The sequence below is a fragment of the Arcobacter thermotolerans genome (assembly GCF_983172305.1).
The window spans coordinates 57672-114192 of sequence record NZ_CFAFZJ010000004.1 but is presented as its reverse complement, the minus strand read 5'-3'; the positions used below and the strand labels follow the sequence as shown (position 1 = coordinate 114192).

At 27.4% G+C, this 56521-nt stretch carries 68 protein-coding genes (2 of these 68 only partly in view); 23 read left to right on the top strand and 45 right to left on the bottom strand.

From position 1 onward, the window contains the following. From AC5LG6_RS04840 to AC5LG6_RS04800, 9 genes are all read right to left on the bottom strand, one after another. Positions 1–1237, bottom strand: partial view of an autotransporter assembly complex protein TamA gene (locus tag AC5LG6_RS04840; RefSeq protein WP_498585844.1) — the 5' portion only. Its footprint begins 455 nt before the window's first position; only the first 1237 of its 1692 coding nucleotides appear in the window; the start codon lies at positions 1235–1237; its stop codon lies off the left edge, out of view. 6 nt (positions 1238–1243) lie between these two features. Continuing rightward, complete coding sequence (locus AC5LG6_RS04835; protein ID WP_498585843.1) at positions 1244–1768, bottom strand: GNAT family N-acetyltransferase; 525 nt, start codon at positions 1766–1768, stop codon at positions 1244–1246. A 12-nt stretch (positions 1769–1780) separates the two neighbouring features. After that, the gene (locus tag AC5LG6_RS04830; protein ID WP_066220556.1) at positions 1781–2017 is read right to left on the bottom strand and encodes a helix-turn-helix domain-containing protein; all 237 of its coding nucleotides are present in this window, start codon (positions 2015–2017) and stop codon (positions 1781–1783) included. Then, positions 2004–3200: a type II toxin-antitoxin system HipA family toxin gene (locus AC5LG6_RS04825; RefSeq protein WP_498585842.1), complete on the bottom strand. Its 1197-nt coding sequence runs from the start codon at positions 3198–3200 to the stop codon at positions 2004–2006. The genes AC5LG6_RS04830 and AC5LG6_RS04825 overlap by 14 nt, the downstream gene beginning before the upstream one ends. Before the next feature lie 80 nt (positions 3201–3280). Next, positions 3281–3526, bottom strand: a complete 246-nt coding sequence (locus tag AC5LG6_RS04820; RefSeq protein WP_260899402.1) for a helix-hairpin-helix domain-containing protein — start codon at positions 3524–3526, stop codon at positions 3281–3283. 158 nt (positions 3527–3684) lie between these two features. Then, on the bottom strand, positions 3685–4068 hold the full coding sequence (locus AC5LG6_RS04815; protein ID WP_498585841.1) for a histidine phosphatase family protein: 384 nt from the start codon (positions 4066–4068) through the stop codon (positions 3685–3687). A gap of 9 nt (positions 4069–4077) precedes the next feature. Then, positions 4078–4590 carry a transglutaminase-like domain-containing protein gene (locus tag AC5LG6_RS04810; protein ID WP_498585840.1) on the bottom strand — a complete coding sequence of 171 codons (513 nt, stop codon included), beginning with the start codon at positions 4588–4590 and terminating at the stop codon, positions 4078–4080. 68 nt (positions 4591–4658) lie between these two features. Next, positions 4659–4943, bottom strand: a complete 285-nt coding sequence (locus AC5LG6_RS04805; protein ID WP_115588415.1) for a chorismate mutase — start codon at positions 4941–4943, stop codon at positions 4659–4661. Then, positions 4933–5373, bottom strand: coding sequence for an SRPBCC domain-containing protein (locus AC5LG6_RS04800; protein ID WP_115588414.1), 441 nt, complete (start codon positions 5371–5373; stop codon positions 4933–4935). The genes AC5LG6_RS04805 and AC5LG6_RS04800 overlap by 11 nt, the downstream gene beginning before the upstream one ends. A 75-nt stretch (positions 5374–5448) precedes the next feature. On the opposite strand from AC5LG6_RS04800, the gene AC5LG6_RS04795 reads away from it, so the two are divergent. Next, positions 5449–5907, top strand: coding sequence for a GNAT family N-acetyltransferase (locus AC5LG6_RS04795; protein ID WP_152057632.1), 459 nt, complete (start codon positions 5449–5451; stop codon positions 5905–5907). A gap of 50 nt (positions 5908–5957) precedes the next feature. On the opposite strand, the gene AC5LG6_RS04790 is transcribed toward AC5LG6_RS04795, so the two are convergent. The 4 genes from AC5LG6_RS04790 to AC5LG6_RS04775 all read right to left on the bottom strand — a co-directional run bounded on the left by AC5LG6_RS04790 (position 5958) and on the right by AC5LG6_RS04775 (position 10238). Next, positions 5958–6428, bottom strand: a complete 471-nt coding sequence (locus AC5LG6_RS04790) for a GyrI-like domain-containing protein (protein ID WP_498585839.1) — start codon at positions 6426–6428, stop codon at positions 5958–5960. A 61-nt stretch (positions 6429–6489) separates the two neighbouring features. Then, positions 6490–6927, bottom strand: a complete 438-nt coding sequence (locus tag AC5LG6_RS04785; RefSeq protein ID WP_498585838.1) for a hypothetical protein — start codon at positions 6925–6927, stop codon at positions 6490–6492. Between the two features lie 18 nt (positions 6928–6945). After that, positions 6946–9933, bottom strand: a complete 2988-nt coding sequence (mfd, locus tag AC5LG6_RS04780) for a transcription-repair coupling factor (protein ID WP_498585837.1) — start codon at positions 9931–9933, stop codon at positions 6946–6948. A gap of 2 nt (positions 9934–9935) precedes the next feature. Further along, positions 9936–10238 carry a hypothetical protein gene (locus tag AC5LG6_RS04775; RefSeq protein WP_120985922.1) on the bottom strand — a complete coding sequence of 101 codons (303 nt, stop codon included), beginning with the start codon at positions 10236–10238 and terminating at the stop codon, positions 9936–9938. A 120-nt stretch (positions 10239–10358) separates the two neighbouring features. Here AC5LG6_RS04775 and AC5LG6_RS04770 point away from each other — a divergent pair, with 120 nt between their 5' ends. Continuing rightward, a complete protein-coding gene (locus AC5LG6_RS04770; RefSeq protein ID WP_498585836.1) occupies positions 10359–10769 on the top strand; it encodes a hypothetical protein in 411 nt (136 codons plus the stop codon). Positions 10770–10810: 41 nt separating this feature from the next. Here AC5LG6_RS04770 and AC5LG6_RS04765 read toward each other — a convergent pair whose 3' ends face one another. The 6 genes from AC5LG6_RS04765 to AC5LG6_RS04740 all read right to left on the bottom strand — a co-directional run bounded on the left by AC5LG6_RS04765 (position 10811) and on the right by AC5LG6_RS04740 (position 18024). Further along, entirely contained in the window at positions 10811–11326 is a 516-nt protein-coding gene (locus AC5LG6_RS04765; protein ID WP_498585835.1) for a rhodanese-like domain-containing protein, read from the bottom strand. Positions 11327–11418: 92 nt separating this feature from the next. Next, on the bottom strand, positions 11419–13536 hold the full coding sequence (locus AC5LG6_RS04760) for a TOTE conflict system archaeo-eukaryotic primase domain-containing protein (protein ID WP_498585834.1): 2118 nt from the start codon (positions 13534–13536) through the stop codon (positions 11419–11421). Then, positions 13523–14695, bottom strand: a complete 1173-nt coding sequence (locus tag AC5LG6_RS04755) for a Mur ligase family protein (RefSeq protein ID WP_228280872.1) — start codon at positions 14693–14695, stop codon at positions 13523–13525. The genes AC5LG6_RS04760 and AC5LG6_RS04755 overlap by 14 nt, the downstream gene beginning before the upstream one ends. Positions 14696–14697: 2 nt before the next feature. After that, positions 14698–15213 (bottom strand): LPS assembly lipoprotein LptE, encoded by a 516-nt coding sequence (gene lptE / locus AC5LG6_RS04750; RefSeq protein ID WP_498585833.1) that lies wholly within the window; start codon positions 15211–15213, stop codon positions 14698–14700. A 1-nt stretch (position 15214) separates the two neighbouring features. Then, positions 15215–17680, bottom strand: a complete 2466-nt coding sequence (leuS, locus tag AC5LG6_RS04745; RefSeq protein ID WP_498585832.1) for a leucine--tRNA ligase — start codon at positions 17678–17680, stop codon at positions 15215–15217. After that, positions 17680–18024: a DUF6394 family protein gene (locus AC5LG6_RS04740; protein ID WP_498585831.1), complete on the bottom strand. Its 345-nt coding sequence runs from the start codon at positions 18022–18024 to the stop codon at positions 17680–17682. Before AC5LG6_RS04740 ends, leuS begins: the two co-directional genes overlap by 1 nt. A 154-nt stretch (positions 18025–18178) precedes the next feature. Here AC5LG6_RS04740 and motA point away from each other — a divergent pair, with 154 nt between their 5' ends. The 3 genes from motA to AC5LG6_RS04725 are packed head-to-tail and all read left to right on the top strand — an operon-like array spanning position 18179 to position 20106. After that, entirely contained in the window at positions 18179–18931 is a 753-nt protein-coding gene (motA, locus tag AC5LG6_RS04735) for a flagellar motor stator protein MotA (protein ID WP_498585830.1), read from the top strand. A gap of 12 nt (positions 18932–18943) precedes the next feature. Beyond that, entirely contained in the window at positions 18944–19687 is a 744-nt protein-coding gene (gene motB / locus AC5LG6_RS04730) for a flagellar motor protein MotB (protein ID WP_066220532.1), read from the top strand. Continuing rightward, positions 19687–20106, top strand: a complete 420-nt coding sequence (locus AC5LG6_RS04725) for a hypothetical protein (protein ID WP_498585829.1) — start codon at positions 19687–19689, stop codon at positions 20104–20106. The genes motB and AC5LG6_RS04725 overlap by 1 nt, the downstream gene beginning before the upstream one ends. Here AC5LG6_RS04725 and AC5LG6_RS04720 read toward each other — a convergent pair. The 4 genes from AC5LG6_RS04720 to yajC form a co-directional block, all read right to left on the bottom strand. Beyond that, positions 20099–20266 carry a hypothetical protein gene (locus AC5LG6_RS04720; RefSeq protein WP_164702519.1) on the bottom strand — a complete coding sequence of 56 codons (168 nt, stop codon included), beginning with the start codon at positions 20264–20266 and terminating at the stop codon, positions 20099–20101. The two genes, AC5LG6_RS04725 and AC5LG6_RS04720, sit on opposite strands and share 8 nt — an antisense overlap. 16 nt (positions 20267–20282) lie before the next feature. Beyond that, on the bottom strand, positions 20283–21251 hold the full coding sequence (gene secF / locus AC5LG6_RS04715; protein WP_498585828.1) for a protein translocase subunit SecF: 969 nt from the start codon (positions 21249–21251) through the stop codon (positions 20283–20285). Further along, on the bottom strand, positions 21251–22816 hold the full coding sequence (gene secD / locus AC5LG6_RS04710) for a protein translocase subunit SecD (protein ID WP_431394504.1): 1566 nt from the start codon (positions 22814–22816) through the stop codon (positions 21251–21253). The genes secF and secD overlap by 1 nt, the downstream gene beginning before the upstream one ends. A 61-nt stretch (positions 22817–22877) precedes the next feature. Beyond that, the gene (gene yajC, locus AC5LG6_RS04705) at positions 22878–23144 is read right to left on the bottom strand and encodes a preprotein translocase subunit YajC (RefSeq protein WP_066155400.1); all 267 of its coding nucleotides are present in this window, start codon (positions 23142–23144) and stop codon (positions 22878–22880) included. A 28-nt stretch (positions 23145–23172) separates the two neighbouring features. On the opposite strand from yajC, the gene AC5LG6_RS04700 reads away from it, so the two are divergent. After that, entirely contained in the window at positions 23173–24405 is a 1233-nt protein-coding gene (locus tag AC5LG6_RS04700; RefSeq protein WP_498585827.1) for an apolipoprotein N-acyltransferase, read from the top strand. Positions 24406–24695: 290 nt separating this feature from the next. Here the strand turns inward: AC5LG6_RS04700 and AC5LG6_RS04695 are convergent, their stop codons facing one another. From AC5LG6_RS04695 to AC5LG6_RS04660, 8 genes are read right to left on the bottom strand one after another with little or no spacing between them, the layout of a single operon-like run. After that, positions 24696–25913 carry a CCA tRNA nucleotidyltransferase gene (locus tag AC5LG6_RS04695; RefSeq protein ID WP_498585826.1) on the bottom strand — a complete coding sequence of 406 codons (1218 nt, stop codon included), beginning with the start codon at positions 25911–25913 and terminating at the stop codon, positions 24696–24698. Then, on the bottom strand, positions 25888–26763 hold the full coding sequence (locus AC5LG6_RS04690) for a mechanosensitive ion channel family protein (RefSeq protein ID WP_260884616.1): 876 nt from the start codon (positions 26761–26763) through the stop codon (positions 25888–25890). Before AC5LG6_RS04690 ends, AC5LG6_RS04695 begins: the two co-directional genes overlap by 26 nt. Positions 26764–26775: 12 nt before the next feature. Next, positions 26776–28479, bottom strand: a complete 1704-nt coding sequence (locus AC5LG6_RS04685; protein WP_498585825.1) for a proline--tRNA ligase — start codon at positions 28477–28479, stop codon at positions 26776–26778. Positions 28480–28516: 37 nt separating this feature from the next. Beyond that, positions 28517–29806 (bottom strand): glutamyl-tRNA reductase, encoded by a 1290-nt coding sequence (gene hemA / locus AC5LG6_RS04680; protein ID WP_498585824.1) that lies wholly within the window; start codon positions 29804–29806, stop codon positions 28517–28519. A 1-nt stretch (position 29807) separates the two neighbouring features. Then, positions 29808–30725: a polyprenyl synthetase family protein gene (locus AC5LG6_RS04675; RefSeq protein ID WP_498585823.1), complete on the bottom strand. Its 918-nt coding sequence runs from the start codon at positions 30723–30725 to the stop codon at positions 29808–29810. Beyond that, positions 30726–31028, bottom strand: a complete 303-nt coding sequence (locus AC5LG6_RS04670; RefSeq protein ID WP_081560759.1) for a DUF2018 family protein — start codon at positions 31026–31028, stop codon at positions 30726–30728. After that, positions 31021–32322 carry a histidinol dehydrogenase gene (hisD, locus tag AC5LG6_RS04665; protein WP_498585822.1) on the bottom strand — a complete coding sequence of 434 codons (1302 nt, stop codon included), beginning with the start codon at positions 32320–32322 and terminating at the stop codon, positions 31021–31023. The genes AC5LG6_RS04670 and hisD overlap by 8 nt, the downstream gene beginning before the upstream one ends. Continuing rightward, on the bottom strand, positions 32319–32831 hold the full coding sequence (locus tag AC5LG6_RS04660) for a shikimate kinase (protein ID WP_498585821.1): 513 nt from the start codon (positions 32829–32831) through the stop codon (positions 32319–32321). Before AC5LG6_RS04660 ends, hisD begins: the two co-directional genes overlap by 4 nt. Positions 32832–33033: 202 nt before the next feature. Here AC5LG6_RS04660 and AC5LG6_RS04655 point away from each other — a divergent pair, with 202 nt between their 5' ends. From AC5LG6_RS04655 to AC5LG6_RS04620, 8 genes are all read left to right on the top strand, one after another. Further along, a complete protein-coding gene (locus tag AC5LG6_RS04655; RefSeq protein ID WP_498585820.1) occupies positions 33034–34314 on the top strand; it encodes a major outer membrane protein in 1281 nt (426 codons plus the stop codon). 809 nt (positions 34315–35123) lie between these two features. Continuing rightward, entirely contained in the window at positions 35124–35999 is an 876-nt protein-coding gene (locus AC5LG6_RS04650; RefSeq protein ID WP_498585819.1) for an ORF6N domain-containing protein, read from the top strand. A gap of 110 nt (positions 36000–36109) precedes the next feature. Continuing rightward, positions 36110–36307, top strand: a complete 198-nt coding sequence (locus AC5LG6_RS04645) for a hypothetical protein (protein WP_187473170.1) — start codon at positions 36110–36112, stop codon at positions 36305–36307. 126 nt (positions 36308–36433) lie between these two features. Then, the gene (locus AC5LG6_RS04640) at positions 36434–36649 is read left to right on the top strand and encodes a hypothetical protein (RefSeq protein WP_066165087.1); all 216 of its coding nucleotides are present in this window, start codon (positions 36434–36436) and stop codon (positions 36647–36649) included. Further along, positions 36640–36852: a type II toxin-antitoxin system PemK/MazF family toxin gene (locus tag AC5LG6_RS04635; RefSeq protein WP_260875704.1), complete on the top strand. Its 213-nt coding sequence runs from the start codon at positions 36640–36642 to the stop codon at positions 36850–36852. The genes AC5LG6_RS04640 and AC5LG6_RS04635 overlap by 10 nt, the downstream gene beginning before the upstream one ends. Positions 36853–36866: 14 nt before the next feature. Beyond that, positions 36867–37502 carry a type III pantothenate kinase gene (locus tag AC5LG6_RS04630; protein WP_066402524.1) on the top strand — a complete coding sequence of 212 codons (636 nt, stop codon included), beginning with the start codon at positions 36867–36869 and terminating at the stop codon, positions 37500–37502. Continuing rightward, positions 37480–38088: an ATP phosphoribosyltransferase gene (gene hisG, locus AC5LG6_RS04625; RefSeq protein WP_066347230.1), complete on the top strand. Its 609-nt coding sequence runs from the start codon at positions 37480–37482 to the stop codon at positions 38086–38088. The genes AC5LG6_RS04630 and hisG overlap by 23 nt, the downstream gene beginning before the upstream one ends. After that, positions 38088–38786 carry a class I SAM-dependent DNA methyltransferase gene (locus AC5LG6_RS04620; protein ID WP_498585818.1) on the top strand — a complete coding sequence of 233 codons (699 nt, stop codon included), beginning with the start codon at positions 38088–38090 and terminating at the stop codon, positions 38784–38786. The genes hisG and AC5LG6_RS04620 overlap by 1 nt, the downstream gene beginning before the upstream one ends. 3 nt (positions 38787–38789) lie before the next feature. Here AC5LG6_RS04620 and AC5LG6_RS04615 read toward each other — a convergent pair whose 3' ends face one another. Genes AC5LG6_RS04615 through trpS form a run of 3 tightly spaced genes read right to left on the bottom strand, consistent with a single transcriptional unit; the run spans position 38790 to position 41672 of the window. Then, positions 38790–39836, bottom strand: a complete 1047-nt coding sequence (locus tag AC5LG6_RS04615; protein WP_498585817.1) for an AI-2E family transporter — start codon at positions 39834–39836, stop codon at positions 38790–38792. A 16-nt stretch (positions 39837–39852) separates the two neighbouring features. Beyond that, entirely contained in the window at positions 39853–40656 is an 804-nt protein-coding gene (locus tag AC5LG6_RS04610) for an ion transporter (RefSeq protein WP_498585816.1), read from the bottom strand. A gap of 50 nt (positions 40657–40706) precedes the next feature. After that, positions 40707–41672 (bottom strand): tryptophan--tRNA ligase, encoded by a 966-nt coding sequence (trpS, locus tag AC5LG6_RS04605; RefSeq protein WP_498585815.1) that lies wholly within the window; start codon positions 41670–41672, stop codon positions 40707–40709. Between the two features lie 115 nt (positions 41673–41787). Between trpS and AC5LG6_RS04600 the strand changes: the two genes are divergently transcribed. Further along, positions 41788–42039: a hypothetical protein gene (locus AC5LG6_RS04600; RefSeq protein WP_066220479.1), complete on the top strand. Its 252-nt coding sequence runs from the start codon at positions 41788–41790 to the stop codon at positions 42037–42039. Continuing rightward, positions 42023–42400: a type II toxin-antitoxin system VapC family toxin gene (locus AC5LG6_RS04595; RefSeq protein WP_081560628.1), complete on the top strand. Its 378-nt coding sequence runs from the start codon at positions 42023–42025 to the stop codon at positions 42398–42400. The genes AC5LG6_RS04600 and AC5LG6_RS04595 overlap by 17 nt, the downstream gene beginning before the upstream one ends. A 25-nt stretch (positions 42401–42425) precedes the next feature. On the opposite strand, the gene AC5LG6_RS04590 is transcribed toward AC5LG6_RS04595, so the two are convergent. Next, complete coding sequence (locus tag AC5LG6_RS04590) at positions 42426–42965, bottom strand: manganese efflux pump MntP (RefSeq protein WP_066359604.1); 540 nt, start codon at positions 42963–42965, stop codon at positions 42426–42428. 157 nt (positions 42966–43122) lie between these two features. Between AC5LG6_RS04590 and AC5LG6_RS04585 the strand changes: the two genes are divergently transcribed. Further along, the gene (locus tag AC5LG6_RS04585) at positions 43123–44619 is read left to right on the top strand and encodes an aldehyde dehydrogenase family protein (protein WP_498585814.1); all 1497 of its coding nucleotides are present in this window, start codon (positions 43123–43125) and stop codon (positions 44617–44619) included. A 66-nt stretch (positions 44620–44685) separates the two neighbouring features. Here the strand turns inward: AC5LG6_RS04585 and AC5LG6_RS04580 are convergent, their stop codons facing one another. Both AC5LG6_RS04580 and AC5LG6_RS04575 read right to left on the bottom strand, forming a co-directional pair. Continuing rightward, entirely contained in the window at positions 44686–45075 is a 390-nt protein-coding gene (locus AC5LG6_RS04580) for an ExbD/TolR family protein (protein ID WP_066220473.1), read from the bottom strand. Beyond that, on the bottom strand, positions 45072–45551 hold the full coding sequence (locus tag AC5LG6_RS04575; protein WP_066155350.1) for a MotA/TolQ/ExbB proton channel family protein: 480 nt from the start codon (positions 45549–45551) through the stop codon (positions 45072–45074). Before AC5LG6_RS04575 ends, AC5LG6_RS04580 begins: the two co-directional genes overlap by 4 nt. Positions 45552–45611: 60 nt before the next feature. On the opposite strand from AC5LG6_RS04575, the gene AC5LG6_RS04570 reads away from it, so the two are divergent. Then, the gene (locus AC5LG6_RS04570) at positions 45612–46493 is read left to right on the top strand and encodes a 1-aminocyclopropane-1-carboxylate deaminase (RefSeq protein ID WP_498585813.1); all 882 of its coding nucleotides are present in this window, start codon (positions 45612–45614) and stop codon (positions 46491–46493) included. 3 nt (positions 46494–46496) lie between these two features. Here the strand turns inward: AC5LG6_RS04570 and AC5LG6_RS04565 are convergent, their stop codons facing one another. Next, on the bottom strand, positions 46497–46826 hold the full coding sequence (locus AC5LG6_RS04565) for a hypothetical protein (protein WP_498585812.1): 330 nt from the start codon (positions 46824–46826) through the stop codon (positions 46497–46499). A 77-nt stretch (positions 46827–46903) separates the two neighbouring features. Here AC5LG6_RS04565 and AC5LG6_RS04560 point away from each other — a divergent pair, with 77 nt between their 5' ends. Both AC5LG6_RS04560 and AC5LG6_RS04555 read left to right on the top strand, forming a co-directional pair. Further along, positions 46904–47680, top strand: a complete 777-nt coding sequence (locus AC5LG6_RS04560; RefSeq protein WP_258315894.1) for a threonine/serine exporter family protein — start codon at positions 46904–46906, stop codon at positions 47678–47680. A 1-nt stretch (position 47681) separates the two neighbouring features. Next, positions 47682–48149 carry a threonine/serine exporter family protein gene (locus AC5LG6_RS04555; protein ID WP_066165136.1) on the top strand — a complete coding sequence of 156 codons (468 nt, stop codon included), beginning with the start codon at positions 47682–47684 and terminating at the stop codon, positions 48147–48149. A gap of 20 nt (positions 48150–48169) precedes the next feature. On the opposite strand, the gene AC5LG6_RS04550 is transcribed toward AC5LG6_RS04555, so the two are convergent. The 3 genes from AC5LG6_RS04550 to AC5LG6_RS04540 are packed head-to-tail and all read right to left on the bottom strand — an operon-like array spanning position 48170 to position 50252. After that, entirely contained in the window at positions 48170–48553 is a 384-nt protein-coding gene (locus AC5LG6_RS04550) for a RidA family protein (RefSeq protein WP_066402541.1), read from the bottom strand. A gap of 34 nt (positions 48554–48587) precedes the next feature. Then, positions 48588–49364, bottom strand: coding sequence for an NUDIX domain-containing protein (locus AC5LG6_RS04545; protein WP_498585811.1), 777 nt, complete (start codon positions 49362–49364; stop codon positions 48588–48590). 15 nt (positions 49365–49379) lie between these two features. Beyond that, positions 49380–50252 (bottom strand): AraC family transcriptional regulator, encoded by an 873-nt coding sequence (locus AC5LG6_RS04540; protein ID WP_498585810.1) that lies wholly within the window; start codon positions 50250–50252, stop codon positions 49380–49382. Between the two features lie 152 nt (positions 50253–50404). Between AC5LG6_RS04540 and AC5LG6_RS04535 the strand changes: the two genes are divergently transcribed. After that, positions 50405–51514 (top strand): aminotransferase-like domain-containing protein, encoded by a 1110-nt coding sequence (locus AC5LG6_RS04535; RefSeq protein ID WP_498585809.1) that lies wholly within the window; start codon positions 50405–50407, stop codon positions 51512–51514. A 12-nt stretch (positions 51515–51526) separates the two neighbouring features. On the opposite strand, the gene AC5LG6_RS04530 is transcribed toward AC5LG6_RS04535, so the two are convergent. From AC5LG6_RS04530 to trmD, 3 genes are all read right to left on the bottom strand, one after another. Further along, positions 51527–52138: a DedA family protein gene (locus AC5LG6_RS04530; protein WP_498585808.1), complete on the bottom strand. Its 612-nt coding sequence runs from the start codon at positions 52136–52138 to the stop codon at positions 51527–51529. A gap of 87 nt (positions 52139–52225) precedes the next feature. Further along, positions 52226–52582: a 50S ribosomal protein L19 gene (rplS, locus tag AC5LG6_RS04525; protein WP_066359621.1), complete on the bottom strand. Its 357-nt coding sequence runs from the start codon at positions 52580–52582 to the stop codon at positions 52226–52228. Beyond that, the gene (gene trmD / locus AC5LG6_RS04520) at positions 52579–53256 is read right to left on the bottom strand and encodes a tRNA (guanosine(37)-N1)-methyltransferase TrmD (protein ID WP_141048307.1); all 678 of its coding nucleotides are present in this window, start codon (positions 53254–53256) and stop codon (positions 52579–52581) included. Before trmD ends, rplS begins: the two co-directional genes overlap by 4 nt. Before the next feature lie 110 nt (positions 53257–53366). Here trmD and AC5LG6_RS04515 point away from each other — a divergent pair, with 110 nt between their 5' ends. Together AC5LG6_RS04515 and metE are read left to right on the top strand one after the other, a co-directional pair. Then, positions 53367–53714, top strand: a complete 348-nt coding sequence (locus tag AC5LG6_RS04515) for a hypothetical protein (RefSeq protein ID WP_260931412.1) — start codon at positions 53367–53369, stop codon at positions 53712–53714. A gap of 211 nt (positions 53715–53925) precedes the next feature. After that, the gene (gene metE / locus AC5LG6_RS04510) at positions 53926–56190 is read left to right on the top strand and encodes a 5-methyltetrahydropteroyltriglutamate--homocysteine S-methyltransferase (protein ID WP_498585807.1); all 2265 of its coding nucleotides are present in this window, start codon (positions 53926–53928) and stop codon (positions 56188–56190) included. A gap of 147 nt (positions 56191–56337) precedes the next feature. Here metE and AC5LG6_RS04505 read toward each other — a convergent pair whose 3' ends face one another. After that, positions 56338–56521, bottom strand: the 3' portion of a protein-coding gene (locus AC5LG6_RS04505; RefSeq protein WP_498585806.1) for a CHASE3 domain-containing protein. Its footprint extends 233 nt past the window's final position; the window shows 184 of its 417 coding nt (coding positions 234–417); its start codon lies beyond the right edge, outside the window — the gene reads right to left on this strand; it ends in the stop codon at positions 56338–56340.

The window sequence follows — 56521 nt, the reverse complement described above, 5'->3', positions numbered from 1 at the left end:
CTATAAATTTTGATCCATCTTCAATATAAAAAGATAAAAAATATCCATCTTTAGGATTTAAACTATCATCTCTTCTATCTAATTTAATCTCATAAAACAAAGAGTTTAAAAGATAAGTTCCACTTTTGTACTCTTTTAAATCTGATTTAATCGTAGAATGCTCAGCTAAAAATCCAACACTATTTGGTAAAGTGAAAATCTCTTTTGAAAAAGTTAATTTATTTTCTATCTTCTTTTGAGAATAACTTGTATAATCCATATTTTCATACGAAATATCATTATTTAAAGAGATATTATCTTTTATAAAGTATGGATCAAAGATATTATTATAAAGTTCATAACCTTCACTATTTACCTTTGTTCCAATAGTAAACTGTTTTAAATCTCCTAAAAAATTCTCATTTTTATGTTGAGCTTTAAATCTAAATTTTTTATCAGTGTCATAACCAAACCCAAAACTGTTTTCTTTAAAAAAGCCCTCTTCTAATTTTATATTTACAGGAATAAAATCACTATTTGAATTAAAATTTGGTTCAACTATAATAGTTTTATAAATCCCAAAGTTATATAGATTTTCATAAGTTTTATCAAGAAGTCTAGAATTATAAATATCTCCTTTTTTAAACTCTATATGCTTTTGTAAAAGCTCTTGACTAAGATTTGCACTATTTTGAATATTGATATCACCAAAATATTGAAGCTTGTTTTTTGTTATTATGTAAATTAACTCAACTTTGTACTCATCCAAATTTACGTAAGCTTTGGCATTTATATCTGCTTTTGCATAGCCATTTTCATTTAAATATTTTCTTATATTTTTTTTTGATTCACTAAATTTAGAAGATATAAAAACCTCATCTTTTGTAAAATTTACAAATTTTTTATACTCATCTTCTACTTTTATATATGAAACTTTTATTGATTCATTTCTAAATATATTTATTGTCGCAATATCATTTTTAATCTCGTAATCAATTTTGGCTCTATAAAAACCTAAGCTTTGTGAATACTCTTTTAATAATTCACTACAATTTTCTATATCTTTAGAAGTAAAAGTTGGATTTTTTTTCCAAATTTTATAAATCTCTGGATATGAAAAACCACATATAGTATCAAGGTTTGATTTAGAAAAATCGCCTAAAACTAAATCTATATCGCCTTTATACTCAATAGTTTTTATATCACTTGCAAAAGAGTTTAAAAATAGTATTGAAATAATTATAAATATTTTAAACAATTTTATCTACCTCAAAATTTCTTTTCTCAAAACCAAAAGTTTTAACTCTTCATCTACAAGTGGTAACCAATAATTTGATTTTGGAAACTCTATAAAAGTCTTTGTATCTTTATAACCTCTTCTATTGTAATACTCTTTTAGCTCAACTCTATTTGAGATTACTTCCATCACAAAACTAGATTTTTTCCAAAGTTTTTTTGCACTCTCTTCTGCAAAAGCTAAAATCTTTTTTCCTACTCCAAAGCTTTGAAAATCTGGATGAACTGCAAAAAGTCCAATATGTATATCTTCATCTTCTAGCTTTGTTTGAATTGTTGCTATTACTTTATCTTTTAATTTTGCTATATATGTAACTATATTTTTATTTTTTAAAATCTCATTTAGCATATCTTCATTTACTCTAATTCCACTAAGTAAGTGAGCTTCACTTGTCCAAGCATTTGGATTGTTTTCTCTATATGCTTTGTTTATTAGTTCTACAACTGCTTTTATATCATCTTTTTTAAATACTCTAAATTTTAAATCTTGCATAAAATCTCCATTTTATAACTCGTCCAAACTAGGAAGTCCAAAATTTTGTTTGGTTTTAAACTCTATTTCAAAACCTAAACTATCTAAAATCAAATCAAGAGTTTTAACACTTGTATTTCCAAGTTCACCCTTTTCAACTTTGCCTAAAGTTACTCTACTTATTCCACAAATATTTGCAAGTTCTTCTTGAGTTAGTTTTTTTTCTTCTCTTAAAATTCTAATTTTTTGCCCTATTTCATATAGTTTCATTTGGTATCTCCTTGTATGTTTTTTCATCAAGTGATAACTTCCAAATATTTAACATCTTTGTTCCAATCTCTTCAAAATTTTTATCATTTTTCAAATACTCTTCAAGCTCAAATATAGAGTTTTTCAAAGCTTTTATACAAAGTTCATATATTTCATTTGCTTCATTTTCATTTAAATAACAGTTTTGTATCCCAAACTTAAGAAGCTCTTTTTTCCCAAACCAAACTTTTTTTCCAAACATACTTAAAGCTGGTCTATCTTTGTGGAAATATACAACTGTATTTACCACATCATAAGCTGGTGCAAAGAAAATTTGTGAAAAATCACTACTATAAAGTATCCCAAAATTTTTAAGATGAGCATCACCATTTTTAAGCAAATAATTCATGATTATTAGTTTATAAAAGCTTTTCATATCTTCAAGTTTTTGAGTACTTACACTATAAATCACTTTTGATATTTGTTCATAACTTCCACTATATTTTTCATCTTTATTTTTCCCAAGCAGACAAAGTATCTCTTCAAAGCCCAAAAAACTATCAGTTTGTTTATCATAATTAAATCGCTCCACCAATAAAAATTTGCCATTTTTAGAAACTTTTATATTTGGGATTTTTACTTTTGTTTTAAGAATAGCTTTTAGACAAAAATACTCATTTAGCGCAAGTTGTGGATATTCATCCGCCCAAGTTTTTATTATGTACTCTTTTGAGATTAAACTCTCTTTATCTTCTAAAATTGCCAAAGATTTTGGATGAATCCCTGAGATTGCATTTTTATCCAAAAAAGTTGTAACAATTTTGTAAAATGTCTCTTGTGTATCATTTTGCATAACTTCATTTAAATCAAAAGAGAAAAACTCTTTTTTTTCAAACTCACTTTTGTATGTTAATCTACTTTGAATATTTGAACAAATATGAGAAAAAACTAAAAAATCATCAATATATCCATACTCTTTTGTCAAATATTTTTTAAAAAGTTCAAAAAGATAACCTTCTGGCATATTCATATCAAAAATTGGGTGAAGTTTATATTTCCAAATATAAGAGGAGCTTTTATAAGGCATAATCAAAGAGATTGGTTTATAATTTTTCAAATAATTAAATCCATATTGATTTTTATCTTTTTCAAAAAATAGTTCACCAACATTTGTATTATCTATATTTACATATATTTTTTCCATCTTTAACTCATAGTGATAAATTTACTTATCATTATAATATTTTTATCTAAAAATGTAAAGTAATTTTATCATTTTATATTTTAAGAGTTTATTTTTTTTTCTATCGAAAACTCAATAGCATTAGAAACAGCTTTTTTAGCTTGTGGGGAGTTTTTCCAGCAAGAACTTCCTAAAATATCTGAAACTATATCTGTTATCTCTTCTACACTGCTATTTGAAAGCTTTTCTAAAGAGTCAATTCCTATTTGTTCAAATCTTTTAATAACAGTTTCACCTACAAACTTTACTTTTAAAAGTTCTTCTTTTTCTTCTTTTGAAAATGCCATATTTTATCCTTTAAAAATCATTTATATAACTTGTATAATTTTCCATTTTTTATATTAAAATCATCATTACACTTATAGCCCAACTTTTTTAACAGTCCAATCAATACTTTTAAATACAATCCATGAGATATTATTAAAATAGTTTCATTTTTTTCATTTTATATTTTAGATACAAATTTCATTGCTCTATTTTTTGTATCTTTTTTGGTTTCATTTTTAGTAAAGTTAAAAAACCAAAGTATTCTTGATATAACTAACCAAAAAGATTTTGAAAATCTTAGTTTCGTTTTTGTAAAAGCAAAAGCTTCAACTTCAACTAACAAATCACTTATTTTATAATCAAGTTTTAAATAATTTGCTGTTTTGATAGCCCTATTTTGTGAACTAACATAGATTTTATCAAATTTTGGTAGATTTAGATTTAAATATTCTAAATCAAAATTATCATATTTTTCTATCCAATGTGTAAATTCATTTGAATTTAATCTTTTATTTGTACTATCTTTTACTTTGAAATGCCGAATTATATAAATAGTTTTCATATTTACTATTTATTTTTCCGATAAAAATGGAACATCAGGAAAAACATCTATCATTTCATCATAAGTTTTATTTTTTTTCAAAGCTTCAATTACAACATCTAAAGGTTTAGAATAAATATTTGGTAAATCAAACTCATCTTTTTCTAGTTTAAAAGCAAGTTGTTCCAAAGGTGGAGTAAACTGTGCATTTACACCTTTTTTATTTCCTCTTGCATCAACTTTATACCAACCAAACTCTTTTAGATAAATTGCATTTAATCCATGTAAACAATAAATATCTTTTTTATATTCACTACAAGATAATCTTTGATAGCAAAATCCAGTAGGAATACCATTTGCTCTTAAAAGTACAGCCAAAAGATGAGATTTTGCATAACACCAACCTGTTTTGTATTTCAAAACATCACTTGCTTTGTAAGTTGTAATTTCATCTTTGAAATCACCACTATGATGAATATTATCTCTTACATACAAAAAACAGTTTTTTGCTATTTCTTCATCTGTTTTACAATCTTTTGCCAACTCTTGTGCGAGACAAAAAATCTCTTCATTTTTAAAGTCAAATATTTGTGTCTCTTCTAAAAACTATTTCATTTTAGATTTTCAAACTCTTTCATCTCAAGGTTTATAAAACTATCAATCATCGTTCTATAAACATTTTCAACAACTTCTTCATTTGCACCAGTTATTTTTGCTAAATTTTTTACTTTAGAAATAACCTCTTCCACCCTTGTTGGTGCTTTTACAGAATCGCTATCTTTTTTAAACTTTGCTGCTTGTTTTACAAAACTACCTCTTAAAGCAATTAGTTTTACTATTTGCTCATCAATATTATTTATGTTATTTCTTACTTCTCGTATATTTTTACAAATCATTTTCTGCTCTTTTTTTTAATTCTTCATTCATTTTTTCAAAACCTTTTATTGTATTTATAAAAGTTTTTCCAAAAAATGGAATTAGAATTCCATTAAATTTTTCCCCTTGAGTAAAAGTACAAGTACCATCATTATTCTCTTTTATTAAAAAATAATGAAGTCCATCAAAAATCCCACTTACAAAAACTTTACCTAACCAACAAAGTTCATTATTTTCTTTAACTTTTAAAATCTTTGGTTTAAAACTCATCATTTTATAATCATCTACCTTTATTGTGATTTTTAAATTTTTATTTATTTCAGCTTGCCCATTTGCAGAAATTATAAAAGAATTCCAATTTTCATACTCTTCAAAATTTATAAGTACATTCCAAATTTTATTTGCTGAAGCATTTATATTTATAGTTGTTTCTATCTCTTTTCTAAACATTTTAAAACCTTATTTATATATTTAAACTAAATTCTACTATGTTGCATATAAATTAAACATTTTAAAAGTTTAAAAATGATAAAAAATATTATGCTAATCAGAAAAATTTTAAAATCAGATATAAAAAATTGTGCGGAACTTTACAAAGAAATATTTAACCAATCATTATGGGAAGAGTCTTGGACTTATGAAGAAGCAAATAATAGATTAAATTATATTTTTGAATCAAAAGGTTTTGTAGGATTTATTGCAACTTATGAAAATTTAATTTGGGGTTTTGTATTAGGAAATATTGAACCTTATACAAAAGGGAATGCATTTTATCTTAGAGAAATGTGTGTAAAAACTCAAAAACAAAATAAAGGTATAGGAAAAGAACTAATTTCGCATCTTCATCATGAATTAAAAAATTTAAAAATAGTGAGAAGTTATTTAATAACTCAACAAAATAGCCCTGCTTCAGATTTTTATCTAAGAAATGGCTACTTTTATCAAAAAGAAGATGGAGTTTATGAGAGTTTTTCTTTTAATTAAAAACTCTTAAGCTTTTAATATAATTATTAAATTGTATTTATATTAATCGTCTATTTTATTGAAACAAAAATCTCTACTTCATCTTCTTTTGCATATTTTTCAAAATCTATTTCAAAAGCTCTTTCATATTCGCTATTTTTTTCAAAATAAGCCCAAATCTCTTCCCACAATTCAACTACAACCATTGGAAGTTCACCTTGTTTTGTGAAAACTAAATATTTTTTGTCTTCAATAACAATAGCATTTTTTGGTTTTGTAACTTCAACACCAACAGTTACTTTGTAGTTTCCACTTGCGTCTGATTCATAATCACTATAAACGCCATACATAAAATCGCTATTTGTTTTGTCAAATGTTTTTTTATAAACATCTTTTTCAAAATATTCTTCCCAAAGACCTACTATTTTGCCATTTTCTTCACTCATTTCAAATTCATTATTTGTAACAACACTAATTCCTGAAATCATTAATTTTTTGATTCTTGTAACTTTCATTTTTACTCTTTGTGTTTTTATTTGCATTTTTATTTTTCAACTCTTTTTTTCAACTCTTTTTTTCAACTCTTTTTTTCAACTCTTTTTTTCAACTCTTTTTTTCAACTCTTTTTTTCAACTCTTCATTCATAGCTTCAAAATTCTTTTTTGTATCTAAAATCATTTTTTTAAAAAATGGAATCAAAATTCCACTAAAATTTTCACCATGAATAAAAGTGGATGTACCATCAAAATTATCTTTTACTATAAAATAGTGCTCTCCATCAAATATTTTTGGAATAAATAATTTACCTAACCATCTAAGTTCACTATTTTCTTTATACTTTAAAATTTTTGGTTTAAACACCATTGTTGAACCATTTATTTTTACAACAATTTTTAAAATCTCACCCTCATTTAGTACACCACTCACTTCATAAATAGCTGGATTCCAATTCTTATACTCTTCAAAATTTATTAGTTCTTGCCAAATACTTTTTGTATTAGATTCAATATTTATTTTTGTTTCAATACTATTTTTAAACATAATGTTCCCCCTAAAAATCTATTTTCTTAAATACTCCAAAGTCGCACTTATAATATCGTCATCATCTTTGCTTCTTGATTTTATTGTCTCTTTTACTCCATCAGATTTTATAAAAGTTATATTCATCTCATAAGAGCTGATTTGATTTATTCCTTTAGCAATAGCTAAAATTTTTATTAAAATTAACTCTAAAAACTGTTTTGTTGGAATATCTAGTTTTCCAAATCTATCTTCCATCTCTTCTTCAATTTCATATAAAGTCTCTTTACTCACAGCTTTACTTAACCTTCTATAAAGCTCTAGTCTTATTCTATCTTCACTTATATAATCTTCACTAATATATGCAGAAATTGCTAGTTTTATATCAATATTTTGTTCAGAGGTTTTTGTTTCTCCACTTAAAACTGCCAAAGTATCTTCAAGCATTTTAAGATACAGACCATAACCAATCTGTTTTATATGTCCACTTTGCTCAGCACCAATAATATTTCCACCACCTCTTATTTCCAAATCTTGGTGAGCAAGTGCTGTTCCACTTCCTAAATATGAGTTAGATTCCAAAGCAACTAATCTTTTTATAGCTTCAGGTGTTATTTTGCTCTTATCTTCAACTACATAGTAACAAAAACCCTCTTTGTTGCTTCGTCCAACTCTTCCTCTTAGTTGATGCAAATCAGCAATTCCAAATCTATCTGCTCCATCAATTATGATTGAATTTGCATTTGGTAGGTGAATTCCACTTTCTACAATAGAGGTTGCAAGTAAAATATCAAACTCTTTGTTTTCAAAAGCTTCAATTATTTTTTCTGTTGCATCTGCTTTTATCTGAGAGTGAATAATCTCTACTTTTATATTTGGGACAATTTGGAGTAAATCTTTTTTCTTAGCTTCAATAGAAGCTATATTGTTGTGAACATAAAAAAGTTGTCCACCTCTTCTTTTTTCTCTTAATATAACCTCTTTGATTAAAGCATCACTATACTCTTTTACAAAAGTTCTCACACCCAATCTCTCACTTGGAGGTGTAAGCAAACTACTCATTCCTTTTAGTTTTGATAGCGCAAGATTTAAAGTTCTTGGAATTGGTGTTGCACTCATAGAAAAAATATGAACATCTTCTCTTAAAGCTTTTAGTTTCTCTTTTTGTTTTACACCAAATTTATGCTCTTCATCAATTATCACAAGTGCAAGATTAGAAGTTTTTACATCAAGCAAAGAGTGCGTTCCAATTACCAGTTTTATAGAGCCATCTTCTAATCCACTTTTTATAATATTTTTCTCTTTTGTACTAGTTTTGCCATCTAACTTATAAACATCTATTCCAAACTCTTTAAATCTTTTTGAAATTGAGTGATAGTGTTGCGTTGCCAAAAGTGTAGTTGGACATACAAAAACTGTTTGATATCCACTATTTATAACAGCAAGTAAGGCATTCATAGCAACCTCAGTTTTCCCAAAACCAACATCACCACTTAAAAGCCTATCCATAACTTTTCCACTACTTAAATCAGCTAAAATCTCATTTATACTTCTAGTTTGATCCTTTGTATATTTAAACCCAGCAGATAATTGAAAATCTTTTATTAAATAATCATCTATATCTATTTTAATACCATTTACAAGCTCACGTGCTGCTGCCAGTCTTATAATGTCATTTGCTATTTCAAAAAGTCTATCTTTTACCTTCTCTTTTAATTTTGCAAAACTTCCACGACCAAGTTTATCAACTATTGCATAACTTTCACCATCTGCAACATATCTATCAATAGTATCAATATTTTCAACAGGAATTAAAAGTCTATCTTCACCTTGATAATTTATTACTACAAAATCTCTTTTTGCACCCATTATAGTAACTGGCTCAATTCCTTTGTAAACTCCAATTCCATGTTTCTCATGAACTACAAAATCATTAAGAACCAACTCATCAACAACTAGTTTTACTCTTTTTTTTCTCTTTTTCTTTATCTCTTTATTTAAAGAAATAATTAATTCATTGCTACCTAAAAGATTTATTATCTCATCACCAAAATGATATTTTATTGCTTTATCATCAAGTGGTAAATCAAGAGCTTTTACTCTTGCTTCACTAGTAGTTATAATCGTAATTTTTTTATCTTTATGAAAAGAGATAAACTCTTTTATATTTGATGGGCTTATCTCTTTATACTCTTTACTTGAATATATTTGAGGAATAGTTAAAAACTTATCTTTATTTAGCCTTTTTTCTTCAAAAATATATGCTTCATCTAGTTCATTTAGAGCTTCTTGTGTAATAAATGAATCCATATTTTGTGGTAAATAGTGTGCTAATTCATCTAAATACCAAAATCCCAAAGAGTGAATATCTTTTACAAAAGCATCACTTGAAGAGAGTTCTATTTTAGAGCTTAACTCTTCAAAACTATCTTGACTTAAAGCTAAAAATGCAGGAGTTATTGTAAAACTATCAAGCTCCTCTTTTTGTGATTTTTGATCTTCTATATCAAATTTTCTAATACTTTCTACTTCATTGTCAAACAAACTTACTCTATATCCAAAATCACTTCCAAGTGGTGCAATATCAAAAATATCTCCTCTTAAAGAGACTTCTCCAGAGCTTGTAACAATATCTACAAAATAGTATCCCCAGCTATAAAGTTTGTCTTTAAACTCTGATAAATCAAGATTATCAGCAAAACTAATTTTTAACTCAGCAAAACACTCTTTTTTGGGCATTGGAAAAGATATTGTTCTAATAGGCGAAATAAGTATTTTATCCTCTTTTTTATATGAGTAGAAATCTTGTAAAGATTTTGTAATATCTTGTAACTCATCGCTAAAAGAGAGTAAATCATCTTTAAAATTTGCTCTAAAATCAGCTAAAACAAATGGTTTGAAACCTAAAAAAGAGACTATATTTGAAGCTATTTGAGCTTGAGAATCATCATTTACTATTAGAAGCTGACACTTTTTTAAACTTTTTTCATCTTTTAGATTTTTTAAAAATTCATATATATTTTTCACTACTACTTAACTTCACTTAGTTCAAAATCATTTGTATTTTTATCATAAATATATGGTGGATATGGTGTTTCATTTAATAAAAAAACCAAAGAAGCATCTTCAAAACCACTTTTTTGTAAACCTTTTTTAAAAACTTCTAAAATATAAGCTTTTGTAGCAAAAGTTGTAGTTGTAGAGTTTCCTGTATAGACAAAATCCTCATTTTCTACTTTTATAAAACCCTCTTTTTTTACATGCTTTTCAAACTTATCTCTATCTTCTAAACCAACAACATCTAACAAAACTAAAACATCAATTGTAATCATCATAAACCTTGAAAAAAAATTGCAAGATTTTAACATAATATAGTTTTATGCTAAATTACCTATTTTTTTGCTATGATTATGTCAAACAATATAATATTAATCTTTATTAAAGGATTTTTGATGAACTATGAACTTCTAAGCCGTCTTGCTATGCAAGATTCAGAAAGGCTAAAAAGTGAAAATCTTATTTTAGTAAAAAAGATTGTTCTTCTTGAACAAGAGAACAAAAATTTAAAAGATTTTAACAATATTATTGAAAAAGAGAGAAATGCCTATAAAGAGCGTATTGGGCAAATCAAAAATGAAGCAAATGGCTTGATTATAGAAAAAAATCTTCTTTTAGATGAGATTATCATACTTGAAAATAAAATAAAAAAACTAGAAGAAAAATTATTAGAAAAAGAAGAAGATAGACAAGAAACAAACAATCTAAGACAAAAAATAAGAATTGATGAAGATGGAGAAATTATAAAAAACAAAGATCAAATAAGATCTAAAAATATATCAAAATCTGTTGAATTTTATTCTTAACTTCTCTATAGATGAAGTAGAGATTTATTCTACTTCTTTATCTATTTTTTGCAATGTTCTGCATAATAGTTACCAAATTTTGTTTTAGTTCCATCTTTGTGTTCACCAGCACTATATTTTGTAATCACAGGATTACACTCATCAATCCACTTATTTATCTCATAAATTTTTACAGTTTTAAATCCCATTTGTTTAAAAGCTTGTGCTTCAATAGCAGCTCTTGAGGCAGTATTACAAACTACAATTAATTTATCTTTTACAAACTTTTCATCATCATCTAAAACAATATTCTCTAAAGCTTTTTCAGGAGCTTCTCTTCCTACTCTAAAGCTTCCTTTTATAGAAGCTCCTGCCCACTCTTCCGTAGTTCTTACATCAACAACAGCCCAATCTTTAGCATTTAATGCATCTTTTACTTCTTGAGTTGTTGCCATCATTCCTGACTTTTTTGCATCTTCTTTTAATTTTTGACTAAACTTATCATAAGTTATAAAATCTGAAGCAAATAATGAACCAACTAAAAATGAACTCGCTATAAAAACTTTTACTAATTTCATAAAAACTCCTCTAAAAAATTATTTAAAGTTTATAGTAAAGAGTATTAAATTATAATAAAAAATTATATAAAAAATATTTATTTACATTATAATTATTTATAATACATAGCTTTATAACCTTCAAGCCTTTTTTTATAAGTTGAGTTTAGCATAGCATTTTTACTATCAAGGAAATCTATAGCTAAACACTCTTGATTTCCACGTCCTATTCGCCCTAAATATTGAATTAATCTTCCATAAAAAGATATTGGAGTTGCAAAAATAATTGTATTTAAATGAGGAAAATCTATACCTTCTCCAAAAAATGAGCTAGTAGCAAGTATAAGTGAACTAGTTTTAACTTTTTGCATATTTTCTACTTGCTCTTTTTTATTTTGGCTTCCATGAACACTAACAAAATCTATTTTTTCTTCTTTTAAAATATTTTCTAAAAGATTCAAGTGTTCAATTCTATCGCTTAAAAGTAATATTTTTCTATCTATATTCTCTTTTATTGTTTTAACTATTTGTCTATTTCTATCTTCATTTGAAACTAGTTCATTTATAATTGCTGCATAATTATCAGCACTACTTGTAAACTCTGTTTTTATTACAAGAAGCCTATTTGTATGAGTTTTTGGCTTTTTATACTCATAAGATATGTTTCCTAATTGTTGATATAGTATTGGGTCTAATTCATCTTTTCTATTTGGTGTTGCACTAAGCCCTAAAATATACTTTCCTTTAAAATTTTTTACAATCTGTTCAAATGTAAGTGCTGGAATATGGTGACACTCATCAACTATTACTTGTGTGTAATTTTCTACTAATTCTGGAATATTATTTAAACTCTGCATTGTGGCTATATCTATATTTCCATTAAGTCTATTTTGACTTTTTCCTAAAAATCCAATATCACTTTTTTTATATCCAAAATAGTCTACAAAACGACTAATCCATTGGTCAAGTAACATATTTTTATTTACAATAATAAGAGTTTTTACAGCTCTTTGTTCAAATATTTTTGCACCTATTAAAGTTTTTCCAAATCCTGGAGGTGCTACACAAATAGAACTATCGTACTTTAAAATCTCTTTTATAGCATCTTCTTGTTCAGCTCTTAGAGTAAATAAAATTCTCTTTGTCTCTATTTTTTCGAAAACTCTATTATCTATTATTTTATATTTAACCAAATTATAATTTAGATACTCAAATAGTTTCTCTTTTAAGCCTCTAGGAAGTGTTAAAAACTCACTACTCTCTTCATAACCTTTTAGATATTTTGGAGTATTGTATAGTGGTTTTCTAAGACTAAGAAGCAGTTTTATTTGAGGATTTTCAAAACTAGCAAATGATTTTAGTTTACTTATAAAACTTTTTGATAAGCTTTGTATTGGAAAATTGATTCCACTATCTAAAACTATATCTATACTATTTTGTGGAAAATCTACAGTTTTTAAATCTCTTTGTATATTTTGTGGTTTTAAAACTTGTGCAAAACTATAAATTTGTTCTTTACTTGCTTTTTTTATATTTGCTAAATAATTCCACTGATCATTAAAAACTTTTTTTGTATTAATATCCAAAAAAACTGTACGATTTTTGTTTCTATAAAAAAGTTGTAAAGGAAGTTCTATATAAGAGCCTAATTTTTCTTGTGTTGAAAACTCACTATTTGGATAAAGTTTTACACTAATGTTTGCTTTTTTTTGTAAAAAATATAAAAATGAAAAAGATATATTTGATGAAATTTTTTCTTTAAAAAATATCCAAGCAAAAATACTATTATATGAACTAAGACTATAAGAAGCAGAAATATTTAACTCTAACAAAGCTCTTTGAAGTTTAAAAACATCTTCACTGTTTAACTCTAAAACAACATATTTACACTCTTGTTTTTTATCTATTAAATATGAAGCTAAAAAGATATTTCCTCTTAAATGTTCTTCTAAATCTTTATTTGTAAGAGGTAAAAAATCATCACCCATAAATGTTTTACTAACAGGAGAAAAGCCCTCTTTAGTTCCATCTTTACTCTTCCATTTTTTAGCATAAATATCAGTTCTAGATATAAAAAGTTCTCTAAAAAGCTCTATTTTCTCATCTTTTGAAAACTCTTTTTTATCTTTTGATTTTTGATTTTTTAAAAAGTTTTCTAACTCTTCAATTTTTTCTTCAAGCTTTTGTTTTTGAAAGTATAACTCTTCTAACTCAAGCTCAACTGTTTTCATAACCTATTAGTCCCAAAAAATTTTCAACAACTAAAAAAGAGCCAAAAACCAAATAATCATTTTCTAAATCCATTGCTAATTTTTCAATCTCAATAAGTTCTAACTCTTTTATACACTTTTTCAAAATATCTTTTTTAACAATTCGTTTATCATCTAAAGGCAATATAAAAATCTCTTTTATGATTGGTTTTAAAACTTTTAAAACTTCAAAATAATCTTTATCTTCATAAGAGTTATAAATCAGAGTTATTTTTTTATCTTTAAACTCCTCTTTTATAACTTTCGCTGCCAAAGAGTTATGTCCAACATCTATATATAAATTTTTTCCTATTTTTTGACATCTTCCAAATAGAGGAGTTGTGTTAAAAATTTCAAGATTTATAGGCTTATTTTTAAAATCTGGTAACTCTTGTAAACATCTAATACTAAGTGCTAAATTTCTTTTTAAATATGAAGCAAAAACAAAATCATAATCTATTTCAAAATTTTCAACTTTTAAGATTTCAATATCTGTATTAAACTCTTCTTTTAACTCTTCTTTTACTTTTTGTGCAACTTCAAAAACCTCTTGAAACTCTTGGTAACCTATTATCATTTTTTTGTTTGTTGCTCTCATTTTTGTTCTTGCAATTTTTTCTATGCTATTTCCCAAAAAAGATATGTGGTCAAGCCCTATAGTTGTGATTAAACTTAGGTCATTTTTCACCACATTTGTAGCATCAAACTCTCCACCTAATCCTGCTTCAAGAACTAAATATTCACAATCTTTACTTAAATAAAGAGCTAAAAGAGTTGTATATTCAAAATATGTTAGTTTTAAAAGTAACTCTTCATCATAAATTCTAGTCAAAAATTCATGTGCATTTTGTAATAAATTATCACTAACATCAGCTCCATTTATCCAAATTCTCTCATTAAATTTTTTGATATGAGGGGAGCTATAATGAAGAGTTTTAAAGCCAGTTTTATATAAATAGTGAGATAAAAATCTTCCCGTGCTTCCTTTTCCATTTGTTCCAACAATATGAATAACAAAAGGAATTTTTATCTCTTTTTCTAAAATAGAAAAAGCTCTGTTTACAAAGCTAAAATCTATTTTGTCATAATACATGGTTTTATGATCTAAAAAACCACTTAATGATTTTGTTTTTAAACTCATTTTTATTTAAAAGAACTAACAGCAACTCTTGAAAGAATATCAGTAACTGCCATATCACTAGCTTTTGAAATAGCTTCAAACCTTTGTGTATCGTTTATACTACTTCCAATATCAACAGCAAAATCATACTCACCATCAACTGTAAAACTCTTTGTTTTTGATGTAGATTTATCAAAATATTTAACAGCTATTACTACATTTGCTTTATACAATTTATTGTAACCATCTTTATCATATTGTAAAGTTGAAAAACTAACTCTTGATATTTTTAAATCCATTATAATATCAGCTTGAGATTCACTATTTACCATATTAGAACCAACTCTTTGAATTAATATCTTAGTTACCGCATCTTTTACTAAAACAGAGTTTTTAGGATCAGATGATGTTACATCCAATCTTACAAATAAATCTTTACCTAACTCTTGTTTTGCATAGTATGCAGATGGTCTATATCCACAAGATGCCAAAAATAATATAGATACTAAAAGTAAAGAAATTGGTTTTAGAAATCTCATATTATGCCTTAATTACAATATTTACAAGTTTATTTGGCACAACAATCTCTTTTATAATTGTAGAGTTTTCTAACCATTTTTTAGCATTTTCTTTTGCTATTTTTAAAACCTCTTCATTTGAGCTATTTGGTGCTACTTCTATTTCGCATCTTTTTTTACCATTTACTGTAACAGCTAAAACTATACTATCTTTTTCAAAAACCTCATTTTTAACCTCTAAAGGTTTTTTAAAGTTTTCAAGATTAAAGTATTTGTTTGAAATATCCCAACAAACATGAGGAATAATTGGTTCCAAAATATTTGTTAAAATATAGTAAGCTTCTGCCCAAATAGCTTCATTTTTTTGTGATGATAAATAGTTCATAGCCTCCATACAAGAAGCAATTAAAGTATTAAAAGCATATGTTTTTGTTAAAACTTCATTTGACTTATTTAAGGCTTCATAAACTTTTTTTCTAGCCTCTTTTTCATCTTTGCTTAAACTATCTTGAGATATGTTTTTAAACTCTTTTAAACCATCTGAAGTTATATTAATAGCTCTTTCATAAAATCTTTTTATAAATTTATATGCACCTTCAACTGCACTATCATTCCACTCTAACTCTTTTGTTGGTGGTGCTGCAAAAAGTATAAACATTCTTGCTGTATCTGCTCCATATTTTTCAATTAAAATATCAGGATCTACAACATTTCCTTTACTTTTACTCATTTTTGTACCATCTTTTAAAACCATACCTTGTGTTAAAAGTCTTTTAAATGGTTCATTGGAATTTGTATAACCTAAATCTTTTAAAACTTTTGTGAAAAATCTTGCATATAAAAGGTGTAAAATAGCATGTTCTATTCCGCCAATATATTGATCAACATCCATCCAATAATCACTATCTTCTTTTGAAATTCCTTCTGTTTGCCATTTCTTATGATTTGTTGCATATCTTAAAAAGTACCAAGATGATTGCACAAAAGTATCTAATGTATCTGTTTCTCTTATAGCACTTTGACCACATTTTGGGCAAGAGCAGTGTTTCCAAGAAGGATGAAGATCAAGAGGATTTCCCTCTCCTGTAATTTCTACATCAAAAGGCAAGGCTACAGGAAGATTTTCTAATTTTTCAGGAACCAAGCCACAAGTTTTACAGTGAACAAATGGAATAGGAGCACCCCAATATCTCTGTCTTGAAACTCCCCAATCTCTAAGTTTAAAATTTACTTTTTTACTTCCATTTGAATTTTGTTCAAAGTGATACATTATTGCATTTTTTGCATCACTATTTTTTAGGCCAGTAAAACTTTCACTATTTATTAAAACTCCATCTCCTGTATAAGCAGCTGTTTGTTTTTCTATTAGTCCATCATCTCCAACAATAACTTGTTTTATCGGTAAATCATACTTTTTAGCAAATTCAAAATCTCTTTGGTCATGCGCAGGAACTGCCATAACAGCACCCTCACCATAAGAGCTTAATACAAAATTTGCAACCCAAACTGGTACTTTTTGTCCAGTTAATGGATGAATTGCTTCAATTTCTAAATCAATTCCCTCTTTTTCTTGTATTGCTCTATCTTTTTGAGGTACTTTTTGCATATTTTTAATAGCATTTAATTTATTTTTTGGCAATAACTCTTTTTCTAATATGTATTTTACAATTGGATGCTCTGGAGAAAGTGCTGTATATGAAACTCCATAAATAGTATCAGGTCTTGTAGTAAATACACTAAAATTTGCAAACATCTTATCAAGTTTTGCTCTTGTCTCTTTTGTTACATCAAATTTAAACTCTAATCCTTCACTTCTTCCAATCCAATTCTCTTGCATTGTTAAAACTTGAGAAGGCCATGAATTTTCAAGTGTTTTTAAATCATCAAGCAAAGTTTGTGCATATTTTGTAATTGCTACATAGTATCCTGGCATCTCTTTTTGTATAATTTCATTGTCACATCTCCAGCAACACCCCTCAACAACTTGCTCATTTGCCAAAACCGTTTGACAATCATTACACCAATTTACAGTTGCACTTTTTCTATATAAAACACCAGCTTCATACATTTTTATTATAAACTCTTGCTCAAATTTTGTATAAAGTTCATCACTAGTTGCAAACTCTTGATTTTCACTAAAAGATAGACCTAAACTTCTTAGCTCATTTCTCATATAATCTATATTTTCATAAGTCCATTTTTTTGGATGAAGTTTGTTTTTAATGGCAGCATTTTCAGCAGGCATTCCAAAACTATCCCAACCAATTGGATGAAGTACATTAAAATCATTTTTTCTAAAATGTCTGGCAAAAGCATCACCTAAACAGTAATTTCTAACATGTCCCATGTGAATTCTTCCACTAGGGTATGGGAACATACTTAATATATATTTTTTTGGTTTTGAAAAATCATCACTTGGCTCAAAAGATTTATTATCAATCCAAAATTTTTGCCACTTTTTTTCAATATCCTTCGCCAAATACTCCATTAATAATCTTCCTTTTCTTTATTTTTTGCACTTTCAATCATAGAAAGTATCATCGATACTACATTTGCAATTACCGCACCAATTGCAAGAGCAATAACGAAGTTAATATTTCCTGTAAAAACGAATACCAAAAATGCAGGAATCAAGTGTAAATCAGCAACTAATGAACAAGCCAAAAGCTCAGCTGCAAGAAGATTTTTTACACCAATTTTTAAAATTGTAGATATTACATTAACTCCACCTGCTATAAAAAGAGCTATTATATTTGGTTCATACAAAAAACCAGCCGTTGTTGTTAAAGACATTAATGTTAAGAAAATATAGGTTACCTTACCCCAGTCCATTTTTTTCCTTTTAACTATTTAAAATAAAGTATGTATATTAGCTAAAATTGTATAAAAAACTAATTTTAACTATATTGCAAACTTTATTTATAGATTACAGCACTTTTTTAATTTACTTTAGATATTATAAATTAATTTTTTTTTAGGAAAACAAATGGATTTATCTGTACTGTTAGGATTAATAGGTGCTATAACATCTATTTCCGTGGGAGTTATTTTAGAAGGTGGAAATCCCGCTGGAGTTCTTCATATCTCCTCATTTATTATAGTTATACCAACTGCAATGCTAGAGGCTGTTGTTGCAACTGATTCCAAATATGTAAAAGCAGCTTTTAAAGAGTTTAAAAATATATTCAAAAAGTCACCTGTGAATTTTGAAGCAAGAATTGATGAGCTAGTTGAATATGCAATAACTGTTAAAAAGCAAGGGGTTTTAGCCTTAGAAAAAGATGTTCAGGGTTTAAATCATCAATTCTTAAAAGAGGCTTTAAGTATGGTTGTTGATGGAAGCAAAGAGGAGCAAATTGAAGAACAATTAGAACCTGTAATTGAAGCAACAGAGGAGTACTATCACGGAGCTAGTCACTTTTGGTTACATGCTGGGGAAACATCTCCTACTATTGGGCTTGTTGGTGCTGTTTTTGGTCTAATTTTAGCTTTACAAAAACTTGATGATCCTCCTGCTATGGCAGCTGGAATTGCTGGTGCATTTACAGCAACGGTTATGGGAATTGCTGGTTCATATATATTTTTAGGACCTTGGGGAGTTAAATTAAAAGCTAAAGGGCATTTAGTTGTAAAAGAGCAATACTTAATACTTGCTGCTTGTAAAGGAATGGCAAGAGGTGATGCACCTGGTGAACTTAAATTGAAGTTATCTAAAATGGTAACTCCAATGCCTTTATAGGATTTTTTTTAAATGTCTAAAAAAAAGAAGTGTGAGTGCCCAGCTGGTGAGAAGTGGGCAGTTCCATATGCAGATTTTTTAAGTCTTCTATTGGCTCTTTTTATTGCTTTATACGCTTTAGCTTCTGTAAACATAGAGAAACAAAAAGCATTAAAAGAGGAGTTTATAAAAATTTATAAATTTCCATCTGCAAATATAGTTGAAGAGCAAACAAAACAAGAAAAAGCTATGACAGATGAACCAGTTGATGATAATGTTGAGGGTAAAAAAGTTATAGTTCATACTTTAGAGAATAAAGATGAACAAGAACAAAATCAAAATAAAGGTGCAAATTTAATAGAGCTTCCAAATGGTTCTTTAATGAGTGTTCCAGCACATTTAGCTTTTGAGAGTGGAAAATCAGAGATTACATCTGTTTTTGCAAATGATTTTTTAAGTAATTTAGCTAAATTAATAAATGCAATGCCTGAAGATACTGAAATAAATGTAAAAGGCTATGCACAAGATAGTGAGGTTAAAAACTCTAAACACAAAGATGCTTTAGAACTTTCAACAGCAAGAGCAAATAATGTAATAAGAGAGTTAGTAAAATACAATGTAAAACCTTCAAGACTATACTCAAGTGGTTTTGGAAGTAATAAAGAGTCAACTCTAAAAGATAAAAGTGTAGTTGTGTTTGAACTTCATTCAAATGGTCAAATTCAAAGTGAAGAAGATTTAAATTTAGAGACAATTTTTAATAAAATGAAAGAGTAATGCAAAGTAAAAAAAAGTTTAATACTATTCTTCCTACTCTAAAAAAGAGGTGCTGTTTTTTAAAGTTTATAGATTTTGAACCAATAGTAAAATATGGTTCAATCTTTATAATCTTAGTATCTATTTTTATTCAATCTTCAAATATAATTCAAAATAAAAACTTACTATTAAGTATTTTTTCACTCTTTTTTAATCTATTTTTTCTATTAATTATTTTACAAAAATTGGAGATGATAAAGATTGATTTTTTGAATATTTATGTAGAGAGTTCTCTAAAGTTTTTAATATTTATATATCTTATAAACTCTATTTTGTATCTTTTTATAAATAACTCATTTTATTCTTATATATATGCACCTTTAAATCTTTTTGGTGCATATTTTATATTTTTACTTTTAAAAAAAGATGATATTAGTTAAACATCTTTTTTAAAGCATCTCTTCTTTCTTGAATAGAGCTAGGGTTTTCGTTTATCTTTTTCTCATCTTTTGCATCGCCTAATACTATATTAAAAAGTATATAAACAGCGATAAATAAAACAACTATAATATAAATTAATACTTTTATTGAAGAATCCATTCTAAGTTACCTTTATTTAAACTCTTCCTTGTTCATACATAGCTCTTAATTTCTCTTTCTCTCTTCTATTTGCCTCTTTTATAGCTTGTTTACTTCTATAACTATCTGTGTTAAATCCTAAGAATTTAATAAATGGAGAAACGACAAAAATAGATGAGTAAGTTCCTATAATAATTCCAACAAATAGTGTAAATGAAAACGCATATATTATCTCCCCACCAAATAAAAGCATAGTAAGAACTGCTAATTGTGTTGTAGAAGATGTAAGAACTGTTCTTGAAAGAGTTTTACTTACAGAATCATTTATTAAAGCATCAAGCTCTCTCTCTTTTGTAATTTGTAAACTCTCTCTAATTCTATCATTTACAATAATAGTATCATTTATTGTATATCCAATCAAAGTTAAAATTGCAGCAATCATATCAAGATTTACATCTATTTTAAATAGACTAATAAGCCCCAAAGTAATAATAACATCATGAACAAGACCAATAACAGAAGCAATAGCAAATCTCCACTCAAATCTAAATCCAATATAAATAAGCATAGCCAATAAAGCCATAGTCAAAGCCATAATACCTTTTTCTCTTAGTTCTGCTCCAACTTTTGCACCAACCATATCTATTTTTCTTACCTCAAAATTTCCAGTTGGTTCTAATATTTTGTACATCTCATCACTAACATCATTTGTTACACTGCTTGAAGTACCTGTAAATCTTATAGTTATCTCATCAGCACTTCCAAACTCTGTTACATTTGAACCAGCATATTTACTATTTTCTAAAACTTCTCTTATTTTATCTAAAGGTGCAGCTTGTTCATATTTTACTTGAACAATAGTTCCTCCAACAAAATCAATACCATAGTTTAAACCTCTTGTAAATAGTAACACAAGTGAAGCTATAATTAAAATTCCAGATATAGTTAAAAAAGCAACTTTTTTACCCATAAAATCATAAGTTTTATTGTTGTTAAAAATCTCCATTATGCTACTCCAAACCATTTTTTATTGTTTTTATCTTTTGCAATTTTTGGCATTATTGCTTGATAGATACCATGTGTTCCTACAATAGATGTAAGCATTGAAGTTAAAATCCCTATAGAAATAGTTACAGCAAAACCTTTAATAGCTCCACTTCCATAAGCATACAATACAATAGCAACTAAAAAAGTTGTAATATTTCCATCCATAATAGCTCTAATAGCGTTTGAATAACCATCTTCTATAGCTTTTTGAACACTTGCTCCTGTTCTTAAAACTTCTCTAATTCTCTCATTTATAATAACATTTGCATCAATAGCCATACCTAATGTAAGAATAATTCCAGCCATACCTGGTAGGGTTAAAGTTGCACCAAAAAGAGCAATTACTGCTAAAAGAATAAATACATTTGCAATTAAAGCTATATTTGCAATAATTCCAGCTCTTCTATAATAAAACATCATAAATATAAAAATTAAAGCTGTTCCAGAGACTAAAGCTATCATTGAAGCTTTTATACTATCAGCCCCCAAAGATGGTCCAACACTTCTTTTTTCCAAAAGAGTTACGCTTGCCAAAAGTGCTCCACTTCTTAAAGCAATAGCAACATTTCCAGCTTCTTGTACTGTAAACCCTCCAGAAATTTGACCACTTCCTCCACCAATTCTCTCATTTATATTTGGTGCAGAGTAAACTTTTCCATCTAAAACAATTGCTAACCTTTTTCCTACACTTTTAGCAGTAAAATCACCAAAAATTCTAGCTCCCGCACTATTTAAAGTAAAATTTATAATTGGTTGATTTGATTGACTAAATGCAACTTGAGCATCTACAACTTGACTTCCATCCAAAATTGGTATCTCTTTTACAAGATATTTTTTATTTGAATCATTTGTATCTTCTAAAATAACATCTCCAAAAGCAGCTGCCTCTTTACTTGTCATTTGATATACTCTATCCATTCTCTCTTCATCAACTGCCATTAGTTCAAGTTTTGCAGCTTTTGAGATTAAATCCCTTGCTGCTTTTTCATCACTAGCTGTTTTAATTCCTGGGAGTTGAACAACTATATCACTATCACCTTGTCTTACAACTGTCGGTTCACTAAGCCCAAATTGGTCAAGTCTATTTCTAATAGTCTCAACAGCTTGAGCAACAGAGTAATCTTTTGTTTTTATTATCTCTTCAGCATTTAGAGAAACTTTATACTCTAAATCTTGTTTAACTATATCTAAACCCTTTATTTCTGAGAGCATTTTATCCATTTTAGCCATTTCATCAATATCTAAAATTGAGAAATAAATAGAGTTATCACTAACAGTCAATCCGTCAATAAGCAACTCTTCATCATCACTAAAATATTTAATAGCAGTTGCAATTGATTTTGTTTTTGAAGCTACCGCCTCTTCAGTGTTTACACCCAAAAGCATATGAAGTCCACCTTGAAGGTCAAGTCCTAGATTTACTTTTTTACCATAATCTGTTTGCATTAAAGATGGAATAGCAAAAAAAACACCAAATATAATACTAATTAAAAAAATTGTGAGTTTAAAATTAAAAATTTTCAATATAAATCCTTATTTATAGGGAGAGAATTTAAGATATGAAAATCATATCTTAAATAATAAATTATTCAGTAATAAGTCTAGCAACAAACTCTTTAGCCAATTTCATCTCAGAGTTATCACTATTTTTTACTACAAAAAATGCATCTTCAACTTTTACTACTTCTACCATTAAGCCACCATTTGTTACAATCTTATCACCTTTTTTAAGGTTTATGATCATCTCTTTATGAGCTTTTGCTTGTTTTTGTTGTGGTCTAATTATTAAAAAATAGAATATTGCAAAAAGTGCAACCAGAGGTAGTAATGAAGTCAATAAATCGCCTTGCATCGAATTTCCTTTTTATTGTGGGTTTAGTATGTTTTTATTAAAAACGGAATATTTTAACAAAAATTTAATAATAAAAGGCTTGATTACAGCTTGCCTACTTAGTGCTTTTATATATTTATCATATTTTGGATTTGAATTTAAATTAATCAATACACTATTTGGACTTTATGGAATATATCTTCTACTCACAATTCCTAGAGTTTCTCTATTTTATGCAGGATTCTTTACAGGAATTTTGTGGTGTTATTGGATGAGTGTTAGTTTACAATACTATGATATTACCTATATAGCTCCATTTTTACTTTTAGGAATTGGTATTGTTTTTGGAACTATTTTTGCTCTTTTTGCAGTTATAAATAAACTCTCTTTTAGAATTTTAATGATTTTTGGATTTTTATTTATCTCTCCATTTGGTTTTAATTGGTTAAAACTTGAGCTTATATTTATTGATTCATATTTAAGCACTACAAAATTTGCATTTTTCTTAATTCTTATATCACTTTATCTTGTAATAAAATTAAAAAGATTAAAAGTACTAGCTATTTTACCACTACTATTTGCTTTTCATAACCAAAAAGGTGAGTTTATAGATACTCCAAAAGCAAAAATATATATGCCTCAAATGTATATAAATCAAGATTTAAAATGGGATAAAGAGTATTTAAAAACTTTAAATGATGAAAATTTCAAACAAATTTTTGATGCTATTGACAAGGGCTATACTTTAATTGTTTTACCTGAAACTGCTTTTTCTGTTGCACTAAATAAATACCCTAGTTTAAACAATATGCTTCTAGAATTATCAAATAAAATAGATATAGTAACTGGTGCTTTATATGTAGAAGATAACCAAATTTTTAATGCTTCATATTTTTATAGTAAAAATAGTGTTAATGTAGCAAAAAAAGTTGTTTTAGTACCTTTTGGTGAAGAGATACCTCTTCCTAAATTCTTTGTTGATTTGATTAATGATATTTTCTATAATGGAGCTACTGATTACTCAAAAGCAAGCTCTCCAACAGATTTTATAATTCAAGGAGAGAAATATAGAAATGCAATTTGTTATGAAGGGACAACAGATAAAATATTTGAAAATTTAGGCGATACTAAATATATGATTATGATTTCAAATAATGCTTGGTTTACACCTTCAATAGAGCCAACTTTACAGCATCTACTTTTAAAATATTACTCAAAAAAATATAGCGTTACAATATTTCATGTTGTAAATGGAAGTGAAAATAGAATTTATAGACCTTAAAACTAAGTGGTGATAACAGGATAGGGTGATAAGTCCTATCCCTTTTATTAATATGCTTTTGTAATAAGTACAAAACATATTAAAACTATTACCACCATAAGAGAATACACAGTAACTCCTTTAAAAGTCGCTCCCGCCCTATAAATTGCTACACTACCCGCAAAAAAAAAGGTAAAGCTATAAAAAGCTCTACCTTTTACACGACTTTGTGGATTATCAGCCCACTTAAGTTATTTGTACATTCTCTTAACGGCAAAATTTTACTCAATTATGAAATTATTGTCAATATACTATTTTATAAAATTCTTCATAATTCTATCTATTAACTCATCTTTTGAAAGATTCTCTTCTATTTGTAAATCCATTGCAAAATTCAAAATATTTTTAAAATCACCACTAGGAGTAAAACCTAAATCAAGCAAATCTACTCCCATAATATGTGGTTTTAATGCTTTATTTAAAATATCAGACTCTTCACATTTTTGTAAAATTAAATCAATATCTTTATTCCCAAATGCCATCTCAACAAAGATTAAATCTTCCAAAACTATACTTAAAGATTGTTTTTTTAAACTTATAATGTCATTTTCCAAACTCTCTTTACATAAAGATTCTACAGAATTTATAAACTTTTTATCACTGGTAATTTTTGATAAAAATTCAAAAACATCTTCCTCTTTTTCATCTTTTAGTAAAACAACAAAATATAAAACTAATGCCCTTTTTAAATCTATATCTCTATTTTCAAAAATTTTTGAGAGTTTATCTATAGCTTTATATTTTTTTAAAAAAGATATTTTAAATATTTCAAACTCATCTAAAAGTTTTAAACCAACACTTGGCTTTTTTGATTTTAAAAGAAGTTTTTTTAACTCTTCAAAAACTCTCTCTTTTGATAAATTATTCAATTCACCACTTTTTATTATAGTTTTTAAAAGTTGTTTTGTCTTTTTTGTTATTTTAAAATCAAATCTTGAAGCAAAACCAAAAGCCCTAAAAACTCGTAAACTATCCTCTACAAAACTTTTTTTATCTATATATCTTATTTTTCTTTTTTTTAAATCTTTTATTCCATCAAAAGGATCTATAAAACTATCTTTAAAATAGTCGTAATATATAGCATTTATGGTAAAATCTCTTCTTTTTGCAGCTTTTTTTATATTTAAATTTGAAAGAAGTTTTATCTCAAAACTTTTATGAGTTTTTCCTACTTTTTTCTCTACTCTAGGAATAGAAAAATCAATATCAAAATCATCGATATTTATTTTTAAAACACCAAAAGATTTTCCAATATCATGAACTTTTGTATATTTTTCTAAAATTATTTTTAAGTTTTCTAAGTTTTCAATACCAAAAACTTCAATATCAAAATCTTTAACAGCTTTTTTTAAAAGAAAATCTCGCACACAACCACCAACAAGATATGGCTTATAGCCACTATCTTGTAATGTTGTTAAAATATCAATGAGTAGTTTTGGTATATTAATTTTTGATTTGTTGATATACATTTTTTGAATATGGAATTGTAATTCCAACCTCATCAAACTTTATTTTAATCTCTTCTAAAAGTTCAGCTTTTAAAGAACCATAATCAGATGATTTTGCCCAAACATTAACACCCAATTTTACAGAAGTTTCAGCTAAATCAGTTACAGATATTCCAAATCCTTTATCTTTTAAAACTTTTGGATTTGAGTTTATAATATTTGTTAAAACATCTTTTGCATTTTTAATACTATCTTCGTAAGAGATAGCCACAACAATATCAACTCTTCTTGTATTATTTGCATTTACATTTGTTATACTTCCACTTGTAATTGAAGAGTTTGGTACAATTATTTTTTGATTATCAGCAGTTAAAAATACTGTATTAAAAATTGTAACTTCTGTAACAGTTCCACTTACTCCACCAGCAACTACACTATCACCTGCTTTAAATGGTTTAAATAAAACTATCATAACACCTGAAGCAAAATTTCCTAAAGAGTCTTTCAAAGCTAAACCAACAGCTAAACCAGCAGCTCCTAAAATAGCTAAAAATGAAGTTGTAGCAATTCCTAATTTATTTAAAGCAGCAATTATAACAACAGTTAATAAAGCATAATAAACAATGTTTTCCAAAAACTTAACCAAAGTTTCATCAACACCACCAACTTTTCTTAAAGCTTTACCTAAAATTTTAACTACACTTTTTGAAATCCATTTTCCTATAAAAAATATTAAAAGTGCAAAAACAAAAGATATAGAGTATCCTATAGCTATATCCACAATATTATCTGGAATAAAAGATTTAAAATCTCTTGTTATTTGCTCAACATTTTGATCAACAACTTTCTCTATATTTTTTTCAATACTCATATTTCCACCTTTTTATTTAATTAAGTTTAAGATTTCAGAAACAACTTCTTCTATTTTTACTTCTGTTTTAAGAAGAGTTTTTCTATCCACTATTTCAACTATTCCGTCCAATAATTTTTTCCCAATAATTATCGCATATGGAAAACCTAAAAGCTCAAAATCTCCAATTTTAAACCCAAATCTAGCATTTATTCTATCATCTAAAATAACTTCTACATTTGAAGCTTTTAACTCTTCATAGATTTTTTCACCCATATTTTTTTCATCTTCATTTTTTGAGTTTGAAACAATAATATCTACCATAAATGGAGTTGTACTTTTTGTCCAAATACAACCTTTTTCATCGTGGTTTTGCTCAATCACAGCAGCAACAAGTCTTGATACTCCTATTCCATAACATCCCATAATAAATGGTTTTGCTTTTCCATTTTCATCTAAAAATGTAGCATTCATAGCTTTTGAGTATTTATCTCCCAACTGAAAAATATGTCCAGCTTCTATTCCTTTTGTATATGATAGTTTTCCACCACAACAAGCACAAGTATCTTCTTCTTTTACAGCTATCAAATCAAAGTATTTAATATTTTCAATAACTTTTAAATCAACATTTATAAAATGGAAATTCTCTTCATTTCCTCCACAAACCATACTTTGAGAGTTTTCTAACTCACTATCTACAACTACCAAAATATCTTTTGGTAAATCTACTAATCCACAATATCCAGCAACAACTCCTGCATCTTTTATCTCATCAAGAGTTGCATCAATAAGTTCCAAAGCATCTATACTATTTTGTGCTTTTGTATCTTCAAGCTCATCACTTCCTCGCACAAAAAACACCACAATTTTAGATTCATCTTTAAAAATTGCTTTTTTAATAACTGCTTTTATAGTTTGCTCTTTGCTTACACTTAAAAAATTTGCAACATCTTCAATTGTTGTACAATTTGGAGTCTCTACTTTTTTTAATTCACCCTCTTTAAATTCATATTTTTTTGCTTCTCTTTTTGCAGCTTCAATATTTGCAGCATAATTACAACCATCACAAACAACAATTGTATCCTCTCCACTACTTGCCAAAACGTGAAACTCTTTACTTCCACTTCCACCAATTGCACCACTATCAGCTTCAACAACTCTAAAATCAAGACCTAATTTTGTATATATTTTTTTGTAAGTCTCTTCCATAAGATTAAACTCTCTTACTAAATCCTCTTCACAAGAGTGAAAAGAGTATCCATCTTTCATCAAAAACTCTCTTCCTCTCATAAGTCCAAATCGTGGACGTGCTTCATCTCTAAACTTTGTATTTATTTGATAAAGATGAAGAGGTAAATCTTTGTATGAAGTAACTCTATTTTTTACCATATTTACAACAGCTTCTTCATTTGTAGGACTTAAAACAAACTCACCATTTTTTCTATCTTTAAATCTTAAAAGCTCACTTCCCATAGTTAAAGCTCGTCCAGATTCGCTCCAAAGACTAAGAGGTGTCACAAAACCAAATTGAACCTCATTTGCTCCTGCTTCATCCATCTCTTTTTTTACAATAGCTCTAATTTTTTCTAAAACAATTTTTCCCAAAGGCATAAAATCATAAATTCCAGCTCCAGTTTGAGCAATAAATCCACCACGAACTAAAAATTGATGAGAAGGCAAAGAGGCATCACTTGGCATCTCTTTTGTTGTTGGAATAAAAAGTTTACTAAATTTCATATATTTTTCCTATATTTTTAAAATAATTTTTGATTTTCTAATTTTTTGATAAATGTTCACATTTGAAGTTTGTATCACTATTTTGTTTTGTAAACATACTTTGAACAGAACTTACAACCAAATCACACTCCATATTTCTTGAAATATTTTTAAGTTGTTTTGATGGATTATGAAGATACTCAGTCATTATAGTTTGGCAAAGTTTTTTGATATTATCTTCATGCTCTTTTGGTATAAAACCTTTTTTTATAGCATTTTGAACTTTTTTCTCAATTATACTATCACCTTTTAGATACAAATTTTTAATAATTGGTTCAATATCAAGGCTCTTTAACCAATCAAAGAACTCTAAAGTAGATCGACCAACTATTGAATAAGCCTCTTTAGCTTGAGCTGACCTTTGTGTCATATTTGAATTTACAATCTCTTGTAAATCATCTACACTATAAATATCTAAATCAAACATTGATATATTCTCATCAATATCTCTTGGAACTGCAATATCAAACCAATATCTACTTATACTAGAACTTGGAGTATTCTCTTGTGTAATTATTGGATATGGTGCAGATGTTGCAGTTATCATTACAGGCATAATTTCAAGCAACTCTTCAAGCTTAGAATAAGGCTCTACTTTTATAGAAGCTTCAAAACTATCTGCTAGATTTTGAGCTTTTTTTATATCACGGCTAGTTATTGTTACATCAAAACCAGAGCTTATTAAGTGTTTAACTGCCAATTCACTCATAAGTCCAGCACCTATAACTAAAGCATTTACACCTTTTGCATCTCCTACTAACTCTTTTGCTTTTGCAACAGCAGTAGATGCAACTGAAACAGAACCTGTTCCCAAACTAGTAGCAGTTCTCACCTGAGCAGCACACTTAAAAGCATAATGCATAACTTTACTCATAGACTCACCACAAAAACCAAAACTTTGAGAAAATCTAAAAGCATCTTTTAGTTGTCCTACAATTTGAGTTTCACCAATAACCAAACTATCAAGTGCAGAAGCAACCGAAAAAAGATGATGCACAGCACCATCTCCATCATAAATATCAGCCCTATCATATAAAAATTCAAAATCCAAAGATGAATAGTTAGCTAAATTTTCAATAATATTTTTACTACTTTGTTTTATATTTGAACTTTTTGCAATAATTTCAACCCTATTACAAGTAGAAAGCAAAACCAATTCACTAGTTGTAGGTGCTTCCAAAAGTTTTCTTATAAATCTTGCTTTCTCTTCATCACTATTAAAAGCTAATTTTTCTCTCTGTTTTATATCTAAATTTTTATGCGAAAAACTGATTACTAAATAACTCATCTTAAAAATCTCTTTCTATCATAGCTTTCATAATATTTATTAAATCTTCACTATTTTTTTCATCTTTTATAGAGTTTATAGCTTCAAGCCCTCTATTTTTTGCCTCTTTTATAGCATCACTCAAAGCATTTGTACTATTTAGTTTCTCTTTTAAATAATCAAGCTCTTTTTGATTTAACTCTTTTTTATACAAAGATTTAAAATACTCTTTATCTTCAACTCTTTCATACAAATATAGATATGGAATAGTTACTTTTCCCTCTTTAAAATCAAGCATAGCAGGTTTTCCAAGAGTTTGGCTACTTTGTGTAATATCTAAAATATCATCAACCATCTGAAAAGCAAGACCTAAATTTTTTCCATAAGAGGCATATCTCTCTTGTTTTTCATCATCGCAACCTATCAAAATAGCTGCACTTCTAGCACTAGCTTCTATTAGCGATGCTGTTTTTTTATATATCATTGTTAAATATTTATCATATGAACTATTAAATGATTCAGTTAAATCAACATCCATCATCTCACCAATACTTAGTTCCGTTACAGCATTTGAAACATGATATGCAACTCTCTTATCCATTTGAGATAGTTCTGTAAAAGCTCTTGAGTATAAAATATCTCCAAACATTATTGAAGTTTTATTATCATACAAAGCATTAATAGATGGTTTTCCTCTTCTCGTATCAGCTTCATCTATAACATCATCATGCAAAAGTGAAGCTGCATGAATCATCTCCACAACTGCACAAAGCCTTATAATCTCATCACTCTTTTCACTCTCTTTTGCAATTTTAAGTATAAGCTTACTTCTTAGCATCTTTCCAGTTGCCAATTTTTCAAGCAAATCCAAAGCCTTTGGATAATGACAAACCTCTACAAAATCTCTTATTTGATTTTTTACTTTTTCTAAAACTTCCACTTAACTATCCAACCTACTAATAATCTCTCCAGAAAATTCCATATAAAGCCCTTTTTTCATAGAGTTTACATCTTCTAGATTCATCTTTTTAAACTCTTCTAAATATGAGTTTATATCAAAATCCTCATCTTTATCTTGACTTATAATAAGCTCCAAAATTGCTAATTTTTCAATAACCTTATCAATCTCATCTTCAACTAAATCTCTATGAGTCTGCTCTAAAATATCAAAAAACTTTGACTTTGGACTTCCAAAAAATATATCATCGTCATCTTCTGTAAACCAATCTTTATATTTACTCACCTTTATTTTCCAATCGCACTCTTACACTTTTTGCATGTGCTGTTAATCCTTCAGTATCTGCTAGAAGTGCACAAGACTCTCCCAAATCATTTATAGCTTTTTTTGAAAAACTAATTATTGAGCTTTTTTTAAGGAAATTCTCTACATTTAAAGGACTATAAAATCTAGCTGTTCCACCTGTTGGTAAAGTGTGATTTGGTCCTGCTATATAATCTCCAATTGGCTCAGGAGTATTTTCACCTAAGAAAATTGCTCCAGCGTGTTTTATAAACGGAAGTAGTTCAAATGGATTTTTTGTCATAACTTCTAAGTGTTCAGGTGCTATTTTATTCATAAGTTCAACTGCTTCTTCCATATTTGAAGCAACAATTATAACACCCCTCTCATCTATTGATTTTTTAGCAATCTCATATCTGCTTAAATTTGCTAAAAAATTATCAACCTCTTTGCTTGTATTTTTTGCTAAATCTTCACAAATAGTTATCAAAATAGAACTAGCCATCTCATCGTGTTCTGCTTGAGATAATAAATCTATTGCTATATAATTTGCTTTTGCACTCTCATCTGCTAAAATCCCTATTTCACTAGGTCCCGCAATCATATCAATATTTACTTCTCCAAAAACAAGCTTTTTAGCAGTTGCTACAAAGATATTTCCAGGTCCAGTGATAACATCTACTTTAGGAATTGTTTGTGTTCCATATGCCATAGCTGCAATTGCACTTGCTCCTCCAACTTTATAAACTTTTGAAACATTACAAAGATGACAAGCTGCAAGAAGTAGTTCATTTACCTCATTATTTGGAGTTGGTGTACAAACAACTATCTCTTTAACACCAGCAACTAAAGCTGGAATTGCATTCATTAATAAAGAGCTTGGATATGCAGCTTTCCCACCTGGAATATAAAGCCCAGCTTTATCAACAGCAGTTACTTTTTGTCCCAAAATAGTTCCATTCTCCTCAAAATCTATCCATGATTTTGGAAGCTGTTTTTCGTGATATGATTTTATTCTTTCATATGCTGTGTGAAGTGATTTTTTTAAACTCTCATCTAAATTATCATAAGCTTTTTTCATATCTTTTTGAGAAATTAAAAGTTCATCATCACTTTTAACGCTCCATTTATCAAATTTTTCAATATGTCTTTTTAAAGCCTCATTTCCATCTTCAACAATCTCATCAATAATATTTTCAACTATTTTTGAAACACCTTTTATATCACTTTTTGCTCTTTTTAAAATATTTTCAAACTCTGTTTTAAACTCTTTATCTTTTGTATATATTATCTTCATTTTATCTGTCCTAAAATCTCTTTTACTATAAGTTTCAAATCTCTATTTTCAACATCAACAATAATATCTGCAACTCTTTCATACTCTTTAACTCTTGTATCATAAAGTTTCATAGCCTCTTTTTTATTTTGTAAAAGTGGTCGCTTTTTTAACTTATTTTTTGCATTTGGTGCTTTTTTTATTCTTTTTAATATTCCATCAAATGATGACTTAAGATATATTACAGTTCCTATATTTTTAAGATTCTCTTGTCTATAAAATCCACCACCAGTTGAAATAATTGTGTTTTCTACACTTTCTTCAAGCCAAAGAGCAGTCTTTTTTTCTAAATTTCTAAAATAAGCTTCACCATCAACGGCAAATATCTTTTTTATAGCTCTATTTTCCATACTCTCTATTAAATCATCTGTATCAATTGCATACAATGAAGACTCTTTAACCATAGCTCTAGCAACAGTTCCTTTTCCAACACCCATAAAACCAATTAGTATAATATTATTTTTTTTCATAAGGTGCGATTGTATCAAAATATTTGTAAAAAATCCTAAAAATAAGAAACAATATGCTTATCTTTAAATTAAATTAACAAAAAATTAACGATTTTAAGAAAAGTTTAATTTTAACTCATATAAAATGTTCGCCAAGGTTCACAAGGGAATAAATTATTTCTTGTAAATCGACTTTAATTTCGAAATTTTAGGAGAAAAAAACATGAGAAAAATCTCAAAAATTAGTTTAGTAGCAGCTGTTGCAGTTGCTGGTTTTAGTACTGCTAATGCTCAACCATTAGAAGAAGCTATTAAAAATGTAGATGTATCTGGATCAGTAGTTTACAGATATAACAACTATGATGACAATGGTACAACTCAAAGAGGTGACCAAACTGAATCAAATAACTACAAAATTGGTCTAAACCTATCTTCAAAAGTAAATGACTATGTTAAATTTAACTCAAGATTTATCGTAGGTTCAAAAGATAATGGTGGATTTGCTTCATTAGGTTCAAAAAAACAAAACACTGGAACAACTCAAGGTTTAGATACACAAGCTGATGTAAGTTTATCAAATGCATACTTTGGATTTACAGCTATTCCAAATACTGTTGTAAATATTGGTAAACAAGGTTTAACTACTCCATATACAGTTGCTGTTGATATAAATGGAAATGAGCAAACTGGAACAGGTATCCTAGCTCTTTCAACATTTGGACCTGTAACTGCTGGTGCTGGTTACTTTAATGCAACAAACTTAAATGCATCTACAGAAATAAATGCAGGACAAGGTTTAAAAGTTGGTAAGGATCTTAATGGTAATACAGGTGATACTTTTGATGGTGGTTTAGATATGTATGTTGCTACTGTTCAAGGTGATTTAGATTTTGTTAAACTTGAAGCATGGTATGCAGGTTTACAAAATACTTTTGGTTCTTACACTTTAGCAGCAACTTCAAATCTTGATTTAGCAGAAAATGCAAAATTAGGTTTAGAAGCTAGATATGTACAATTAACTTTAAATGATAAAGTTGCTAGAGGTTTAACTTCTGATAAAAACTCTATGTTCAGATTTGCTGTTGATGGTAAATTCTCTATCGTTAACGCTAGACTTGCATATACTATGACTGATAAAAAAGGTGGTTTAACTGCACTTGATCAAGATGCAAAAAACACATCTCTTGGATGGAATATTACATCTAATGGTGTAGCAAATGCTGATTACTATCAAGCTGCTTTAGGTGCTGATATTTTAGATAACCTAAACTTTACATTAAACTATGGTAACCTAAAATCTAAAGCAACTGGTAATGCTACTTTAACAGGAGCAGCACTTGCTGATTTTAAAGCTCAAGAAGTTTATGGACAATTAACATATAAAATGTCTAAAAACTTAAATACATATTTAAGATATGGTAACTATGAAGAGAAAGTAAATTCAACTGGTCTTAAAACTGTTGATCAAAATATGGGAAGATTACAAGTTGCTTATACATTCTAATTTCTCTTAGGAAGTGGGAATTTATTCCCACCTCTTAGGGATTTAGAAAACAACTTTTCTTTAAAAGGTTGGGCTTTTGCTCAACCTTTTTTTTTGCCTTTTTAAAACTGAAAATTAGAACAACACTATTTTGGATGTGACACTTTGTTTTTTTAGGATAAAGATTTTTTATATAAATTTCGTATAAAAAACTAAACTGTTTGAAGCAAACTTTAGTTTGCAAGTTTTTGGTTTTTAGAAATTTATTGAAAAAATCCCTAAAAAAGCAACTCGTGTCACGATTTTTTGTTACTTTTTATAAAAAAAGTAAATAAAAACTTTTTGCCTCTTTTATTGACATAAAATTTATACTTAGATAGAATTAGCGCGTTGAAACAAGATAATTCTTTCAGGAGTGATGACCTGATAGGTAAATCAAGAAAGGTAGAGCTTTTTAGCTTTACCTTTTTTTTTGCTGGGTGGTTAGCAAAAGTAAAACTTTTGGGGAAAAGGGGATTTTACCAAAAGGAGTTATTTTGTTTCACACAATAGCAGTAATACTTTTAATATTTATAGTTCTAGCAACCAGACTTTATTAATTGGAAAACATGGGGGAATTCATCACTCCCCTATTACTGCTACTTTTATTAAAATTATTCTTATTTAAAAATAAAAATCAAAACTACACTCTTTGAATGTGAAACTTTGTTTTCCCCATTTACGAATCAACATTAAAATATAAAAATCAAATATAATTACAATTTGTAATATTTCTTTCACTTGTTAATTTTTTTTGATACAATTTAAGATTAAATTTTCAAGGAAACAAAATGCAAGATTTAATCATAAATGAAAATAGTATAAAAGATAAAATCTATACTATACGAAATATGCAAGTTATGTTGGATAGAGATTTAGCAGAGCTTTATGGTGTAAAATCTATTCGTCTTAGAGAACAAGTTAAAAGAAATATGGAGAGATTTCCATCAGATTTTATGTTTCAATTAGATGAAAATGAGATAGCTTTTATGGTATCGCAAAATGCGATACCTTCCAAACAACATCTAGGTGGTAGTTATCCATATGTTTTTACAGAACAAGGTGTTTCAATGCTTAGTGCTATTTTAAGAAGTGAAGTTGCTGTAAATGTTAGTATAAAAATTATTAGAGCTTTTGTCGAGATGCGAAAACTAATCTCTCAAAACATAGCTTTGTTTGAGAGATTTGAAAGAATAGAAAATCGATTAACAATCCACGATAAAAATTTCAATCTACTTTTTAAAGCCTTAGAAGATAAAAACAATATTCCAGTGCAAAACATCTTTTTTGATGGTCAAATTTATGATGCTTACAGTTTTGTAAATGACTTAATAAAACTAGCAAATAGTGAAATAGTTTTGATAGATAATTATATAGATGATACAGTTTTTACTTTGTTTAGTAAGTATCCAAATATAAATTTTATAATTTATACGAACAATATCTCAAAGCAATTAAAATTAGATTTTGAAAAATATTCAAAACAATATAAAAATATTGCTCTAAAAACTTTTAAATCTAGCCATGATAGATTTTTGATTATAGATAAAAAAGATATTTATCATTTGGGAGCTAGCTTAAAAGATTTGGGTAAAAAATGGTTCGCTTTTTCAAAGATGAGTTTGGACTTTTTAAATTTGGATGAGATTTTTAATAGATTAAAATAATCTTGTGTCACGATTTTTTGTTAATTTTGTAAAAAAAGTAAATAGAAAACTTTTTGCCTTTTTACTTCCTAATTTGATATAATCGTTTAAAAAATTTATAAAGGAATAAAATGCTTATAACTATAGAAAATGCAGATAAAAAACTTTTAGATGTTATTAAAAGTATCATAAAACTTTCACCAAATGCTAATTTAAAAATTGAAAAAGAACCAACAAATGAGTTATTAGAAGCCATTGAAGAAGTTAAAAATGGAAAAGTTGAAACTTTTAAAGATTTTGAAACTTATAAAAAAGCAATGGAAATTTAAAAGAGTTTAGAAAGTGTCATGTAAAACCTGATTTAGTTTTAATATATAAAAAAGTAAATATAAACTTTTTGCCTTTTTACTTCCTAATTTGATATAATCGTTTAAAAAATTTATAAAGGAAAATATATGCATACAGTTAAACTAAAAATAAATGATGATATTTATAACCATATAATGTTTTTCCTAAAAAGTCTTGACAATAATAAAATAAAAATTTTAGAAGAGAAAAAACAAAAAACAGTATCAAAAGATGACAATGAAGATACAAAACTATTTTCAAACCATTCTGCAAATCTTATAGAAGATTGGCAAGACTTAGAAGAAGATAATATATGGAAATAAAAACTTTTGATATTGTACTTTGTGAGTTCTATTTTAGCAATTTAAATCAATCAAAAAAAAGACCAGTACTTGTATTTAAAGACAATTTACCTTTTGATGATTTTATTGCAATTCCAATTAGTAGTAAAATAGGAAATATGACAAATGATGAGATATTAATAGAGTTAAAAAATTTTGTAAATATTTTGAGTATTGAATTTTAAAACAAAGGCAAAATTTGATCTTATGTGATATTGGAAATACAAGTACAAAGTTTTTTATAGATAAAAATATAAAAAATTACTACAAAAATGATAAAATCCCAAAGTTTAAAGATGATATTTTTTACATAAGTGTAAATGAAAAAGCTACAAAAAAACTTCTTAAAAAAAATCCTCATGCAAAAAATCTAGCTAGTTTTATAGATTTCAAAACTTCTTATATAGGTTTAGGAGTAGATAGAGCTGTTGCTTGCTATTTTGAAGAAAATGCAGTTATTATTGATGCAGGAAGTGCAATAACTGTAGATATAATTGAAAATAAAAAACATATTGGTGGTTTTATATTTTTAGGATTAAATAGTTTTTTCAAAGCTTATAAAAATATCTCAAAAAAGCTAGAAATATCAAAAAGTGATTTTGAAAAAAATATTAATTTGGATAAAATACCGCTTCAAACAAAAGATGCTGTTTTTTTTGCTTTATTAAAATCTATCATTTTACCTATAAAAGAGATTTGTAAAAATAAAAATATAATATTTACAGGTGGAGATGGAGAGTTTTTGAGCCAATTTTTTGAAAATAGTATATATAAAAAAGATTTAATATTTGAAAATATGAAAAGGATAATAGATGCTAACAATAGCCCTTCCTAAAGGAAGAATTGCAGATGAAACTCTTGATAGATTTGAGAAAGCTTTTGGAGAGAAGTTTGTTTTTGAAGATAGAAAACTAATATTAGAAAAAAGTGGTTTTAAGTTTTTAAATGTAAGAAATCAAGATGTACCAACTTATGTTATGCATGGAGCTGCTGATTTGGGAGTTGTTGGACTTGATGTTTTAGAAGAAAAAGAGTACGACTTAATAAAACTTTTGGACTTAAAACTTGGACGTTGCAAAGTTGCTTTTGGTTTAAGAGCTGGAGAGAAACTAAATTTTGATAAAAGTAAAATAACAATAGCTACAAAACATGAAAAAATAGCAAAAAAATATTTTGAACAAAAAGCTATGGCAGTAGAGATAATAAAACTTTATGGTTCAATTGAGCTAGCACCTTTGGTTGGGCTTTGTGATTGTATTGTTGATATTGTTGAAACTGGTGAAACTATGAAACAAAATGGTTTAGAAGTTGGACCAACAATAATGGAAACAACAGCTCACTTAATAGCAAATAAAAACTCATTTTATGCGAAAAAAGATTTTATTTTTGATTTAAAAGATAAGCTAGAGAAATTTTTATAATGGGACTTGATTTATATGCAAGAATAGAGCCATATTTGGATTTTGAAGAGGAGATTTACTCTCTTCATAAAGAGTTCTTGAAATTTATTATGGTAAATGATTTAGACAACATAATCGATATTGGTTGTGGACAAGGATATTTTTTAAATAACTTAGAGATAAACAAAAAAAAAGCTTTTGGGATTGATTTAAGTGTTGAGCAAATAAAGATTTGTGAAGAAAAAGGCTTAAATGCAAAAGCTATAGCTCTTGAAGATGTCAAAGAAAAATTTGATTGTGCAACTGCAATTTTTGATGTTTTAAACTATATTCCAAAAATTGAACTTGAAAAATTTGTTTTACAAGTTAATAAAGTTTTAAATCCAAATGCTTATTTTATATTTGATGTAAACACATATTTTGGTTTTGATGAAGTAGCTCAAGGAACTATAAATATTGATGTTGAAGATAAATTTATAGCAATTGATGCTTTTTTTGAAAATGATAAACTTCAAACAAATATAACACTTTTTGAAAAAGAAAAAAGTGGAAAATATAGAAAAGAACAAGATAAAATAGTACAAGAGTACCATAAAAAAGAGTATTTAGAAAAAATTCTAAAAAAATCTGGTTTTGAGATTGTTGAGATAAAAGAGTTTTTTCTTCATACAGATGAAAGTGCGGATAAACTAATATTTATTTGTAAAAAACATTTATAATACTTAGACTCTTTTTTTTAGCTTTTTTCTTGATAAATCAGACATTAAAATACCAAGCCAACGGCTATTTGAGTTTGAATCAAAAGCTATTTTTAGAGTCATAGCAATTGGAACTGCCAAAAACATTCCAACAATTCCCAAAATATAACCCCAAAAAATTAAAGAGAAAAATATTACCAAAGGCGATAATCCAAGCTCTTTTCCCATTAATTTTGGCTCTAGTATATTACTAATAGATATATTAATTACCATATAAAGTACAATTACCCATATAGTTGATGTAATATCAAGATTCATCAAAGCTAAAAGTATTGCAGGAATTGAAGCTACTATTGAACCAATAACTGGAACAAAGTTAAATAACATTGCTATAACTCCCCATAAAACTGGATAATCAACATCAAAAAACATTAACATTAAAGTAACTATAAATCCTGTAAGAAAACTTGTAAAAGATTTAACTACAAAATATTTTTGAATGTTATATGAGAATAGATTAAAATGTTCAAGACTTTTTGTGTTGTTTCTAAATATTACTTTTAGTTTTGTTTGAAAAGATTTTGACTCTGCTAGAATAAATGCAACTCCAATAATTACCAATAAAAATTGAGATAAAAATGCTCCAATACTTCCTATAATATTTTTTGTAAGAGCAAAAAAAGAGCCAAAATTTAGAACTTCCATTATTTTTGCTCTATCAATCTCTATTTCAAATCCATAACTTTGAATAAGATGTATAGAGTTTAAAACCAAATTTCTTAACTTCTCTTCATATAGTGGAAGATTTGTTAAAAAATCTTTTAAAGAGATATTTATTACATAAACAAACATAAATCCAACTATTAAAACAATTAAAGCTAAAAGTAAATATGAGATTATTTTTGGAATTTTTCTATTTTTTAGTAAATTTAAAACAGATGAAAATATAGAAGAGATAAAAATAGCTAAAAATAGTATAACTACTACTTCACTTGCCATTTTAACTCCAGCAATAATTATTACAAAACTAGCAAAATAGAAAAAATAGTTTTTTAAATTTATTGCATCCATCATCTGTTTATCCTTTTTATTTTTCTAAATGATTTTTTAGTAAAAGTTTAAGTTCACTAATATCATTTTTTAACTCTTTAATCTCTTTATTTATTTTATTGTCTTGAGATTGTATCTCATCTATTATATTTTGCTCTTCCTCTTTATTTAAAATAGCCATAGCATCAACAATTATTGCTACAACTAAATTTATCATTACAAAAGTTACAATAAATATAAAAGGAACAAAGAAAACCCAAGCATAAGGATAAATATCCATTACAGGTCGTACAATACCCATTGACCAAGATTCCAAAGTCATAATTTGAAATAGAGTATAAAATGACTCACCTAATGTTCCAAACCACTGTGGAAATTTCTCTCCAAAAAGTTGTGTTGACATAATTGCAAAAATATAAAAAAATAGTGTCATTAAAGCAATTACAGATAACATTCCTGGAATTACACTAATTAGTGCTGAAACTATTTTTCTCATCTGAGGAACAGCAGTGATAAGTCTAAATAGCCTTAAAACTCTTAAAACCCTTAATATTTCAAATCCTGAGCTTGTTGGAACTAAAGATATTGCTACAACAAAAAAATCAAACAGACTCCAAGGATCTTTGAAAAAAGATACTCTGTGAACATAAATTCTTAAAATAATCTCAATTGTAAAAATCGTAATAACAATTTGATTAAATAAAGTTGTAAAAGCTCCATAACTTTGCATAAAAGTTTTTGAAGTCTCTAAGCCCATTGTAATACCATTTAAAACTATCAAATAGATAATAAACTTTGAGAACAATGAACTATCTACGATATTTTTAATTTTAGAATACATAAAGCTCCTTTAAAAAAATTTTTGAAATAATAGATTAAAAAACTATAGATTTAAATTAAGCCTACTATATCTCTAATTTCTCTTATTTTTTCACTTGCTATTTTTCTTGCTTTACTAGCTCCAAATTCAAGCATTTCTCTTACTTGCTTTGGATTTTCTAAAAGTTTTACTCTTTTTTCTTCATAAGGTTTAAAATACTCTTCTATTTTTTCAAGAAGTGTAAGTTTAAAGTGACCATATCCTTCGCCTGGTGTTTCATATCTTTTTTGTAAATTTTTTAATTCATCTGTAGACATAAATAGTTTTGAAATATTATAAATATTGCAGTTTTCCCACTCTTTTGGCTCATCAAGCTCTTTTGAATCAGTTACTATTTTCATAACCTGTTTTTTTCGCTCTTTAGAAGTTGTAAACATATCAATTGTGTTGTTATATGATTTACTCATTTTAGCCCCATCTGTTCCTAAAACTGTTGCAACATTTTCATCAACTTTTGCAGCTGGTAAAACAAAAATATCTTTTTTGTATGCATGATTAAACGATATTGCAATATCTCTTGTCATCTCTACATGTTGTATTTGATCCTTTCCAACTGGAACAATATTTGAATCAAATAACAAAATATCAGCAGCCATCAAAACTGGATATGAAAAAAGCCCATGACTTGCACTAATTCCTCTTGAAGTTTTATCTTTATATGAGTGAGCTCTTTCTAAAAGTCCCATAGAAGTGTGGTTTGATAATATCCAATATAATTCCAAAACCTCTTTAACATCGTGTTGTATCCAAAAAGTTGATTTCTCAATATCCATTCCAAGAGCTAAAAAATTTATAGCCGCTTCATAAGAGTTTTTCTCTAAAAACTCTTTATCTTTTACACTAGTTAATGCATGATATGAAGCAATAAAAGCAAATAGTTCACCATCATTTTGTGACTCTATCATCTTTTTTACCATACCAAAGTAGTTTCCTATGTGAATTGTTCCTGAGGGTTGAATACCTGATAAAATTCTCAAAACCAAATTCTCCTATATTTTTTTGTTTGGATTATATCAAAAGTAGCTAAAAATTTAATTGACAAGCATATATTATTTATATATAATAAAAACGATTTATATATAAGGACTTTTTATGATAAGCATAAGTGTTGCAGATATACAAAAAAATATCTCATTATTGACAAAAATGACAGATATAATAGAAGTAGTTGATAAAAGAAGAAAGATAAAAGTAGCTACAATTTACCCAGCAAATCATACAAATATTGTAGAGAAATTGGCAGGAAAATATAAAAATAGAGTAAAAAAAATCGAAGACCTAGAAGAAGCAAAAAATCTTGCTATGACTAAAGCTATGGAAGAGAAATATGGTAAGTTTAATTGATACAAATATAATAATTAGATTTTTAGTCGCAGACAATGAAGAACAATTCAAAATTGCAAAAGATATATTTTTTGAGATAGAAAAGTCTCAAAAAATAGTAATTATCTTAGATGTCGTATTTATGGAAGCTTTTTTTGTATTAACAAAATTGTATCAACTTCCAAAATCTGAAGTATTAAATGATTTAAAATCGATTTTGGCTTTAGATGGAGTTGTTAATAGTGATAAAGTGATTTTAAATGAAGTTTTTAATTTGATTGAGAATAAAAATATTGACTTTGTAGATGCTTTACTTTGTGCAAAAAGTAAGCTACAAGGATTTGAAAAGATAAGTTTTGATAAAGATTTAAAAAAGTGTTAGAAATAGAAACTAACACTTAATTACTCTAAAAAAGTAAAATTTTAAATCCGATAAGTATTAAAACAACTCCACCTAAAATTTCAGCCTTACTCTCATATTTTTCTCCACCACTTTTGCCTACATAAACTCCAACATAACTAATAATAAACGTGATAATTCCTATAATAAAAATTGATAAATAAACATTTACAGAAAATAGATGCAAACTATACCCAGCAGCCATAGCATCAAGGCTTGTTGCAATTGCTAAAGTTAATAATAGTTTATTTGTTACCTGTGCTATCTCCTCTTCTATATTTTCAGTAAATGCTTCATATAACATCTTTCCACCAATAAGTAAAAGTAGAACGAAAGCAACGATTTTGTCATATCCTTGAATATACTCTCTTAAACCAATTCCACCTAAAAAACCTAAAAATGGCATTAAAGCTTGAAAAATACCAAAAAATAACCCAGCTTTTAGAGCCATTATTTTTATATCTTGTTTATTTTTTATTCCAAGACCTATTGAAACTGCAAATGCATCCATACTTAAAGCAAATGCCAATATCAAAACTTCTAACATATAAATAATCCCTTTTTTTAAATATAAAGCCGAAATTATAACGAAAATAGCAAAAATTTAACTTGTAAAAATAGCCTAAAACTCTTTTTATAAATGCAACTATAAAGCTACTTTTATATGTTAATGTTTTTGTATCTAATATCAAAAAGGAGTTATTATGATTTACGAAAGACCAAACTATAAAAATCAGTATGAGAATTTTATAGGTGGAGAGTGGATTGCTCCAAGTAGTGGGGAGTATATTGAAAATATCTCTCCAGTTGATGGAAAATTGCTTACAAAAATTCCAAGATCAAATGAAAAAGATGTTGATTTAGCAGTTGAGGCTGCAAAAAAAGGTTTTGAAGAGTTTAAGCATACATCGGTTACTCAAAGAAGTGCTTTATTAAACAAAATTGCAGATATAGTAGAGGCAAATTTAGAGGCTTTGGCAGTTGCTGAAACACTTGATAATGGAAAAGCTGTAAGAGAGACTTTAAATGCAGATTTACCTCTGTTTATTGACCATTTTAGGTATTTTGCATCTGTTATAAGAGCTGAATCTGGAACAATTTCTGATTTGGATGAGAACACTATATCTCAAGAGATTTATGAGCCTTATGGAGTTGTTGCTCAAATTATTCCCTGGAATTTCCCACTTCTAATGGCTGCTTGGAAACTAGCACCTGCAATTGCTGCTGGAAATTGTGTTGTTTTAAAACCAGCTAGTTCAACCCCACTTTCAATACTTCTATTTTTGGATTTAATCAAAGATGTTTTACCAAAAGGTGTTATAAATGTTGTAAATGGAGCAGGTGGTAAAATAGGTAAACATCTTGTAACTCATAGAGATGTTAAAAAAGTTGCATTTACAGGAGAGACAAGTACAGGTCAAGAAATTATGAGATATGCAACTGAAAATATAATTCCATCAACTCTAGAGCTTGGTGGAAAATCTCCAAATGTATTCTTTAAATCTATAATGGATGCTGATGATGAGTTCTTTGATAAGGCAATTGAAGGGCTTGTACTATTTGCATTTAATAGTGGAGAGGTTTGTACTTGTCCATCAAGAGCTTTAATTGAAGAGTCAATTTATGAACCGTTTATGAAAAGAGTTGTAGAAAGGGTAAAAGCTATAAAACTTGGAAATCCACTTGATACAGAAAATACAATGGGAGCTCAAAACTCTTTTAACCAAAAAGAGAAAATTGCAAAATATCTAAAAATTGCAAAAGAGGATGGGGCTGAGTGTTTAGTTGGTGGAGATATTTATCACTCTTCTATAAATCCAGATGGATTTTATATAGAGCCAACGATTTATAAAGGTCATAATAAAATGATAATTTTCCAAGAGGAGATTTTTGGACCTGTTTTATCTGTAACTACATTTAAAGATGAGAAAGAGGCTATTGAAATTGCAAATGATACTATTTATGGATTGGGTGCTGGAGTTTGGTCAAGAGATGCACACCAAATTCATAGAGTATCAAGAGCTATTCAAGCTGGAAGAATTTGGGTAAATTGTTATCATGTTTATCCAGCTCATGCCTCTTTTGGTGGGTATAAGAAATCTGGAATTGGAAGAGAGACTCATATGATGATGTTAAATAACTATAGACATACAAAAAATATTTTAACTTCATTTAATACAAAAGCTTTAGGATTTTTTTAATCTCTTAATATAGAGGCTTTTTAGCCTCTATATTAAATTAAAAATTACAAATCAATATTTTCTATTTTATTTCTTCTCTTCATTAGTAACCAAAGCCAAATTATTCAAACTATATTTTTGAAGTAAATCAAGAACTTTTACAACTTTTTCATATGGTACTTTTTTATCAATTCTCACAATTACAGGTTCATCTTTATTTTTTATGCTTTTTAGATTATCTTCTAGTGAAGAAAATGATACTTCAATACCTCTAATAGCCATTTTATCTACACTAAGCTCTATAAAAATTTGCTCCTGTTTTACTTGCATACTTTTTGCATTTGAGCTAGGAAGTTCAAGCATAAGAGCTAGTTCCTCTTTTTTGAAAACACTTGTAACTATAAAAAATATTAAAAGAATAAAAACAACATCAATAATTGGTGTTAAATCAAGTCCCAAATGTTCTCTTCGTTTCATCTATTCTCTTCTTTTACTAACTCTTTTTTAGCTTTTATCTCTATTTTATCAACAAGGCTAATGAAGTGATTATAAGCTATTTGATGAGGAATTGATACAATAATCCCAGCAATTGTTGTAATTAGAGCAACTGCAATTCCACCTGAAAATATTGTAGGATCTCCTAAACCTTTTATAGTTATCTCTTCAAATGAGCTATAAATTCCAACAACAGTTCCTAAAAGTCCCAAAAGTGGAGAGATTATTGCAATATTTTTTATAATTACAAGCCCTGATTCTAATTTTTTTACTTCATACTCAATTTGTGCATTTATTGAGTGGTTAAAATCCAATCTTGAAGCTATTTTTGCTATTGTTTTATTTACTTGTGGAAGAGTTGTAAATTTCCAAATAATTATTGTAAATCCAATAATATTTAAAAAAATTAAAATATAGACGATAATTCCACCTTTGTCTATAAATTCTAATAAGTTCATATGAAAGCCTTTTGAAATTTTTGGATATTATATTGAAAAATTATTTACAAATAGGTATTTATGAAATTTACAAACTCAAAAACATCTGAAATTTTTTTAAACAATCAAAGATATTTTGTAAAAAGAGATGATTTACTTCATGGTCATTTTAGTGGAAATAAAGCTAGAAAATTTTACTACTTTTTAAAAAATGATTTACAAGGTATTGAAAAAATTATATCTCATGGCTCAAATCAATCAAATGCAATGTACTCACTATCTGTTTTATGTAAATTAAAAAATCTAAAATTTGACTACTATGTATCTCATTTACCAGATATTTTATCTAAAAATCCAAATGGAAACTACAAAGAAGCAGTTAAAAATGGTATGAATTTAATTGTTAGTGAAATTCCACAACATTTTAAAGAAAATGAGTTATTCATAAGTGAAGGAGGAGCTGTTAAAGAGGCTCGCTTTGGAATAGAAATATTAGCAAATGAGATAAAATCTTGGGCAAAAGAGCAAAATATTGAAGATAAAAGATTAAAAATATTTTTACCAAGTGGAACTGGAACAACTGCTTTGTATCTGCAAAAGTTTTTACCTTTTGAAGTGTTTACTTGCTCTTGCGTAGGAGATGATGAGTATCTAAAAAAGCAGTTTTTAGCTTTGGAAGAAAAAAATCATCCAAAAATTTTAAAAAAAGAGAAAAAATACCATTTTGGGAAACTCTATATTGAGTTTTATTTGAAACATTTAGAGCTTTTAAAACAGACAAATATAGAGTTTGATCTTCTTTATGATAGTTTAGGATGGATTGTTTTTGAAGAGTTTGTAAAAAATCTAGAAAATAAAGATGACTATATATTTTTGTATATTCATCAAGGTGGAGTTTTGGGAAATAAAACTATGATAGAAAGATATAAGTTTAAATTTTCAAAGGCTTTAGAATCTATTTAAAAATTACTTTTGCCCTACTATTGTCCAGCCACTATCTTTTAGATGTTGTTTTGTTTTACTACAAATTTCACTTTGTATAAATAGTGTTTTTACTTTGAAGTTGTGGTTTTGATGATTTACCAAAAGATTGTATAAATTTTCTAGCTCATCTGAACTTTTTTTTATAAACCTACTTTTGCTTGACAAAACAAATATTGCATAAAATTTCAGATCTGTGCTTGAACCTACAAAGATTTTTATCTTCTTTTTACTATTTAACTCTTTTGGTAAAATCTCTTTTAACTCTTTAAAAAGTATATTCTTTTTTGCAAAATATTGGCTTGTCTCTTTCATTGTTATCCTTAAAAGCGTTTATTATATCAAAACTTGTATAATTACGAAATTTAAAAAGTAAAAAGAGAAAAATTAAAATGCTATCTTACGAAGAACAATCTATAATCACAAGAGGTATTGTAAAAGCTGCTGTTTTAATGAGTGAATATGGAGCTGAAAGCATCTTAATAGAACAAACAGCTCAAAGATTAGGAAAAGTTTTAGGTGCTTCAAGTGTTGAAATCTCTTTAATACCATCTGCAATAGTTTTAACAACTCTTCACCATGGGCAATCTGTAACAACAACAAGAAGAGTTCACCATAAACCTATAAATATGAGCATAGTTTGCCAAATTCAAAAAATAGTTTTAGATATGGAAAAATCAGACAATGAAGTTAACTATGATATTAGATATTTATATACTATTTTAAAACAAATTGAACCAAATTACTACAATAGATGGCTAGTTGTTCTTATGGTTGCTCTTAGTTGTGCATCTTTTGCATATTTGCAAGGTGGTGATTTTATGTCACTTGTTGTAACTTTTTTTGCTTCAGGTATTGCTATGTTTACAAGACAAGAGTTATCAAAAAGAAGATTTGTGATGATTATAGTTTTTGGGATAACTGCTTTTGTAGCTACAATTATTTCTGGATTATCAAAAATATATGGATTTACAGATACTCCAAGTATTGCAATGGCAGCTAGTGTACTACTTTTGGCACCTGGATTTGCTTTTGTAAACTCTTTTTTAGACTCATTCAAAGGTTATATGATGATGGGTTGGGGAAGATGGATGGATGGTATGATTTTAACACTTGCTTCATCTGTTGGAATTATTTTAGCAATTGCTATTTTAGGAATAAAGGCTTAATATGAATTTTTTATTGCAATTAATCATAGATGGTGCTTTTGCTGCAACTGCATCTTTGGGATTTGGGATGGTTTTTAATGTCCCAAAACATACTTTAAAATATTGTGCAATGGGTGGAGCAATAGTATATAGTTTGAGAACAATATTTTTACACTTAAATTTTGGAATTGAAATCTCTACATTTTTAGCTTCAGCAGTGATTGGAATAATAGCTTTATATTGGTCAAGAAAATACAAAATACCAAGACCTGTATATACAGTTGCATCTATTATTCCTATTTTACCAGGAACTTATGCATTTGGAGCAATGACTACATTAATAGATATAAATAGATTTGGTGCAAGTATTGAATTAATAGAGTCATTCACGCACAATGGACTTAAAGCTATTGCTGTTTTAATAGCTATAACTTTTGGTTTAGTTCTTCCATCTTTATATTTTTTAAGACTTAATCGCCCTATTGTTTAGGCGATTATTTTATAAAAATATTAGTTTTTAAATGCAATTACATCTACTTCAACTAAAACATTTTTTGGTAAAGTTTTAACTGCAACTGTACTTCTTGCAGGAGCAGTTTCACCTTTAAAATATTGTCCATAAATTTCATTGAAAGCTACAAAATTATCCATATCAGAGAGATAACAAGTTGTTTTTAAAACATTTTCAAAAGAGCTAGAAGCTTCTTCTAAAACTGCTTTTAAATTTTCCATAACTTGTTTTGTCTGCTCTTGAACTCCACCATTTACAATCTCCATAGTTGTTGGATCTAATGCAATTTGTCCAGATGTAAATACTAATTTCTCAAAACTAGTTGCTTGATTATATGGTCCAATCGCACTTGGAGCTTTTGTTGTACTTATTATTTTTTTCATTTTTATCCTTTGATTTTTTAAAAATTTATTATATTTAGTTTTTGCTTTCTTTTACAAAAAACAACTCAAACTCATTTTTAAGATGACTTAAAATTGGAGTTTCACTTTTATACAATCCTTGACCACTCAATGCTGATTTTACAATAGTTTTTGTGTAATCATGAATATCATCTCTTTTAAACATCTCATCTAAATCTAGCCATATAGCTTCACTAATCTCCTCTTTATCTTTTACATCTATTTTTAAACTTTTTGGCTTTGCAAGACATAAAACATATAGATTTGATTTATGAAATTGATGTGGATAAAAATGTCCTATAGATATAATTTTTTCAAAATCTACAACAACACCTGTCTCTTCAAAAACTTCTCGACTCAAAGCTTGAGAAATCATCTCAGCATCATCAATATGTCCACCTGGAAGCTTATAATACTCATTTCTAATTATCTCTTTAATTAATAAAATCTCATTTTTACTATTTATTACAACAGCACCTACTCCTAAAGTATGATTTGCCAGATTTGGAACTATTGCATTTTCTTTTAAAACTTTTACAAGTAATATATAATCACTATTGCAAGAGTGAAAAGTAAAACCAAACTTTATAGCAATTGGAATAAAATCTGATTTTTTTATATCTATATAGATCCAAATTAAATTTTTATTATCTTTTACATTTTGTATTAAATCTTTTAAATTCTGTTCAAATTCCAAAATATCTTTTGGCAAATCTTCACTTAAAATTGTAATTCCATTGTATGGGTCAAGACTTGTTTTAAAATTTGCTATATATTCAATACTACTATTCATAATAATTTCCTCATTCTAAACATATTTTATTGGAAGATAAAAATCCAAAATAAACTCACCATCTAAACTTAAAAAATGATTCTTCTCATAAATGGTATAAGATGGATTTGTTGTTGTTTCATAACCACTATCTATTAACCATACATGATAAACCCACTGTATTAGTTTTATTACATCTCCATACTTTCCACTTAAACTAAACTTTGCATAAATTCCCTTTGGAATATCCAAAGTTGGAAGGGATAAATCTTTTAACTCTTCATTTTCATCCAAAACTGCAATTGCAATATATTGACAATCTTCAAGAGGAGTAATAATTGGATTATCGTGATGTAAAGCCATCTGTTTATAAGATTTTATATCATTTGTATAAATCCAAGTTTGAAGTTTTGCCCATGTTTTTTTAATAGATTTATCATAACCTTTATGCCTAATATAATATCCTCTCATCTGTGGCATTTTAACAATTGTTGGCTCAATATTTGAAAAATCTAAATCATTACTAATTGATATTTTCTCAATTATTTTATTTGAATACTCTTTATAACCACCATTTTTCCACTCTTTTGGTGTCATAGAAAACCTTTGTTTAAAGGCTCTTAAAAAAGATGTTTGTGAACTATATCCAGTCATATTTGAAATATCAGTGATTGTTGAAAATTTATTTGTAATTAGTAAATTTGCAGCTTTTTCAAGTCGTATTGACTTAATACTTTCATAAATATTTTTTCCAAACTCCTCTTTGAAGACTCTATGAAGATGAAACTTACTAACATTTAATTGTAAACTTAACTCATCTATATTTATATTTGTATCAATATATTTATAAATATAGTTCATTACATCATTTGCAATTTTTGCTCTTTTTTCATAAGTAGATTTTTTCATAAAACTATTATATCAATAAATATATATAAAAATAGCAAAAATAGATAATAATAAAAGCATTTTATGTAAAGTATAAATATTTTTATTGATGTAAAATTTTAAAAATATTAATGGTTTCTTTTTAAATTGCAAACCATTTAAAAGGATAATTTATGAAAAGATCATTTATTAGAGAGATACTTGAAGCAATAGATGAAGAGACAATTTCATTTGCAGGTGGACTTCCAAGTGAAAATCTATTTCCAACGCAAGATTTAAAAGAAGCAACTTTAAAAGCAATAGAAAATCCAAAAGTTTATCAATACACAATTAGCAATGGAATAAATGAATTAAGAGAACAAATTGCTTTAAGATACACAAATGAAGGATTTGTTACAACAAAAGAGAATATCTTAATTACAACAGGAAGCCAACAAGCCATGTATATTTTGGCAAAGTTTTTTGAGAACAAAGATATTACTATAGAAGAGCCTTCATATTTAGGAGCTATGAATATTTTCAGACTAAATAGTTTAAAAATGGATGGTGTAAAACTTGAAGATGATGGAGTAAACATAGAAGAGTTTGAGAAAAGTTTTAAAAAGACAAAACTTACATACTTAATTCCAGATTTTCAAAATCCAAGTGCTACAACATATAGTAGTGAGAAAAGAGAAGCAGTTTGTAATATAGTAAAAAAATATGATGGAATTTTAATAGAAGATAGTCCATATAGTGAGCTTTATTTTGATAAAAAAAGTAAATATATAAGTGCTAGTTTACCAAATAACTCTTTTCATTTAGGAAGTTTTTCTAAAACTTTAGTTCCAAGCTTAAGAATTGGTTGGATACGAGCGGATGAAGAGAAGATAAAATCTTTAATGATTATAAAAGAGAGTATTGATCTTCACTCTTGTGGTCTTTCACAATATATTTTAGCCCAGTATTTAAAAAATGAAGTAAAATATGAAAAACATCTTCAAGAAATAAGAGATGATTATCAAGCAAAAGCTCAATTTTTCTCAAAAGCTTTAAAAACTATAATGCCTGAATTTAAGCATCAAACACCAAAAGGTGGAATGTTTTTATATGGTGGATTTGAAGATAAAAAAATTGATACTTTTGCTCTTGTTCAAGAGTGTTTAAAAAAGAAAGTTGTGTATGTTCCAGCAAATCAGTTTTATATAGATAAAGTTCCAAATAGTGAAATAAGATTTAACTACACTCACTCAAGTTTTGAACAAATAGAAAAAGGGCTTAAACTAATAAAAAGTTGTCTATAAAAAATAGACAACTTAAATTTTTCTTCTATTTTTTCTTTTTGTAAATTTATAATACAGATAGCTAAAAACAACGATTAAGACTAAAAGAGCAATAATAATTTGATGTAAATACTCTTTTATTAGCTCTTCATTTCCACCTAAGAAATATCCTAAAAATGCTAATATAGCAACCCAAATTCCAGCACCCAAACTTGTAAATAGTGAAAATACAAAAAGATTCATTCGAGAGAGTCCAGCTGGTAAAGAGATATATTGTCTTACAACTGGAATTAATCTTCCAAAAAATGTTGAGATATGACCATGCTTATTAAAAAACTCTTCCATTTTTAATATTGTATCTTCGCTAATAAAGATATATTTTCCATATCTCATTAAAAATCTTCTTCCGAGCTTTAAAGCAAAATAGTAATTAAATATTGCACCTGCAAGCGAACCTAAAATTCCAAAAAGAATTACTAGGTACATATTCATCTCACCTTTATAAGCTAAATATCCAGCTGGAATCATTACAACTTCTGATGGGAATGGGAAAAAAGAACTCTCTAAAAACATCATTATAAAAATACCTAAATATCCTAACTGACCAACAGTTTCTACAATGAAGTTAATTATTTGTGATAACAAAGTTTTCCTTTTTTTGAATGGTTAAAAAAGATTTTGAAGTTTTTAGAGAGTTTATTTGAAGAATAATTAAGGCATAAGCCTTAATTATTATCTTTTTAGCTCTCTAATTTTTGCAGCTTTACCTTTTAGTGCTCTTAAGTAGTTAAGTTTAGCTCTTCTTACATCACCTTTTCTTAATACTTCGATAGATTGTAAAGACTCACAATATAGTGGGAAAATTCTCTCAACACCAATATTATTTGCTCCAAGTTTTCTAATAGTAAATGTAGCATCAACACCGTTTCCGCTTCTTCCAATTACTACACCTTCGAAAGTTTGAACTCTTTTTTTCTCACCCTCTTTAATCTCAACACCAAGTCTTAATGTATCTCCTGCTCTAAACGCTGGAACTTCTTTAGAAGCTATTTGAGCTGCTTCAAAACTTGCTATATATCTGTTTTTCATCGTCTTTCCTTATTGGGTCTATAGTATTTCGTCCTGCAAATGGACATCTGAAATTTTAAGTCGCAAATTCTACTATGGTTTCCCTTTAAATATTCTTTAACGACAAATAAATTTTCATAATTTTCTGGTTTTGTAAAAGAAGGTGCTTCTAATAAATTGTTTTCATAACTCTCAACATCTAAAGAAGACTCATTTCCAAGTACTCCTTGAACATTTCTAGATATTGCATCAGCCATAACAAGCGAAGGAAGCTCACCACCTGTTAAGATATACTCTCCAATGCTAAAAACCTCATTGGCATACTTTTCAATAACTCTCTCATCAATTCCCTCATATCTTCCACTAACCATTACAATATTTTTTTTCTTTGCAAGTCTTTTTGCATCATTTTGCCTAAAAGGTTTAGCAGCCGCAAGTGGAAAAATAATATATGCCTCTTTATCTTTTCTTTTTATCTCTTCTAAACAATCAAAAAGTGGTTGACAAGATAGAAGCATTCCAGCTCCTCCACCAACCATAGCATCATCAACTTTTTTATGCTTGTTAGTTGTAAAATCTCTAGGATTATAAAAATCGTAGCTTATTAAATTTGATTCAACTGCTCTATTTAAAATAGAATCTTTTAAATATGGTTCAATCAAATTGGGGAAAAGTGTAACAAAAGTAAACTTCAAAATAAAATTCCAATCAATTTTTTTGTTTGAAATGTTATCATAAATTTTTTTATATATTATTAAGTATAAATAGTATAGATTTCGCATTTAATAATATAAGGAGTAAATTTTTGAAAGTTAAAGGCTTTGGAAAAAAATATTTTACATTAGCTTCAATTCAAGCGTATGCAACACAATCAAAATTGCATGCAAAATTTACTGCACTAAAAACTAATATAAATGAAAAACTAAAAATTTCTTCAAATAGTGATGAAGAGGATGAGTTATCCTGTGATGTTGAACATAGTTTATTATCTTGTAGTATAGTAAATTCTAAACCATGTCATTGTGATTGCTTTTTTAAAAGAAAAACAGCACTTGCTGTAAGACTTTTTCAATTTATCCCTAGATGCCCATACTATACAACATATTTTGCATTTAGAAGAACTGGCGTACATCCACCACAATTGTCATTTTAATAATCGTTAGAAAATTAATATTAAATCGTTTTTAAGTCCGAAAAAGACAATTTTACCCGATTGGTAAAAATCTGTGATTTTTGGTACCAATCGTGTGTAAACTCTTGTCGAAAGAGGATTTAAAATAAGATTTTTATTTTTTCATATTTATCAAGTTTTGTTATCTACATTTTTTGTAGAGAATTAAATATTTTTATTAAAAGGATTAATAATGTCAAAAAATTATGTAATAGGTTTCCCAAGAATTGGAGAAAAAAGAGAACTAAAAAAAGTTTTAGAAGATTATTGGGCAAAAAAAGTTGATTTTAGTGAAGTTAAATATGTAGCAGAAAATTTGAGAAAAAGACACTGGACTTATCAAAAAGAGGCAAAAATAGATTTTATAGCTTCAAATGATTTTTCACTATATGATAATATTTTGGATACTACTATTTTATTAGGAGCAATTCCAAAAAGATTTGAACACCTAAAAGATGAAGAGTTATATTTTGCAATGGCAAGAGGAAATCAAGATTGTGTAGCAATGGAGATGACAAAATGGTTTAATACAAACTATCACTACATTGTTCCAGAAATTTCTAAAGATACAAAATTTTCATTAAACTCTAAAAAAGTTATAGAGGAGTATAAAGAGGCACTTGAGCTTGGAATTAATACAAAAATAAATTTAATTGGTGCAATTACTTATTTAGGATTATCAAAAAGTGTCGATAATAGTGATCTATTTGCACATATTTCTAGTGTTGTAAAAGTTTATAAAGAGCTTTTAGAAGAGATTTCAAAATTAAACAGTGAAATTGTTGTTCAATTTGATGAACCTTTATTTGTAAAGGATTTAGAACCAAAAGTTTTATCACTTTTAAAACCAGTTTATGATGAGCTATCAAATGTTTCAAAAAATATAAAAATCGTTGTAACTACTTACTTTGAGCACTCAAATGAAGCTACAAAAATTTTAGTAAACACTCCTATTTGGGCTTTAGGACTTGATTTTATTCATGGAGTTAAAAATTGTGATAGTTTAGAATTTATTATAAATTCAAATAAAGTTTTAATTGCTGGAGTTATTGATGGTAGAAACATTTGGAAGAGTAATTTTGAAGATAAACTAAATCTTTTAAACAAAATCTCAAATGTAGTTTCAAAAGATAATATTATAGTTGGAACTTCTTGTTCACTTTTACATGTACCTTTTACTCTAAGTTATGAAGATAATTTAGATAAAGAGATTAAATCGTGGTTAGCATTTGCAAATGAAAAATTAAAAGAGTTAAACCTTGTTTCAAAACAGTTTTTTGGCTCAAAACTATCACTTGAAGATATTGCAAATATTGAGAAAAATCGACAAGATAATATTCAAAGAAGAGTATCTACTAAAATTCATAATCAAAAGATTGAAGAAGAGATTAAAAATCTAAAAAAATTTGAAAGAGAAGATAAATTTGAAGATAGAATAAAAGCTCAAAGAGAGTTTTTTAAATATGATTTTTTAACAACTACAACTATTGGATCATTTCCTCAAACTCCAGAAATTAGAGAGAATAGAAAAAATTATAAAGCAAATTTAATTTCAAAAGAAGAGTATGAAACTCAAATAAAAAAATATATTGATGATTGTGTAGCATTTCAAGATGAAATCGGACTTGATATTTTAGTTCACGGAGAGCCTGAAAGAAATGACATGGTTGAATATTTTGGACAATTATTGGAAGGTTTTGCATTTACACAAAATGCTTGGGTTCAATCATATGGAAGTAGATGCGTAAAACCACCTGTTATTTTTGGTGATGTTTCAAGACCAAATGCTATGACTGTTGAGTGGATTAAATATGCTCAAAGTAAAACTTCTAAAGTTATGAAAGGTATGTTAACAGGACCTGTTACAATTTTAAATTGGTCATTTGTAAGAGACGATATTCCAAGAAATGAAGTAACAAAACAAATTGCACTTTGTATTAATAAAGAAGTAGATGATTTACAAAATGCTGGAATTAAAATGATTCAAGTTGATGAAGCTGCATTTAAAGAGGGTTATCCTTTAAGAGCTGAAAATATAAAAGCTTATGAAAATTGGGCAGTTGATAATTTTAGATTAAGTGTAAGTAGCGCAAAAGCTGATACTCAAATTCACACACATATGTGTTATAGTGAGTTTAATGATATTATAAAAACTATTGAAGCTATGGATGCTGATGTTATCTCTATTGAAACAGCACGAAGTGGAAATAGACTTTTAAAAATCTTTAAAGAGGTAAATTATAAACAAGAAATAGGACCTGGAATTTATGATATTCATAGTCCTAGAGTTCCAAGTGTGCAAGAGATGGTAAATCAAATTAAAGCATTAATTGAAGTTTTACCAAAAGAACAATTATGGATAAATCCAGATTGTGGATTAAAAACTAGAAAATGGCCAGAAGTTAAAGAGAGTCTTAAAAATATGGTTGAAGCTGTAAAAATTGTAAAAAATAGTTAAAAATAAGAGAGCCTAAAAATGGCTCTCTTTTAATATATTATAAAGATTTATAAAACTCTTCCAACTCTTTTGCTCCTGAGTTTCTCATAGGACACTCAAATTTACATTTTGAATAAATAGCATCATAAATTTGTCTTTGAATTTCATTCATTTCAAGTGATTCAACACCAAACAGTGTTTTATATGATCAAAAAAAAATATATTAGTTTTAAAAGTTTCATATTTATCAAAAAGTTTACTCTCTTTTTTGATTAAATAAAATTTTTTTATAAAAGTATCTAGGTTTTCTTCTGTTAATTTACTAGCTTTTATTTGATTTTCTAAATCATCT

Bases quoted from the DNA above. Each gene is read 5' to 3' on its own strand.
- AC5LG6_RS04550 (WP_066402541.1), bottom strand. From the start codon at position 48,553: ATGAAAAAAATAATAAGTACAACAAAAGCTCCAAGTGCGATTGGACCA.
- AC5LG6_RS04820 (WP_260899402.1), bottom strand. From the start codon at position 3,526: ATGGCATTTTCAAAAGAAGAAAAAGAAGAACTTTTAAAAGTAAAGTTT.
- hisD (WP_498585822.1), bottom strand. From the start codon at position 32,322: ATGAAGATAATATATACAAAAGATAAAGAGTTTAAAACAGAGTTTGAA.
- motB (WP_066220532.1), top strand. From the start codon at position 18,944: ATGTCTAAAAAAAAGAAGTGTGAGTGCCCAGCTGGTGAGAAGTGGGCA.
- AC5LG6_RS04835 (WP_498585843.1), bottom strand. From the start codon at position 1,768: ATGCAAGATTTAAAATTTAGAGTATTTAAAAAAGATGATATAAAAGCA.
- AC5LG6_RS04755 (WP_228280872.1), bottom strand. From the start codon at position 14,695: ATGAGTTTAAAAACAAAATCATTAAGTGGTTTTTTAGATCATAAAACC.
- AC5LG6_RS04825 (WP_498585842.1), bottom strand. From the start codon at position 3,200: ATGGAAAAAATATATGTAAATATAGATAATACAAATGTTGGTGAACTA.
- AC5LG6_RS04615 (WP_498585817.1), bottom strand. From the start codon at position 39,836: ATGGATGCAATAAATTTAAAAAACTATTTTTTCTATTTTGCTAGTTTT.
- AC5LG6_RS04830 (WP_066220556.1), bottom strand. From the start codon at position 2,017: ATGAAACTATATGAAATAGGGCAAAAAATTAGAATTTTAAGAGAAGAA.
- AC5LG6_RS04795 (WP_152057632.1), top strand. From the start codon at position 5,449: ATGATAAAAAATATTATGCTAATCAGAAAAATTTTAAAATCAGATATA.
- AC5LG6_RS04655 (WP_498585820.1), top strand. From the start codon at position 33,034: ATGAGAAAAATCTCAAAAATTAGTTTAGTAGCAGCTGTTGCAGTTGCT.
- AC5LG6_RS04565 (WP_498585812.1), bottom strand. From the start codon at position 46,826: ATGAAAGAGACAAGCCAATATTTTGCAAAAAAGAATATACTTTTTAAA.
- secF (WP_498585828.1), bottom strand. From the start codon at position 21,251: ATGGAGATTTTTAACAACAATAAAACTTATGATTTTATGGGTAAAAAA.
- AC5LG6_RS04640 (WP_066165087.1), top strand. From the start codon at position 36,434: ATGCATACAGTTAAACTAAAAATAAATGATGATATTTATAACCATATA.
- AC5LG6_RS04815 (WP_498585841.1), bottom strand. From the start codon at position 4,068: ATGAAAACTATTTATATAATTCGGCATTTCAAAGTAAAAGATAGTACA.
- AC5LG6_RS04590 (WP_066359604.1), bottom strand. From the start codon at position 42,965: ATGTTAGAAGTTTTGATATTGGCATTTGCTTTAAGTATGGATGCATTT.
- AC5LG6_RS04790 (WP_498585839.1), bottom strand. From the start codon at position 6,428: ATGCAAATAAAAACACAAAGAGTAAAAATGAAAGTTACAAGAATCAAA.
- AC5LG6_RS04725 (WP_498585829.1), top strand. From the start codon at position 19,687: ATGCAAAGTAAAAAAAAGTTTAATACTATTCTTCCTACTCTAAAAAAG.
- AC5LG6_RS04610 (WP_498585816.1), bottom strand. From the start codon at position 40,656: ATGTATTCTAAAATTAAAAATATCGTAGATAGTTCATTGTTCTCAAAG.
- AC5LG6_RS04785 (WP_498585838.1), bottom strand. From the start codon at position 6,927: ATGTTTAAAAATAGTATTGAAACAAAAATAAATATTGAATCTAATACA.
- AC5LG6_RS04760 (WP_498585834.1), bottom strand. From the start codon at position 13,536: ATGAAAACAGTTGAGCTTGAGTTAGAAGAGTTATACTTTCAAAAACAA.
- AC5LG6_RS04635 (WP_260875704.1), top strand. From the start codon at position 36,640: ATGGAAATAAAAACTTTTGATATTGTACTTTGTGAGTTCTATTTTAGC.
- AC5LG6_RS04800 (WP_115588414.1), bottom strand. From the start codon at position 5,373: ATGTTTAGAAAAGAGATAGAAACAACTATAAATATAAATGCTTCAGCA.
- AC5LG6_RS04720 (WP_164702519.1), bottom strand. From the start codon at position 20,266: ATGGATTCTTCAATAAAAGTATTAATTTATATTATAGTTGTTTTATTT.
- AC5LG6_RS04690 (WP_260884616.1), bottom strand. From the start codon at position 26,763: ATGAGTATTGAAAAAAATATAGAGAAAGTTGTTGATCAAAATGTTGAG.
- lptE (WP_498585833.1), bottom strand. From the start codon at position 15,213: ATGAGATTTCTAAAACCAATTTCTTTACTTTTAGTATCTATATTATTT.
- AC5LG6_RS04570 (WP_498585813.1), top strand. From the start codon at position 45,612: ATGAAATTTACAAACTCAAAAACATCTGAAATTTTTTTAAACAATCAA.
- AC5LG6_RS04685 (WP_498585825.1), bottom strand. From the start codon at position 28,479: ATGAAATTTAGTAAACTTTTTATTCCAACAACAAAAGAGATGCCAAGT.
- rplS (WP_066359621.1), bottom strand. From the start codon at position 52,582: ATGAAAAACAGATATATAGCAAGTTTTGAAGCAGCTCAAATAGCTTCT.
- AC5LG6_RS04560 (WP_258315894.1), top strand. From the start codon at position 46,904: ATGCTATCTTACGAAGAACAATCTATAATCACAAGAGGTATTGTAAAA.
- AC5LG6_RS04740 (WP_498585831.1), bottom strand. From the start codon at position 18,024: ATGGACTGGGGTAAGGTAACCTATATTTTCTTAACATTAATGTCTTTA.
- AC5LG6_RS04700 (WP_498585827.1), top strand. From the start codon at position 23,173: ATGTTTTTATTAAAAACGGAATATTTTAACAAAAATTTAATAATAAAA.
- AC5LG6_RS04540 (WP_498585810.1), bottom strand. From the start codon at position 50,252: ATGAAAAAATCTACTTATGAAAAAAGAGCAAAAATTGCAAATGATGTA.
- AC5LG6_RS04775 (WP_120985922.1), bottom strand. From the start codon at position 10,238: ATGATTACAATTGATGTTTTAGTTTTGTTAGATGTTGTTGGTTTAGAA.
- motA (WP_498585830.1), top strand. From the start codon at position 18,179: ATGGATTTATCTGTACTGTTAGGATTAATAGGTGCTATAACATCTATT.
- AC5LG6_RS04595 (WP_081560628.1), top strand. From the start codon at position 42,023: ATGGTAAGTTTAATTGATACAAATATAATAATTAGATTTTTAGTCGCA.
- hisG (WP_066347230.1), top strand. From the start codon at position 37,480: ATGCTAACAATAGCCCTTCCTAAAGGAAGAATTGCAGATGAAACTCTT.
- AC5LG6_RS04770 (WP_498585836.1), top strand. From the start codon at position 10,359: ATGAACTATGAACTTCTAAGCCGTCTTGCTATGCAAGATTCAGAAAGG.
- AC5LG6_RS04555 (WP_066165136.1), top strand. From the start codon at position 47,682: ATGAATTTTTTATTGCAATTAATCATAGATGGTGCTTTTGCTGCAACT.
- AC5LG6_RS04765 (WP_498585835.1), bottom strand. From the start codon at position 11,326: ATGAAATTAGTAAAAGTTTTTATAGCGAGTTCATTTTTAGTTGGTTCA.
- AC5LG6_RS04545 (WP_498585811.1), bottom strand. From the start codon at position 49,364: ATGAATAGTAGTATTGAATATATAGCAAATTTTAAAACAAGTCTTGAC.
- AC5LG6_RS04600 (WP_066220479.1), top strand. From the start codon at position 41,788: ATGATAAGCATAAGTGTTGCAGATATACAAAAAAATATCTCATTATTG.
- hemA (WP_498585824.1), bottom strand. From the start codon at position 29,806: ATGAGTTATTTAGTAATCAGTTTTTCGCATAAAAATTTAGATATAAAA.
- AC5LG6_RS04645 (WP_187473170.1), top strand. From the start codon at position 36,110: ATGCTTATAACTATAGAAAATGCAGATAAAAAACTTTTAGATGTTATT.
- AC5LG6_RS04660 (WP_498585821.1), bottom strand. From the start codon at position 32,831: ATGAAAAAAAATAATATTATACTAATTGGTTTTATGGGTGTTGGAAAA.
- metE (WP_498585807.1), top strand. From the start codon at position 53,926: ATGTCAAAAAATTATGTAATAGGTTTCCCAAGAATTGGAGAAAAAAGA.
- AC5LG6_RS04620 (WP_498585818.1), top strand. From the start codon at position 38,088: ATGGGACTTGATTTATATGCAAGAATAGAGCCATATTTGGATTTTGAA.
- AC5LG6_RS04695 (WP_498585826.1), bottom strand. From the start codon at position 25,913: ATGTATATCAACAAATCAAAAATTAATATACCAAAACTACTCATTGAT.
- AC5LG6_RS04535 (WP_498585809.1), top strand. From the start codon at position 50,405: ATGAAAAGATCATTTATTAGAGAGATACTTGAAGCAATAGATGAAGAG.
- AC5LG6_RS04580 (WP_066220473.1), bottom strand. From the start codon at position 45,075: ATGAAACGAAGAGAACATTTGGGACTTGATTTAACACCAATTATTGAT.
- AC5LG6_RS04650 (WP_498585819.1), top strand. From the start codon at position 35,124: ATGCAAGATTTAATCATAAATGAAAATAGTATAAAAGATAAAATCTAT.
- AC5LG6_RS04575 (WP_066155350.1), bottom strand. From the start codon at position 45,551: ATGAACTTATTAGAATTTATAGACAAAGGTGGAATTATCGTCTATATT.
- leuS (WP_498585832.1), bottom strand. From the start codon at position 17,680: ATGGAGTATTTGGCGAAGGATATTGAAAAAAAGTGGCAAAAATTTTGG.
- yajC (WP_066155400.1), bottom strand. From the start codon at position 23,144: ATGCAAGGCGATTTATTGACTTCATTACTACCTCTGGTTGCACTTTTT.
- AC5LG6_RS04805 (WP_115588415.1), bottom strand. From the start codon at position 4,943: ATGATTTGTAAAAATATACGAGAAGTAAGAAATAACATAAATAATATT.
- AC5LG6_RS04585 (WP_498585814.1), top strand. From the start codon at position 43,123: ATGATTTACGAAAGACCAAACTATAAAAATCAGTATGAGAATTTTATA.